A 56450-nucleotide genomic window follows, 5' to 3' on the forward strand; every position below is an offset into this window, starting at 1 on the left:
CTAGGAGACAGGTTGCCGTGAGCGTCAGGACTTTCTGCATATGATCCTCCCTAAGAGTTTGAAAAAGGCTAAACATTTCTTGGTAGATAGGCAACAGGCAGAAGAGCGTCCCCGGGGGCGTTTTGGGGGAGCAGGCTGTCCGGATGAATATGACATCTAAAATAGGCGAGACCTTGCTGGTCGCCCGCTGGGGACGTACCCTCACGGTCTGGTACGGGTCTTACAGAGAACATGCCTGGACCGCTTACTTGTTTCTGCATGCGGGACGGGCAGACTATCCATGGGAGACCGCAAGAGGGCTCACCTCATGCTTTTTTAAGGAAAGATGGCAGGTCCGCGCGAAGTCGGCCTTGCCGGTTGTTCCTGTTTGTCTCGCAAATTCGCAACGAAGGAAGGATCTTATCCGGGCAGACTTCCGGGGTGAGCGGATGCTTTTGTCCCGTTTTGAACAACGTTGTTTATTTGTCGTATCCCCTTGCTAAGTTTTTGTTTCGGTGCTACGGTTTCATAAAATATTTTTTGTGGGGCGCCTTGTTTCAGGAACGCTTCACAGAAAAAACGTGCCGGAGCTCGCAGCCGTCAGGCAAGCACTCCCTCCGGCATGTTCCCTGTTTCATCCTGACCCAGGAGAGGAAGCCTATGAGCTACACACGAAGGGGATTCCTGAAACTGGCAGGCGTGAGTGCACTCTGTCTCTCGCTCAGCCAGTTCGGTTTCAACCTCGGCGAGGCCCAGGCCTATGCCGGGAGTCTCAAGATAGAAGGCGCGAAGGAAGTCATCACGATCTGTCCGTTCTGCGCTGTCTGCTGTCAGGTCATCGCTTACGTGCGCGACGGCAAGCTCGTCAGTACGGAAGGCGACCCTGACTTCCCTGTCAACGAAGGTGCCTTGTGTGCCAAGGGCGCAGCCCTGTTCTCCATGTACACGAACCCGCACCGCCTCACCAAGCCTTTGTACCGGGCGCCCTACAGTGAAAAGTGGGAAGAGAAGGACTGGGGATGGATGCTGGAAAAGATCGCCCGTCGCGTGAAGGATACGCGTGACAAGGATCTTATCCTCAAAAACAGCAAGGGCCAGACGGTCAACCGTCTGGAAAGCATTTTCATGATGGGCACCTCGCATGCCTCCAACGAGGAATGCGCCGTTATCCATCAAGCCATGCGCGGCCTGGGTGTTGTCCAGATGGACCACCAGGCCCGGGTCTGACACAGCCCCACTGTTGCGGCTCTGGCAGAGTCGTTCGGACGCGGTGCTATGACCAACCACTGGATCGACATCAAGAATGCCGACGTGGTTCTTATTATCGGCAGCAATGCCGCTGAACATCATCCTGTTTCGTTCAAATGGATCATGCGGGCCAAGGACAACGGTGCGGCGCTTATCCACGTCGACCCCAAGTTCTCCCGTACGTCCGCCCGTTGCGATTATCATGTGCCGCTGCGCTCCGGTACGGATATCGCGTTCCTGGGCGGTATGGTCAACTATATCCTGGAATCGAACAGCTATTTCCACGATTACGTCGTCAACTATACCAACGCCTCGTTCATCGTCGGCAAGGGCTATGACTTCAAGGATGGCCTTTTCAGCGGCTATGACGCCAAGGCGCGCAAGTATGACCAGAGCAAGTGGGGCTTTGAAAAGGGCCCGGACGGCGCTCCGCTGCGTGACGCCACGCTGAAGCACGAACGCTGCGTCTTCAACCTGATGAAGAAGCACTATTCGCGTTACACCCTGAAGAACGTCTCCGACATCACGGGTGTTTCCGAAGAGAACCTGCTCAAGGTCTACAAGCAGTTCTGTGCCACCGGCAAGCCCGACAAGGCCGGCACCATTCTGTATGCCCTGGGCTGGACCCAGCATACCGTGGGTGTGCAGAATATCCGCTGCTCCACGCTGGTGCAGCTGCTGCTGGGCAACATCGGTGTGGCCGGCGGCGGCATCAACGCCCTGCGTGGCGAGCCCAACGTGCAGGGCTCCACGGACCATGCCCTGCTGTACCATGTGCTGCCCGGCTATATCGGCCTGCCGCTGGCTCCCTGGCAGACCCTGGCCCAGTTCAACAAGGCCAATACCCCGGTCACCAAGATCCCCAACAGTGCCAACTGGTGGGGCAACCGGCCCAAGTACTTCGCCAGCCTGCTCAAGGGCTGGTACGGTGAAGAGGCGAAACCGGAAAATGACTTCTGCTACGGCCTGCTGCCCAAGGGCGAGCCCGGAGCGGACTACTCGTACATGTATGTCATGGACAAGATGTACCAGGGCAAGATCAAGGGTGGTTTTGTCTTCGGCGTCAACCCCATGAACAGCTTCCCCAACACCAACAAGATGCGCAAGGCTCTGGACAATCTGGACTGGATGGTCTGCGCCGAGCTGCATAATTCCGAAACCACGGACAACTGGCACCGTCCCGGCGTCGACCCCAAGAAGATGAAGACCGAAGTCTTCCTGCTGCCGTCGGCGCATCGTGTGGAAAAGGCCGGTACCATCAGCAACAGCGGCCGCTGGCTGCTGTGGTTCGACAAGGCCGTGGAACCCGCCGGTGAAGCCCGCAACTTCGCCGACATGTTCGTACCGCTGATCAACAAGCTGCGCGAGCTGTACAAGGCCGAGGGCGGCAAGCTGCCCGAAGCCCTGCTGAAGATGAACTGGCCCGAAAAGTACGACCCCGAAGAATGGATCCGCCGCATCAACGGCTTCTTCTGGGCCGATACCAAGATCGGCAACCGCCTGTACAAGAAGGGCGACCTGGTCCCGGCGTTCGGCAACCTGCAGGCCGACGGCTCCACCTCGTCCCTCAACTGGCTGTACACCGGCAGCTATACGGAGGATGAAGGCAACAAGTCCAAGCGGCGCGACCCGACCCAGACGCCCATGCAGGCCGCCATCGGCCTGTATCCCAACTGGTCGTGGTGCTGGCCGGTCAACCGGCGCATCCTGTACAACCGCGCTTCCGTGGACCTGAACGGCAAGCCCTACAACCCCAAGAAGGCCGTTATCGAATGGGACGGCAAGAAGTGGGTGGGCGACGTGCCGGACGGCCCCTGGGCGCCGCAGGCCGATACCAAGAACGGCAAGCTGGCCTACATCATGACGACGGACGGTTACGCCCAGCTGTACGGCCCCGGCCGTCTGGACGGCCCGTTCCCCGAGCATTACGAACCGGCGGAAACGCCCGTGGCGCAGCATCCCTTCTCCAAGCAGCTGAGCAGCCCGGTCTACAAGTTCCATACCAGTGATATGGACAAACTGGCCAAGGCTGCCGATCCCAAGTATCCCATCGTGCTGACGACCTACAGCATGACGGAACACTGGTGTGGCGGCGGTGAGACCCGCAACGTGCCCAACCTGCTTGAAGCCGAGCCCCAGCTCTACGTGGAGATGAGCCCCGAGCTGGCCAAGGAAAAGGGTATCGCCAACGGTGACGGCGTGATCGTGGAAAGCGCCCGCGGCAGGGTGGAAGCCATTGCCATGGTGACGGTCCGCATCCGTCCGTTCAAGGTCATGGGCAAGACAGTCCATCTGATCGGTATGCCCTTTGCTTATGGCTGGACGACGCCGAAATGCGGCGACTCCACCAACCGTCTGACCATTGTGGCCTGTGACCCCAACACGACCATCCCCGAAGCGAAGGCCTGTTGTGTGAACATCCGCAAGGCGGACAAGTTGACGGAAATTGCTTAACCAGCACCGGGCGTGCCCTTCGGGGCACGCCCCCCAAGGAGCAAAGATATGCCGAAAGCATTTTTAGTCGATACCACACGCTGCACGGCATGCCGCGGCTGTCAGCTTGCCTGCAAGGAATGGCACGATCTGCCCGCCAACGAGACCAAGCAGCGGGGGAGCCATCAGAATCCGCCGGATCTGAACCCCAACAACTACAAGATCGTTCGTTTCCACGAGCATCTGGACAAGCAGGGCAATGTGGTCTGGAACTTCTTCCCGGACCAGTGCCGCCACTGCGTCACGCCCATCTGCGTGGACGTGGCCGACATGGCCGTGCCCGGCGCCATGATCAAGGATCCCAAGACCGGTGCCGTGCTGGTGACCGACAAGATCAAAAAGCTCAGCGAGCAGGACATGGCAGACGTCATCCATGCCTGTCCGTACAATATCCCCAGGTATGACAAGGTCAAAAAGACCCTTGCCAAGTGCGACATGTGCGCCGACCGCGTCGCTGCCGGGATGCTGCCCGCCTGCGTCAAGACCTGCCCCACCGGGGCCATGGCCTTTGGCGAACGGGACGAGATCCTGGCCCTTGCCAAAAAGCGGCTGGAGGTCGTCAAAAAGACTCATCCCAAGGCATTCCTGGCAGATCCTGACGAAGTCAGCGTGATCTACCTGCTTGCGGAGGAAGCCGAGTTTTATCACGAATACGCGACCTTCGGCTAAATGTCGTTGCCTTCTCCCCGTTCCCACCCTCTCTCCGAAGCCCGCAGGCTTCGTTAGCCGGAGTATCCATGGCCGCATCCTGTCAAAGCGTGGAAGAAACCGTCAGCGGTATCCTTGCCCGCCGTCCTGTCCTGTCCCCTGTCCTGCAAGCCTTTGCCCCGCTGCTGGCTGCCCGGGCCGCGCTGCCCGAACAGCTCAAGCCCCTGCTGGAATCTGCCGGCATCCGTCTGCTCGAGATGCAGCGTGAGCGGGCCGCACAGGGCTATCCGCTGCTGGCGGAGATGTCGCTTGCCGGTATCGGGACAGCCCTCAGGACCGCGGCCGAGACCCTGATCCCGCTGCTTGCGGCCCAGGATGTGGTCAGGCCGCATGAGGCGAAACTGCGGGCGTTCTTCCTGGATGCTGCACAGGGGCCTGAGGCTCCGGTGGCCCTGGCGGAAGCCGTGCTCAATGAGACGGCCGAGAGTGCCGAAAGCGTGGGAAAGATAGCGGCGCATCTGGATATCCCTGTGCAGGTGCTGCTGTTCGCGTTCAGCTTTATGCTGGGGCCTGTCCTGCGGGCCCTGGTGGAGCTGTCGCCGCACGGGAACGGGAAGGAGGCTCCCTGGAACGTGGAAGGTGCCTGGCGGCAGGGCTATTGTCCTGTCTGCGGATCCGGGCCTTCCATAGCGTATCTGGACCGGCCTGTTTTTGATGAGAAAAACGCGTTCCTGGCGGGCGGTGGCGGCAAAAAGCACCTCCACTGTTCGCTGTGCGGCACGGACTGGACCTTCCGCCGCGGGGCTTGTCCCTTCTGCGGCGAAGAAGGGGCAGGTGTCATGGAGATCCTGAAAGAAGCGGGGAATGCCCTGGGCGAGCGCCTGGACTGGTGCACCCGCTGCAAGACCTACTGCCCGGCGGTGGACTTGCGTGAGCGCGATACGACGCCCGATCTGGACGTCCTGGCGCTGGGGATGCTCCATATGGATATGGTCGCGGCCAAAAAAGGCCTGCAGCCCATCCATCCCGCTTTCTGGAACACGTTTTAGCACGAGCTGCCGTGGCTGCCTTGCGGCCAGCGGTCACTACGAGGTAACGCATGAAACGAGCGCTCATTGCGATATGTATGCTGTCATTGATCGGCGGCGCGGCCACCTGGGCCGTGGCTGGCGACGCCAAGGCTCCGGATAAGCCCATCGAGCTCAAGAGCTCGGAGCATAAAAAGATGTGGGTGAAGTTCAACCACGCTACCCATGAGAGCGTGGAGTGCGACGTCTGTCATCACGCGGCCCCCTCTGATGCCAAGGATGCCTATGTGTCCTGTGGCGCAAGCGAGGAATGCCACTCCCTGAAGGGGACGCGGGAACGTGATCCCCAGAGCCTGTTCTGGGCGTATCATACCAAGAATTCCGAGCGTTCCTGCTATGGCTGCCATACGGCCATGCTGGGACCGGGCTGCCGTCCGTGCCATATGCCTCCCCAGGGCGGCGGAGCCGAAGGAAAGTAAGTCACAGTCTGTCTGCTGCCCCGCAGGGAGAGATCCTGCGGGGCAGTTTTTTCTGGAGCCCGGACGGTTGCCGGGTGCGGGTATGCGCGCTTGATCGTTCCTTTTCGGAAGGTTTTTCCGGCCCATGCAGTTTACAGGGCTGCAACAAGCGGGTATCTTTATACAATAGGTCCTTCGGCACGGCAGGCGGCCTGTCCGGTGTCCTTGCGTGCCTGGACTTTCGGATTTTAGCCTTTCCCGAAAGGCCGGAGAGGAAGCCCGCGGATGGTCGGGCAATATGCGGAAGAGCCGCAGGATTTTCAATGGAGACACGCATGCGGATCGGAAAGTGGGATCACGATGCCTTTGTGGCCGTGGTAAAGGATTTTCATGGCCATGTGGCCCCCGGGGTCATCATCGGAGGATATATGGTGGAAATGGCACGGCGTACCCTGCCGGAAGGCATCCTGTACGACGCCGTTTCGGAAACGGTCCAGTGTCTCCCGGATGCCATCCAGCTGCTGACCCCCTGCACGGTGGGCAACGGCTGGTTGAAGGTCTATCATTTTGGTATTTATGCCCTTTCCCTGTATGACAAATATACGGGGGAAGGGACGCGCGTCCGTCTCAACGTGGAGGCCCTGGATGCCTATCCGCATGTGCGGGCCTGGTTCCTCAAGGAAAAGCCCAAGCGTGAGCAGGAACCGGAACTGCTGCGTGAAGAGATCCGCACGGCCGGCATGGACCTGCTCCAGGCCGCCCCTGTGCGTATCCATCCTGACTTTTTGGTGAAGAAGGGGAAAGGCGTCGTGCGTCGTTGTCCGCGCTGCGGGGAATGGTATCCGGCAGTGCTGGGCGATCTGTGCCGTCGCTGTCAGGGGGATGGCCCCTACCTTGCCGGAAAGGAATAGCCCTGTCGTTCCGGGCCCACGGAAAGCATACCGCCGTGGGCCTTTTCTTTTCAGGAGAGAGCGTGATGGAACTGGAAGCCCGCAAAGCCGTACTGTATTCCATTTTTGATGCCGGGGTGCGGGCTGTGGCTCCCGATGCGGCCCTGATGCGTCATGTCTGTCTGGAAGGCGACAGCCTGCTTGTGGACGGGAAACGCTGGCCGTTGCCGCGCCGGGGCCGTTTGCTGGTGCTGGGAGCCGGCAAAGGGGTCGCGCCCATGGGCGCTGCCGTGGAAGAGCTGCTGGAGGATCGCATCCATAGCGGGCTGCTGGTGGTCAAGTACGGTCACGGTCTGCCGTTACGGCAGATCACTCAGGTGGAGGCCGCCCATCCTGTCCCGGACGCGGCAGGCGCAGCAGCCACGCAGGCATTGCTGGAGCTGGCCGCCGGGACGACGGCAGACGATCTTGTCCTCTGTCTGCTCACAGGCGGGGCCAGTGCCCTGACGCCAGCCCCGGTGCCCGGCGTCACTCTGGAAGACATGCAGCAGGTGACGGAGCTGCTGCTGCGCAGCGGCGCGACCATCGCGGAACTCAATGCCGTCAGGAAGCATCTGTCCCGTTTCAGCGGTGGCCAGCTGGCCCGGACGGCTGCTCCGGCCGGGGTGGTGAGCGTGATCGTTTCCGACGTGGTGGGGGACGTTCTGGATGTCATCGCCTCGGGTCCCACAGCACCCGATGCTTCGACGTTTGCGGACTGCATGGACATCCTTGCCCGCTACGAGCTGGCACCGGCCATGCCGCCTGCTGTCCTGGATCATCTTCAAAAAGGCTGTCTGCGTCAGGATGCCGAGACGCCCAAGCCGGGGGATGCCTTGTTCCGGCATGTGCAGAATACCCTGGTCGCCACCAACCGGCAGGCCCTGGATGCGGCGGCGGAGCAGGCCCGGCAGCAGGGCTTCCGTCCTGTCATCCTGACGAACAAAATGGTGGGGGAAGCCCGGGAGCAGGCGGCCCTGCTGGTGGCGCAGGCCCGGCGGATGGCGGCCGAACTGCCGGCGGATGCACAGCCGCTCTGCCTGCTGGCCGGTGGTGAGACGACGGTGACGCTCCGCGGCGGGGGCAGGGGAGGGCGCAATCAGGAAATGGCGCTGGCAGCCAGCCTGGCCTTGCAGGACTGCCCGCATGTCTGCGCCCTGTTTGCCGGTACGGACGGCACCGATGGCCCTACGGACGCTGCCGGAGGATGCGCCTGGGCCGGGAATCTGGCTGTGACGGGGATGGAGCAGGCACGTCATGCCCTGGAAGAAAACGATAGTTATCCGATACTTCACCATTGCGGCGCTCTGCTGCGGACCGGTCCCACACGGACGAATGTGATGGATCTGGCCGTGCTGCTGGTCTGGCCGGAAAAGGCTCAGTAAAAGTTTTTTCTTTGCGGTCATAGCTTGACAATGACAGGTTTAAATAGTAATGTTTATTAAATACTTGGAGTTTGCTATGGCCCAACCACAGACCAGAATGACTAGGCAACGTGCTGTCATCCTTGAAGAACTGAGAAAAGTCAAAACACACCCCACAGCGGATGAACTGTACAGCATCGTTCGTGAGCGCCTGCCCCGCATCAGCCTCGGTACGGTATACCGCAACCTCGATTTCCTGGCGGATACCGGCGAGATACGCAGGCTCGAAGCGGCAGGGACGACAAAACGGTTCGATGGCGATATTTCCTGGCATCAGCATGTGCGCTGCATCCATTGCGGGCGCATAGGTGATGTCATGCAACCCCTGCCGGTACCCTCTGTGGCAGGCATGCAGGTAGAAGGCTTTTATTCCATCGTCGATTCCCGTGTGGAATTTGACGGTATTTGTGAAGCCTGCGCCGCCAAGGGCTTGAAGTAAGCACACGCTTCCGGGACGGACTTTGTCCGTCCCGATCCCTCAAAGGAGATTGTTATGGCTGAAGCTCAGGACATGTGGCGTTGCCAGATGGTGAATTGCGGTTATGTCTACGACCCGGATCGTGGCGACAGACGCCACAAGATCCCTGCCGGTACCAAATTCGAGGACCTTCCTGATGACTGGCGCTGTCCGGTCTGTGGCGCGGCAAAGAAAAGTTTCCGTCGCCTCTCGGAAGAAAATTAGCATTCAGGCAAGGACGCCCTTCGGGGCGTCTTTTTTATGATGGCTGTGACTGTACCGTGCAGGCACGGAGTAAAAGACACCCGGTATGCGGGTGTCTTTTTTTATGGGCAAGCATTATGCATGCCGGGTTCGTATCATAACAGCCCCGTCCAGTGCCGCTGGCCGCTGCCGCCGGACGTTGGCCTGGCAGAAGGATACCGGAGGGCAGGGGAAACAGCTTCTCTGTCTTGCGCAGGGGACAGGAGCATGGTTTTTCTGTCCGCATCTGCCAAACATCTCCTCCCGTCCGGCATCCGTTGTCCTGCCCGGGCAGGGCGGTAAAGAGATGCTTGCGTAGCCTGACTGTTTTGGTATCTTCAAAAAATACCTTGTTTCAGCAACAGACTGGTGCGCATGAAATATCTACCATCACAGATCATGACCTTTTTGCACGAGCGCGGCGCAAAGCACAATATGATCGTGCTGCGGCGCTTTTTCATTACCCTGTGCATCATGATCGCCGCTTACAGCGTCATCTTCCACTGGCTCATGGAATATGAAGGGAAGGAACATTCCTGGATCACCGGGGTCTACTGGACGCTGACGGTCATGTCCACGCTCGGTTTTGGGGACATCACCTTTTCCTCGGATCCGGGCCGCATCTTTTCCATCGTCGTGCTCATGTCGGGCGTGATCTTTTTCCTGATCATGATGCCCTTCACCTTCATCCAGCATTTTTACATGCCGTGGCTGGAAAGCCAGAAAAAGGACATGGTGCCGCGCCGTCTGCCCGCCGGGATCAGGGGGCATGTGCTGATCGCCGGAAGCGGCCCCATCACCCTCAACCTGGCCGATGACCTGGCGCGCCATGGTATCCGGCGTGTGCTGCTGTGCAATGATCCCCAGACAGGTCTGGACCTGCTCGACCAGGGCTATGAAGTGGCTGCCGGTGACCATGACGACGTAAAGACCTACCAGAAATTGCACGCCGATACGGCCGCCATGCTGGTAGTCATGGATACGGACATCCGCAGTACCAACATCGTCTTCTCGGCCCGTGAAGCCGCGCCCCAGGTGGTCATCGCCGCGGGGGTGGAAAATCCCGATGCGACGGACATCCTGCGCCTGGCAGGATGCAACAGGGTGTTCCAGTTCCATAATGTGCTGGGTGAGGCCATGGCCCGACGGGTGGTCCGCTCGTCCCAGCGGGCCAGCATCATGGGCCGCTTCGGCCGTCTGGTGGTGGCGGAAGCCCCGGTGATGCACAGCAGTCTGGCCGGCAAGACCCTGCTGGACTGCAGCTTGCGCGAACGGACGGGCATCAACGTAGTCGGCGTCTGGGATCGCGGCGCTTTCCAGCTGCCCGGGCCGCATACCATGTTCACGGAAAGCAGCGTGCTGGTGGTGGCCGGTACGGAAAAACAGGTGCGGACGTTCGACCGCCTGATCAGCGAGCCGGAAAAGGCAGAGATGGAGAACGTGCCCGTGGTCATCCTGGGCGGCGGCAGGGTGGGCCTTGCCGTGGCGCGGAACCTGGCACGCCGCAAGATCCCTGCGGTGATCGTGGACCGGCAGCCGCACATCAATTCCGGCGCCATCCCCCATGTGCACGGGGATGCCGCGGATCTTGCCGTTCTGGAAAAGGCCGGTATCCGCAAGACGCGCACCATCATCATCACCACCCATGACGATGACGCCAATATCTATCTGACCATCTACAGCCGTCGTCTGCGGCCGGATGCCCAGATCCTCTGCCGTGCCTCGCTGGACCGTAACGTCAACGGCCTGCACAGCGCCGGTGCGGACCAGGTGCTTTCCCTGGCTTCGCTGGTGAGCAACAGCATCATCAATCTGCTGGCTCCGGACAAGATGATGATGCTGAATGAGCGCCTGCTCGTCTTCCGCTATACCATCCGCGGACAGCTGCAGGGCAAGAGCCTGATGGAATGCGGCATCCGCAACAAGACCAAGTGCAGTGTGCTGGCCGTGCGCGACAATACCGGCACCATGCACGTCAACCCTGATCCGGGCTACATTTTCGCTCTGGGGGATGCCCTTTATCTCATCGGCGACTCGGAGGCCGAGGAGCGCTTCCGCGAACGTTACGGCATCGACAGCAATCTGGCCTGTGCCGATGCTGATTTGAGCTGAGGCATCGCAGCGGCCCAGGGGTTCGCAGCCGCAGTATGCAGCCATCCGCTAGCCCTGCAGGAGCTGCAAGACTTCCTTGTCGTCTGTCACGACCTCGAAGGCCGATTGCAGGGAAGCGGGCAGGCGGGAAGGCCGGCCGGTCGCCATGTCGATATAGACCCAGACCGTGGCCGCTTCGGCCAGGACGCTGCGATCGGCGGCGCGCCAGAACAGATAGCGGCGCAGGCTCTGGCGGGAGGCAAGCTCGGCCACCCAGGTGGCGGCGGTGATGACATCTCCGGCAAGGGCAGGGCGTTTGTAGGTGATGGTATGCTGGCGGACGACCCAGCCGTGCCCTTCCGCTTCGTAGCGTTCCACGCCCCAGCCCTGAACAGTGGAGTGGTTGATGGCCAGATCCTGCATCCACTGCACATAGCACAGGTTGCTGACGCGTTTCTGGATGTCGATATGCTGGGGAGCGACGATGATTTCCTGGGTGAAGATGCGCATGGTTCCTTCTTGGCAGGGCCGGGTGCTGCCTGCCGTGCAGAAGGCAGCATATACCTCTCCACGGGGAAAGGCCATGCGCCTTTTGCCTGCCTCTGCTGCCTGTCGGAGAGATTTCGCTTGTCTGTCCTGCTGCCCCAGCGTAGAGGGGAACAGAGATGTATTCGGGACAGGAGGGAAGGAGCATCATGGTACAGCGCATGACCATGGCATGGGTAAAATGGTTGGGATGTGCGGGCTTGCTCCTGCTATTGTCGGGGCCGGTCATGGCCGCGGAAGGCGTGCTGGAGATCCTGGCGGCCGGAGATGTGCTGCTGGGCGGCCGGATGCTCGAAGCGCCCCAGGCTGGAGAGCTTTTCGGGCCCCTGACCCGCCGGCGTCTGGAGCAGGCGGACATTTTTCTGTGGAACTGCGAGATCGCCGGTCTTTCTTCCGTCTCCAAGCAGAATACCTTCGTCTTCCATGCCGACGGGATGCTGTTCCCCCAGATGGCGTTTGCCAATGGCGCTGCCTGCACCGCCAACAACCATGTGTTCGACGGGCTGGAAGAGGGCGCGGCCAATTTGATGGCGGTGCTGGAAGGGGCCCGTATCCGCTACAACGGCCTGCATGACCGCGGTACCTTCGCACCCCTGTCCCTTTTGCCCCAACGAGAGCCGCCGGTCTATCTGCTGACGGGATCGCCCATGTCGCAGATAGGCAGCGGGCCCCGGATCGTCACACTGTCCTATCCCCAGCTGCTGGAAGCCGTGCGGACATTGCGTGCCCGGGAGCCGGAGGCCTGTATCATCCTGTATTCCCATGACGGGAACGAAGGTTTTTCCGAGGCTTCGGATCGTCAGCGGCTCTGGGCGGATTGGTTTGCCGCCGCAGGGGCGGACATCATCCTTTTCGCCCACAGCCATTGCTACGGCGGGTTCGAGACCCTCGAGGCCTCGCCGCGCAAGACCTTCGTGGCCTGGGGACTGGGGAATTTTTTGTTCGGCGGCAACCGAGGCTGGCGGAGCCGGAGCGATGTGCGCCTGCTGTCCATCCGTCTCGATATGGCCACCGGCGGCAAATCCGCCTGCTGGCTGTACGGGAAGACCAAAAACTGGCAGTTTTCCCTGTACCGCATGGACGAAAGCGTGCTGCGGCAGGTGCAGGATCTGGGGGCCAGGGCTGCCGCCATCGTCGGCCAGCCTCCGGTGGAAGGGAACGAACAGGAAAAGGCCGATGAAGGATTCGGGCTGGGCTCATTGTTCCTGTTCTGGAAAAATCTTTAGGCTCTGCAGGGCCTGTGGGCGACCGGGCAGGACTGCAGCCAGAATGCGGCGATGGGGAAGGCAGGAAGCCTGGTCGACCATATCCTGGTCAGCCAGTTTTGAAAAAAGATACATGCAGGGACACGATGCCTGTCCGGGGAGCCGGACAGGCATCGGCCAAAACAGAAGGGGCGGCAGGTATTCCTGCCGCCCCTTCGTCTGACAGGAAGCGGGGGTGCCTCCTGCCCGGGGGAGGGCATGGCATCGGGCCGTCTAGGAGGTGGGGATTACTTGGCGCTTTCGCTGGTCGGGAAAGCGAAGTTGTCCTGGTAGTACCGGGTCACAGGGTGCTTGTACTTTTCCAGCGGCACGGGGACGCGGAAGAATTCCGGTTTGCTATCCGCATCCTTGCGCAGGCAGAGCCAGGCCAGCTGGGATTCGTCACGCACGGGGTAATCTTCGCGGTAATGGCCCGCACGGGTCTCCTTGCGTTCCAGAGAGGCCCGGACGTACATTTCGCTGACAAAGGCCACACCACGGGTCTCATGCAGCTTGAGCAGGTAGTGGGGATCCGTCGCAACCATACGCGGCAGGTCTTCTTCCCGGATGCGCTCCAGTTCCTTGAGCGCGGCCTGAAGGCTGCGTTTGTTCTTGAGGATGGAGACCCCGTAGGGGAAGACCGTTTTCTGGATGGAGGTCAGCACTTCCTTGGGAGTGAGACCTTCCTTGCCCAGAGGAGCGAACAGGGCCTGCTGGCGGGCAGTGATTTCCGCGTCGGACAGGTCGCTCTTGACTTCCGGCAGCGTCTGGAGCAGGCGGGCCGCATTCTCACCGGCCATATGGCCCAGCACGGACGTGGTCATCAGGGCAAAGCCGCCGGCGTAGACACCGGGCTCGGTGGCACGGGCCGTACCGGCAGCCAGAAGGCCTTCCAGATTGGTGTTGCCCCAGGCATCGGCCCGCAGACCGCCGTAAGAAACGGTCATCTGGGGCACCCATTCCGTGGAATCCCGGAACAGGTCCAGACCCAGGGCGGAAAGCTTGTCATAGTTCAGCTTCTGCCAGCCGTTCTGGGGACGCAGCAGGATCAGGTTCTCCTGCTGGATGTGGCTCAGGTCGAAGGTGATGGGACCGCGACCGGCCCGGATCTCCATGGCCATGGCCATGGTGGTGTAGTGGGGGTCGGTATTGGAGCCCAGCACGGGAGAGTAGCGCTCCATGAAGGGCTCGCCTTCGGCATTGACGAAGCGCGCGCCCAGAGGCATCAGCACGGTCTGGCCTTCCCAGCCGAAGAGGCGGGGCATGTTCCAGACACGGGCAAATTCCAGGTTCTGCAGGACCGCGCCGGCCTCATAGGTCATCTGCATGGTCTCGCCGGTAGGCGTGTTCTTGCCGTACGAGGTCTTCCAGCCGCCCATGCCGCTGGCGGCAATGACCACCCGGGCGTCGAAGCGGTAAAAATCGCCGTTGATGGTATCGAAGCCCAGGGCGCCGCAGACGCGGCCGTCCTGCTGCAGCAGCTCGGTCAGCAGGATGCGTCCCACCCGCTCCACGGAGCGCTGCTTGAGCTGGCGCACGATGTTCTTGACCATCAGCTCGCCGCCACGGCCCTTGAGCTGGGCCGGGTACAGCTTCACATGGTCCAGTCCCCGCTGGGGGACGTATTTCATGCTGCCGTCTTCTTTCTTGAAAAATTCGCAGCCGAAGCGTTCGTAGTCATGCAGACGGTCGGCAGAGCGCTTCAGGATCTCTTCCATGAGGTCCTGGTCGCAGAGGCCGTCGAAATAATAGATGAAGTCCTGGACCCACTCGTCCACGTTGTCCGGGGGGAGGACGGCTTCAAAGTCGCCGCCCGCCATGGTCATCAGACCGCCCCAGTCGCGGGGGCCCTTGTCCACGATGCAGATGCGGGCTTCAGGGGCCAGTTCGGAACAGCGGTAGGCGGCCCACAGGCCGGCGGAACCGCCGCCCATGATCAGGACGTCCGTCGTGATATGATGCATGTTCATCTTACAGTCCTCCGCCCAGAGCCTTGGGGATATCGGGGAAAACAGGCGGCAGTTCTTCGCGGAACGGATGCACGAAGATGGCGCCTGACGGGCACAGCCGTTCACAGATATAGCAGGTCATACAGTCGTCGGCATAGGCGATGAAGGCCTTGCCGTCCTCACCGAGCCGCAGGGCGTCCAGAGGACATTTTTCCACGCAGGCGCCGCAGCCGATACAGATAGCGGCATCGATTCTTTCGATCATGGTCTTTCCTTTGGGCACGGCCGTAGTGGAGATACGGCCGTGCCATTGTTCAGGAGGGCTGGCTAGAAAGAGTAGATGAACAGCACGCTCACGTTCCAGGCGTCACGGATGTCGCGATGGTCGCCGCCGGTCAGGCTCTGGCCCCAGACGTCATCCGACTTGTCCAGCCACAGGGCGATGTAGCTGGCTTCCAGGTTGACCTGCAGGTTGTCATAGATCTTGTATTCGTTGAGCAGGCCGAATTCCAGGGCGTAGTCACGCGTGGTGAGGTACAGGTTTTCGCGGCCGACCTTGGTGGTGCCTTCGGGATTGTTGGGAGCCATCCATTCGCCGGTACGCTCGTGGTACTTCTTCAGGATGCCGGGATCGTTGGTACCGCCGAGCAGGCTGATGTGGAAGGTGTGCTTGAGGTCTTCCAGGAAGCTCATGTCCTTCAGGCGGAAGCCCACGCCCCAGGTGCCCACCAGGTTGTTGCCGATGACGCGGTCACGCTCGAGGCCATTGATGTCCGGGCCCATGAAAGTGCCGGAGAAACTACAGGGACCGTAGTCGTTGCTGACGGTGGGCAGGCGTTCGGAACCGTTACCCACGTTGTCGTCGTCACCGGAGCTGTACCAGCCGAACAGACCCAGCTTGGTCCAGTCCAGATTGTATTCCAGCAGCAGGCCGGCCAGCCAGCCGGAGCGGTTCAGGGAGCCGTCGTCATAGGTCACGTTGCCGTACGAGAAATCCCAGGCGATGCGGAAGGGATCCCATTTGGTGATCTCGCCGCTCAGGCCGCCCCACCAGGCAGTGCCGTAAGCATTGAGTTTTTCCTTGTGGCTCAGCAGGTCGGCGCGCAGGGGGAACAGGCCGCTCAGGGCATAACCGCCGTTGACGCCGTTGATCTTGTTGCCGACGTAGGCATAGTTTTTGGAGCTGTCATTGCGGAACGTGTTGGAACCGATGGAGGCGAACATGCCCCAGGGGGTCAGCTTGACGCCGTCAAAGGTCAGGGGCACCATCAGGCCGGCCATGTCCATGTTGTCCATGAAATTCTTCTGGTCGCCGTCGGCATTGCCCACATAGTTGTCGTTGTACGGACGGGCCCAGAAAGCCGTCATGGCAGCGTTTTCATTGAAAACGTAGCTGGCGGTGATGGCGGCCACGTCAGACTGGAAGACGGTGGGGCCGCCCATGGCCATGTAGGGCAGACCGATGCCCTGGATACCCATGCGCAGTTTGAGGTCCGTATCGGGCACGCGCCAGTCGATGAAAGCTCGCTTGAGCTTCACGATATTCTTGTCGGCGCCCATGGCCATGCCGCCCTGAGGATCCTCGGCCTTGCCCCAGATGGACTTGCCGATTTCAAAGTAGACCTGACCGGAAAGGTTTTCGTCAGCCACGGCGTCGATGACCAGACGGACACGGGAACGGGCTTCAAATTCGTCTTCGCTCGGGTCATAGCCGGTATGTCCGCCATTGGTAAAGTTACCGTTCTGACCATACTGGAAACTCGCCAGCCATACCCCCTTGGCCTTGAAGTCTACAGCGTGGCTTGCCTGGGCGGCTCCCGTCACCATGGCTGCTGCCAGCAGCAGGCACCAAATCTTTTTCATAATCCTTCCTCCAGAGAGACAGTAGTTTTTGGGCAAAGCCCGGAAACTTGGGTACAAAAACAGACCCGGAGGCGAAAAAGGCGCCTCAGGGGGTCTGGTGCAATCTTAAAAAGGGCGGATCATGCGATCCGCCCTTTTCATCATGCTAGACTTGCATAAACAGGGGGAATGTGAAGCCGATGGCGCTGCAGGGGCAGCTGGTGCGGCAGTTGGCGCAGTGCCAGCACTCTTCGCCATGGACCATTTCGGGCCGTTCCGCTTCCTGGTAGGGACGCATCTCCAGCACATAGCCGGGGCAGTCCTCGACGCAGGTACCGCAGGCCTTGCAGTGGCCGCAGTGGAAGCAGCGGGCGGCTTCCTTCCGGGCCTGTTCGATGGTCAGACCCAGGTTGAGTTCGGCAAAAGCCTTGGTACAGGCATTTTCGGCTTCCTTTTCGGAAGGAACGCTCTCATACTGGGCGATGCCGTAGATGTCGGCGTACTGCACCACGTAGGGAGCGGTGTCGCTGCCCATGGCGTCGCAGTCTTCGATCATGTTTTCTTCGTTCAGGGCATAGACGCGGCTGCTGGTGCCGGTCAGCATCTGGTGCACGGCAAAGGCGGCACGGCGGCCGTCGCCCACGGCGCGGGCGATGGAGGCGGGGCCGGCGGACACGTCACCGGCGGCAAAAACACCGGCCTTGGAGGTACGCTGGCTTTCGTCCACCTTGATCCAGTTGCGGGGGGTCAGTTCCAGCCCACCGGCGTTTTCACCCAGGAAGGCCAGGTCGGTCTTCATGCCCACGGCAAAGATCACGGTGTCGCATTCCAGGACATGCTCGCCACCGGGCACGGCTTCCAGGGTCAGCTTGCCCTTTTCGTCAAAGTGGCAGTCCTTGACTTCGAAGTAGTCCACGCCGGTGACCTTGTCGCCTTCGGTACGGATGGCGGACATGGTGCAGGAATTGTGCACATGCACGCCTTCCTTGGCGGCCAGTTCCAGGTCTTCGGCAGGAGCGCGCATCTCACCGGCCTTTTCCAGGCAGATCACATGGACGTTCTCGGCACCCAGGCGACGGGCAGTGAAGGCGCAGTCGAAGGCCACGCCGCCGCCGCCCATGATGACGACGTTCTTGCCGATCTTGCCGGTGTTCTGGCCCAGAGCGGCGGCACGCAGGAATTCCACGGCCTTGACGGCCTTTTCGGCGCCAGGGATGGGCAGGCTGTTTTCAGCGGGCACACCGGTGGCCACGATGACGGCATCGTAGCGGGCGGAGATCTCTTCCATGGTGATGTCCACACCCACGCGGGTGTTGACGCGGGCACGCACGCCGGCTTCCAGCACCAGGCCCACTTCGCGGTCCACCACATCGCGGGGCAGACGGAAGTTCGGCACGCCGTAGCGGGGCACGCCGCCCAGCAGGGGCTCGGCTTCGTAGATGGTGACCTCTTGGCCCAGCAGGGCCAGGAAGTAGGCGGCCGTCAGGCCGGCAGGGCCGCCGCCGATGACGGCAGCTTTCTTGCCGGTGGCGGGACGACGCTTGAAGAAGACGTTGCCGCGTTCGGCAAAGGTCTCGGCAGCGCGTTCCAGGGCGCGGATGTTCAGGCAGCCGTCCATTTCCTTACGGTTGCAGGCATCCATGCAGAAGTGGGGGCAGACGCGGCCGGTGATGCCCGGGAAGGGGTTCTTGGCACGCAGGTAGCGCAGGGCTTCGGTGAACTGGCCTTTTTCGATGAGCGAGTTCATCTTCTGAATGGAATTGCCGATGGGACAGGAAGTTTCGCAGGGCGAGGTGCGGAACTGCTCTTTCAGCTGGGCGCCCAGCACGACGGGGCGCGTTATTTCACGGCTATATCTCGGGGGCATGATTACAAACTCCTTGGAAAGTGCATGAGGATGCCGCGGGCATTACAGCAGCGGCGCCTTGCCCCACTGGAAACGGGGGCCGTCTTCACCGCGGATCAGCAGCAGCGGCTTGGCCATGTCGGGATTCAGCTCGGGGTAATCCCGCAGCTTGTAGACACAGCGGCCGGTCTCCTTGCGTTCCATGGTGGCCTGGATGGCCAGTTCACAGACCGTCAGGATGTCGCGGGACTCGTGGCAGCGCATGAGATCGCGCAGGGTGTCGGCGTGCAGGCGACCGGCCTGGCCGGACAGGAAGCGGATCTTTTCCAGGGCGCGGGCCATGCCGGCCATGGAGCGGCGGAAGCCCATGTAGTAGTTCATGACGTTCCGGGTAGCCTGTTCGATTTCCTTGTAGCTGACGCCTTCGTCGGCGGGCACCTGCATGGGAGCGAACACGTCCTTCTTGACGCTGGCGGCCAGATCTTCATTGATCTTGCCGGCTTCGGTGATACCGGCGGCACGCATGCCGGCCTGGCGACCGGCTTCGTAGCCACCGCACATGGCGCCGGAGCAGTACAGGAAGATACTGCCGCAGAAAAGGTTGGGCACAGTGGTTTCGAAGGTATCGTTGACGGCGATGGTGCCGCCGAAGATCAGCTCGCCGATCTCCACTTCCAGCAGCTTGTGCTGGAAGTCGGTGCCGGTGCAGTCGGCCCAGTCACCGAAGGTGGCCTTGTCGCCGGGCATGAGCACGTACTGCAGTTCATGCACGACATCCTTGTCCACATGGCGCATATCCATGTAGAATGGCGGGCCGGAACCCTCCATCTGTTCCTGGAACGTGCCCTGGATCTGGTTGTTGCGCACGCCGTTTTCCATCATGGGGTCGTACTTGCCCATGAAGCGTTCGCCAAGGGCGTTGATTTCGTGCGCACCGGAGCTGTTGATGCCGTTCATGCCGGGGCAGCCGTAGCCCTTGGGCAGCATGGTGGCACGCTGATAGGTGTCCAGTTCGGTCACGGCGGCGCCCACATCATAGCCCAGCACCACACCGGCGCTGGTATTATAGGGGTACATCCAGACGTTGAAGGGATTGTGGGTGGAGTTATCCGTGCCGCGCGTGGCCGAACGACCCTGGGCCGAAACAACGGTCTTGGCGCGAACCAGCACGAATTCGCCGGTGCGGACATTCCAACCCAGCGCACCGCAGGCCTTGCCGTTGTCGGTGAGGATCTTGACCGCCATGACGTTGTCGAGCGTATTGATACCAGCATCACGCACGGTGCGGGCCATGGCGCGTTTGATGGTCATGCCGTTGGCGATATGGATCCACCAGCGGCCGGGCTGACCAAAACCCTGGGTGCGCAGGTAGGTGCCGTCAGCCTTCTTGCTGAACTGCACACCAGCCTTGCCCAGCACATCCAGAAAATATTTCATGTGGGCGTACCAGCCGTTCTGCAGCATGGCAGGCGACCAGCCATTGAGGGGCTTGGCGTAGAACTTGATGAGGTCTTCCACGGTGTCGTGGGCTTCACCGGGCTCATCCAGGACGGCCATATAGTGGTCATTGCCGCCGCCGATACAGCCGGAGCTTTCCAGCTTGCCCTTGTCCATCAGCACTACGTCGAGGCCCTGGTCACGCGCGCCGAGCGCCGCACCACAGCCCGAAGCACCGGAGCCGATCACGAGCACGTCGGTTTCCACTAACGTGCCGAGAGGGTGTTTGGTCATCTTCATAGCAATATCCTGGTTGTGATTTTTTAGCGGACAGTCATCGCCGGGCCGGTCGGGCAATCCTCAGTGGCTGGCCCAGCGTTTGTGAATAAAAAATCATGCGAAACGGCTGTATTGTCAAATCAATAAAAATCAAATATCGTTTCAAAAAATCAAACATTGGAGGGCGTGATGATTCCTGAGTTGAATGGCGATTTTCTTCAATGGTTACGCGGGTTTTATTATGTCGCTAAAACGGGGAGCGTGCGCAGGGCCGCAGAACTGATGCACAGAAATCCCTCAACGATCAGCTATCAGCTGCGTTCGCTGGAGACCGAGCTCAACACGGTCCTGTTCGACAGGTACAAAAAAAGCCTTCAGATCACCCCTGAAGGCAAAAAACTGCTGGGCTGGACCATCACGACCTTCGAGACGCTGCAGAGCATGCGCTCCGCCGTCGGGACCACGGACGGCCGCCTGCAGGGCGACATCTTCCTGGGGGCGACCCTGCCGGTAGCCATCATGGCCGTGGACGCCATCGCCGCGTTCCGTGCGGAGAATCCCCAGGTCAACATCCGCATCCAGCGCGCCCTTTCCTCCGAGATCGTCCAGGCGGTCAAGGAATCCCGTCTGGATTTCGGCCTGACGGGCATGACGGCCCTGCCCAAGCAGGATACCATGGAGATCCTGCTTAAGGCCCGTCCCCTGCTGGTCATGCGCAAGGACAGTATCTGGGACATCCCCCCTATCCCCACCGAAGCGGATCTGGAACGTCTGCCCTTCGTCATCTTTCAGACATCGCTGGAAGAGAGCGAGCAGCCGACGCCGACCCTGCAGTATGCGGCACGCCGCCTGCAAAAGAACACGGTCATCAGCGTCAACAACTACCACCTCATCATGCAGTTCGTCCGCTGCGACGTCGGGGTGGCCATCATGGACGAGCTGTGCTACCGGGCGACCATGTTCGGTTCGGACTGGAGCTCCATCGTCAGCTGCCCTCTGGACCACCTGCTGCCCAATGTGCTGTACGGCATACTCGTCCGCAGGCACAAGCATATCAGCCCCCAGGCGCAGGCCCTGATGGATGCGTTGCGGCGGCATTTCATCGAGCTTGCCGCCCAGCCCTTTGGGCCTACCTTCCTTGCCGGGCAGACGCAAAAAGGCGGGCAGCCTAAGGCTGCCCGCCCGCGTAGGAAGGCTTCGTCCCGCAAGGGTGATTAGAAGATAGCCTTGCCCACGATGATCGTGATGGCCGCGGTGACCAGATAGGACATGAGGATGACGGCAGGAGCCGTCTTCCAGATGGCCTTGGAATCCGACCACTCGTTGCCGTGCAGCAGGGCCGCACTGGCACTGGCGGCAGGCGTGAGGAAGGCAAAATGCACGCCCATGACCACCATGATCAGCGGAAGTTCGGGGCTGACGTTGGCCGCCTGGCAGTAGCTGTAGATAATGGGCATCATGGCCACACCCACGGCGCCGTTGTTCATGACCTGGGTCAGCAGGGTAGCGGCCAGGCCCAGGAACAGGGCAAAGGTCAGCGGGGTGCCGCCGGAGATGATGGGATCAAGCGCCATCATCAGGAAGGAAGTGATGCCGCTTTCAGGCTTGGCCATGGCACCGGACAGGGGCTGCACGAAGGCCAGCAGCAGCACGATGCCCCAGGTGACGCCGGAGTCCACCATGACCTTGAAGTTCAGCAGGGCCTTGCCTTCCACCTTGATGGCCGCCATGACCGTCACCAGCAGGATGACGATACCGGTATTGCCGATGCCCTTGAGGAAGCGGGTCAGGAAGAAGTCCTTGGGCATGAAGTTGGGGGCCAGCAGCAGGATAACCAGCAGGAACAGGAAGGCCAGGATGACCTTCTGCACGCGGGAAAGGACCAGGCTGCCGTCCTTGTCCAGCTTGCTCACATCCAGATGGACGAGCTTGCTCATGTCGGGACGGAAGATGTACTTGCCCATGACGATGAAGAGCAGCGAGCACACGGCGCAGATGAGCAGGGCGATGAGCATGTACTTGGCATAGTCGATGCCCACACCGGACATGGTCTCATAGGCGCTGAACACGGTCAGGGCGGCCTGCTTGAAGGGGATGAGGGACATGCCCACCTGGGCGGCGAACACGATACCGAACACCATCATGGTGGGGTAGCCGTCGCCTTTCTTGAAGCCGCAGACTTCGCACACGCCGTACAGGATGCTCCAGCCGATGATGGCGGCCGGAGAGGCACTGGTCAGACCGCCAAGGATGAAGATGGAGCCCAGGAAGGTGTAGGTGAATACCCAGGGCCGCCCGGCAACGAACTTGCGGGTGATGAACCACAGGGAAATGAACTTGGATAGGCCATAATGGCTGATGGTGGCGCAGAAGACGAAGATGAAGAACATCATCTGGACCACGGGGTCACCGAAGCTCTTGTTGAGCAGCATCATGGGCTTCATGCCGCCGATGAGCATCAGGGCCAGCAGACCGGCCAGGCTGGGCCAAACGATCTCGATACAGACCCAGCCGTAGAGCACGCCCAGGAAGATACCGATAAGATTCATCCCCAGGGGCGTCAGCGGTTCCACGGGCGGTAGCTGGCCAAAGCCGAACATGATGAGCAGACAGACGACAGTGTGCAGGTAATAGGCAGGCGCCGAGAAGCGCTTGGGGGTGGATTCTTTTCCAGCCATGATGAGTTCCTTCTTGAGAGATCGCTACATACCGCCCAAAGGCGGCTGTTCCTTCGGTCATCCAATACAGAAGGGGACATGTCTGTCCGCATTCCATGCGCCCTGCTGTTTTCTCCCTGTATGGCCGTTGCCCGCGGCCATTATGTGAAAAAGTTATCATGTCAGGCGGTCTGTTTTGTCAATTCAATAAAAAAATATTTTTGTTTGATAATTTTAAACAATAAAGCCACCATTTGATAATAAAATTTAATTATTTCAATATATTATATATTTTATAAAACAAATCCCCCGCTATTCCGGAAAATTGGATACCATTCCGGACACAGGCTGATGGTAAAAGACAATCCCCGGATCTGGTGTTTATTTTTAGTATATTGAATTTATTAAATATATTTTAAGCACGTAAATCATGGCCAGCCGCACCGCCTGCGCGTTGATCTTCACAGAAAAGCAGGTAAGCGGCTGTGTAAAAAAGAACAATTGACAGCCGCTGTCAGTCCCGGCATAAGGGGCGGCATCGTGTGCGTTCCTCAGCACACAAGGGAGGAAACATGTCTTATTTTGCAGCCCGGCAGGCCCAGACGACATTGTCCTGTCCTGAATGCGATCACAAGCTGGAGATCGCGCGTACCTGCCACGAGGCCTTCATGCGCTGTCCTTTTTGTGGCAAGCGTTTCCCGCTGGAACAGTTCATCAGTCAGGCAGATGAAGCTATGGAACGCTTCCTCGAAGGCCTGTACTTCGACCGTATCTAGGCGTGAACCGGCATCAGAGAGCAGCTCTCCTGCTTGTGCTGGCGCTGTCCGGCGCCGTGCATGCCGCCATCTTGCTGTGCGCTGGTATGGGGATGCTCCTGGCAGGATAACGGCTGCCCGGCAAGAGTTCCCGCTGCTTTTCTTGGTTACGAAAACAGCCCGCATGGAGCGAACCATGCGGGCTGTTTTTGTGTCGGCAGAGGAGGGAAGGCTTAATAGAGGGTGGGCAGGCCCAGGATGGCACGGGCAGACACGGCCACCTGCATCATGACCTGCGAGATGTCCTTGACGGCCTGCATGTTCTTGGAGGCCACCCGCGGCATCACAAGGATCTGGTCCCCGGGCCGGATATTGTCGCCATCATGGCTCACCGAGCCGTTGGGATGCATGACGAGCACAGTATCCTGGTCCGCGCGGCTGTTATAGCCGCCGGCTCCCTTGATGTAATCGTCCAGATCATTGTTTTTGCTCCAGAGCATGGCCTGGGGCATCATGACTTCACCACTGACGAGGACCACGTCGCTCTTGGCCGGGATGACGATGACATCGCCATCTTCCAGCGTGATGTCGCCGATCTTCTGGCCGTCGCTCAGGACGACGACACCTTCCGGTTCCACGGCTTTGGCCCGCTCCACGAATTTGGCGATCATCTCCGCTTCCTTGGCGCGGATCTGGGACTCTTCCGTGCTGGCCGACGAAGCGGTAAGGGCGGATTCTTCCAGGCGGCGCAGGCTGTCGGCGATGGCTTTCTTCTGGCGTTCGGCCACGCTCTTGCGCTTGATGTACATGCCGTTCAGATCAGCGCGTCCCTGTTCGACAGCGATAAAGTTGCGCACTTCATCCAGGCGTGCCCCGCGGCGCACGGGAAAGCGGCTGGCACCGCGCACGGCTCCCTGCACCGTGACCGTTATGGTATTGCCTGCGGTATCCGCCAGCAGCTCGATGCTGTCACCGTCCGCCAGCTGCAGGCTGGCCAGTTCGCCAAGGGGCAGATAGGTATTGTAGGGCTTGCCGTTGCGGACCCCCTTGATGGCGATATGCGAGGCACTGCTGTCCGGATCCACCAGCTTCAGCAGGCTGGCCCCGGAGGTCTTGCCTTCCGGCAGCTCAAAGCGGGCGCTGGTGCGTACCTTGCCCGTGACAGTGACCGTGGGCCCCTTGTCGGGGACAACGATGATGTCGCCATTCTGGAAACGGATGGGCGGCATGCTGCCTTCACGGATGAAGGGATACAGGTCCACCGTCGTCACGACCTGATTGTTGCGGCGGACCTGGATGTTCCTGTAGCTGCCCCGTCCGGCGTCGATACCGCCCGCCTTGTCCAGATAGCTCAGCAGGGGATCGGCCGCAGAACCGCTGTAGCGGCCGGGCTTGGGCACATTGCCGGTGACGAACAGAGTGATGGGCTGCGCATCCATGGGGGCCAGATAGATCTGGCTGTCGGCATGGCCGGAGGCCGCCAGCTTACTGCGCAGGGCATCCTGCAATTTGTCCTGGGCCAGACCGGTCACGTTGAGCTGGCCGACTTCAGGGATGTCCAGCTGGCCGGCAGGGCTGACTTCGAGGATGGTATCCACATTGAGGCTCCCGCCCCACAGGCGCAGGACGACCCTGTCACCCGGTGCGATGGCGCCGGCGGCTCCTCCCTGACCGAAATTGCCCTGGAAAAGATTGGCTCCGTAGGGGGCCGGAGCGTCAGCGGCATAGCTGCCCTGCGGCAGGAGCAGCAGGCACAGCAGCAAAAGAAAAACAGACTTTTTCATGGTACGGCCCCGGGCTTAGTCCTTGGCCTCTTCCGTCTGGGAAGCCGGCATGACAGCGGGACGCATGCCCTGGCCCCAGACGCGGGGCGCCAGCCGCCATTGGCCCTGAGCATTGCGGCAGGCAACGATGATCTCGGCTTCATTGAAATTGTTGCGGACAGTGGCGCGCTTGCATTCCTCACCAGCCGCGGAGAAGAAGCTGTCTTCCATGCTCACGCGCACGTCCGTCCCGAAGGCGGGATCGGAAAGGGTGGTGATGTCACTGGGCACGGCATTGGCCATAAAATTTTCCACAGGGCTGGGCTTGTATTCGGGCGTTTCAGGGGAGTCTCCCAGCAGGCCGCAGCCATTGAGGGCCAGACAGGTCGTCAGCATGAGAAGGGTAGAGAGACGTTTCATGAGTTCTCCTGGAAAGGAAAGGCCGGAATCGGACCGTTGCTGGTCAGCCCTGGACAGGCTGATGCGCGGGATCCGGCATCCGGGGTGAAAAGGGCAGGGGAAGCCCCAGATCGATGAAGCGTTCCCGCACGATAGCTTCCGGGATATGGATGGCGAGCTGCTTCAGGTCCTCCGGAGCGAGCGTTACAAGCCAGTTTACGGCCTCCCGGGCCATGACGAGCCAGCGGTCCAGAGGCAGGAAAAAGACCGCCGGGCAGATCTTGTACAGATAAAGGCCCGTATCGAGCAGGACCAGCGGGAACAGGCTGCAGGCCACAGGACGACGTTGCCGTGGCAGAAGACAGCCTTCCGGGCCGCAGGATTTGCACCCCCTGTCGTCCAGGCAGGCCGTATCAGGGGCAAGCAGAAAAAAGTCCCTCTCCAGATGGTCATGCTGCTGCGAAGGCAGCAGCTTCATGGGAAAAGGGGTGGCGCAGTCCTGAGGGCCGCAACAGTAACGACAGTCCCGGCAGTAATCATTGCTCAGGATCCCCTGATCGAAGTGTACATCCCGTTGCAGGGGAAAACGCTGACGCCATTGCTGCCAGTAATGCCAAGAGCTTTTTTGCATGGAGATCCTCCGGCAGTTTCAGCTGTGCCGGACAAAAATGTCGATTATCCCGATGCGGAACATCTGTCAAATATCGCTATATCATACTGATAATAAAAAAGAAAAAAATCAGTTTCCGCAAAACGGAAAAGGGAGACAAAAAATGCTTGCCAGATGGGCGCTGATGGCGTAAATATACTTTTGTTGTGCCGAAGTGGTGGAATTGGTAGACACGCTAGGTTCAGGGTCTAGTTCTGGCAACGGAGTGGGAGTTCGACTCTCCCCTTCGGCACCAAGTGAAAGCAAAGGCTGGTAGCAATACCAGCCTTTTTTTGTTGCAGGCTTTGACCTACTGCGTGCCGCAGGCGCAAAATAGACAGCCCCCATTCGGGCGGAGGTGACCCGGCGCGGAGGCCAGCGCAGACTTTTGTGGGGCTCCTTGCCAGCCTCACCATGCTGCGATGAGCGGGGCAGGCGGCATGATGTGCCCTGCCGGTACGTGAAGCAGACGGACGGTGACAGGCTCTGTCATAAAAAAGCTCTCCTCGAATGAGGAGAGCTTTTGCCGTTTCTGGGGCGTCCGGCCTTATTCCGCTGCCCGCAGTCTGCTTGTGATGTCGTCGAACTCCTGCCGCAGCCGGGCATCATACAGCAGGGAGAGGTCTGGCGGCTGGAAGGCGAAGATGCGGGAGAAATCCGCTTCCGACGTGTGCATCATCCCCAGCAGATCGCTGCTGGTCTTGACGGTCCGATAGGTATTGACGGCCACCTTGAAGGATTTTTCCGCCCGCTGCAGCAACTGCTGCAAATGCTTTTTCTGACGTGACAGATACTGGTTGTAGAGGTCCACGGCATCCAGTGTCCTCTGGTTGGCGGCGATGTTCACTTCCAGGATCTTCCGGTCCGTCTCCTCGGCCCCGGAAAGCAGGCTGCGGGCATGTTCCTGCAGCTGGGCAGCCTCCTTCCTTATCTTTCCCAGACGGTCGAGGTAGCGGCTGTCGATCTGCTGCAGGGCCTGTTGCAGGGCGTAGACATAGACCTTGTTGCACATCATGTAGATGCCCGTATAGGTCTGGAGCAGCTCCACAGAGGCGTCCGGGGCCGCCAGCTGGCTTTCTATGCTGCGCTGGATGGCGCTGATGTTCTCGGCCACGGCCATGATGCTGGCGGTATCCTTGCCGTCGGCCGCGCTCAGCATGGTCTCCAGCTGTTCACGGCTGACAGGCAGGCCGCGTGCGGAGATCTCGGCAAAGATGCGTTCCTTGTCCGCCTCCAGACCGTGTTCCAGATCTGCTATCTCTTTGCGCAGTCCGGCGATATCTTCCTGCAGGCTGCTGCGCGTGGCCTTGAGCGGGTTCCAGTGTGAAGAGGGGGCGGAAACGAGCTCCTGCTGCAGGGCCGCTATCTTCTGGCGCTTTGCGACAATCTCGTCGCGGACGGCATCCCGGCTGGCGATGAGGTCCAGAGCCTGGGAATCCGCGAGGATGGCGAAGCATTCGGAGACGATGCGCTGGAATTTGGGATCGCGGAACGTCAGGACCTCGGCCCAGCTGCGTTCGGAGGGGTCCTCTCCCGAGGCGATGATATCCACCCCTTCGTGCAACAACGGGACGGCATCGTCCCAGATGTCGACGAAAGACCGGGCGGCAGAGACAGGCTGGACATGGAGCAGGATAGCCAGCAGCAGGAGCAGGGCCGGGCGCATGCGCTCTCCTTTGGAAAAAGTGACGGTAGAGAGGAAAGGGTAGCAGGCAGAGGGCATGGCTTCAAGAGGAAGGGGGCGCGCTTCGGCCGGAGGTGCCGGAGCCCGGGAACTGTCTGTATATGCTGAAGCCGGCCAGGAAGAGCATCCGCGGATGAGATCTGGCTGTTGGTCTGATGGGGGGCGGCAGGTACGTCTTGCCTGTCCGCAATATCCCCGGGCAGCAGTACGGAAACGTGGAGCCATGAAAAAGGCCCCCAGGGAGGGGGCCTTTACAGATGACGTTGCGGTCCTGGCCTAGTGAGTGGCCAGCACGGCGCCTTCGTACTTGGTCTTCATGAATTCCTTGATCTTGTCGCTGCACAGGGCCTTGTACAGGGCCTGCAGTTCGGGACGCTTTTCGTCGCCGGTGCGGATGGCCAGGATGTTGGCGTAGGTGGTGGCAGCGGCGGAGTCGGCAGCTTCCACGGCCAGGGCATCGGCCACCTTCAGGCCGCCGAGGATGGCGTAGTTGCCGTTGATGATGGCGATATCCACGTCAGGCAGGGCGCGCACCAGCTGGGCGGCTTCGATCTCTTCGATGCGGAGCTTCTTGGGGTTGTCCTTGATGTCGCGCACGGTGGCGGTCAGGCCCACACCGTCCTTGAGGGTGATGAGGCCCTGGTCCTGCATGAGCAGAAGGGCGCGGCCTTCGTTGGTGGCGTCATTGGGCACGGCCACGATGGCACCCTTCTTGAGGTCCTTCAGGCTCTTGCACTTGCCGGCGTAGATGCCGAAGGGCTCATAGTGCACGCCGCCCATGGAGGACAGCTTGGTGCCTTTCTGGGCATTGAAGTCGTCCAGATAGGGCTTGTGCTGGAAGTAGTTGGCGTCCAGATCCTTGCTGTCCAGAGCCACGTTGGGCTGCACATAGTCGGAATATTCGATGATCTCCAGATTGATGCCTTCAGCCTTGAGCATGTCTTTGGCAGCATTCAGGATCTCGGCGTGCGGCGTGGGAGAGGCGCCCACCTTTATGGTGGTGGCGGCCTGGGCATGACAAACCAGAGTTCCGGCGGCCAGCATGGCGGCCAGCGTCAGCAGAAGTTTTTTCATGGGAAAAACCTCGGGGAAAGGGTGATAGAAAAAGCGGATCAAGACCCGCGTTTGTCGCTGCGTCGGGTGGCCCAGTTGCCGAAGCTCTGGAAGATCTGCACGATGATGATGAGCAGGATCACCGTGGCGATCATGATGTCGGTCTGGTAGCGGTTGTACCCGTACATGATGGCCAGCTTGCCCAGACCGCCGCCGCCGACGGCGCCGGACATGGCGGAGTAGCCCAGAATGGTGATGGCCGCCACGGCACTGCCGTTGATGAGCGAGGGCATGGCCTCGGGCAGCAGTACCTTGGTGATGATCTGCCAGGTGGAGGCCCCCATGCTCTGGGCGGCTTCCACCACACCGTTATCCACTTCCAGCAGGGAGGACTCGATGAGACGGGCCACGAAGGGCGCCGCGGCGATGACCAGAGGCACTACCGTGGCGTTGTTGCCGATGGTGGTCCCCACGATGTAGCGGGTGAAGGGGATGACGGCGATCATCAGGATCAGGAAGGGGAAGGAACGGGTCAGGTTCACCACCACATCCAGCACGCTGTAGACCACGGGATTGGGACGGATGCCGTCTTTGCGGCAGATGACCAGGACGACGGCCATCACGATGCCGAAGACATAGGAAAAAAACGTGGAGACGATGGTCATGTACAGGGTATCCACCACCCCTTCCATGAGCATTTCCACAGTGGCCTGATCAAACATGCTTCATCTCCTCCAGCAGGATGTTCCTGGATTTGGCGAATTCCAGGATGCTCCGGCGCGATTCCGGGCATTCGGGCAGCTGCAACACCATCTGGCCAAAGGCGATACCGCCGATGTCGCGGGTATCGGCATACATGATGTTCACGGGGCAGTGGCATTCCAGCACCATATTGGCGATGACGGGCTCGAAGGAGGAACGGCCGTTGAAGATCAGGCGGTAGAGGTTCTCCTGGGGCAGGTTCTGCAGGGCCTCGGGCATGACCAGACGGCGTGCGGCCTCGGTGCGCGGATGGAAGAAGACCTCTTCGACTTCGCCGTGCTCCACGATCTTGCCGCGGTGGATGATGGCCACATGGCTGCAGATCTTTTCGATGACGCTCATCTCGTGGGTGATGATGACCGCCGTGATGCCGAGATCCCTGTTGATGTCCTTGATGAGGGACAGGATGGAGTCCGTGGTGGCCGGGTCAAGGGCGGACGTGGCTTCGTCGCAGAGCAGCACCTGCGGATTGGTGGCCAGGGCACGGGCGATGGCCACGCGCTGCTTCTGGCCGCCGGAGAGCTGCGAAGGATAGGAATCCATGCGGTTGGCAAGGCCCACCAGATCCAGCAGTTCTTCAGCACGCTTGCGGGCCTGGACCTTGTCCATGCCGATAAGCTCCAGAGGAAAGCAGACGTTCTGGCGCGCCGTGCGCTGCATGAGCAGGTTGAACTGCTGGAAGATCATGCCCATGGAACGCCGGGCAGCGCGCAGCTCGCTCTCCGACAGACGGCACATGTCCTTGCCTTCAAAAAAGATGGAACCGCCCGTGGGACGTTCCAGCATGTTGATGCAGCGGACGAGCGTGCTCTTGCCGGCACCGCTCTTGCCGATAACACCGAAGATGTCTCCTTTGTTGATGGCAAGATTGATGCCCTGAAGGGCAAAAACATCCGTATTTTTGCTGCGGTAACGTTTTTCCAGATTGACGATATCGATGATCGGCGCTTCGGCCATAGTGCCTCCCCTTTGATTCCCCTGTCGGGGGTATTCGAGGTTAGCATATCTTCCCCCGCTCGCAAAGAAAAAAGATGCCGAAAAATGTGCTGCGCAAGGCTTCGGGCCATAGTCGGGGAAGGGCGGGGCGCAGAAAAAAAGCCGTATCCTGTCAGGACCGGCACGGTGACGACATGGGAGGAAGGAGCGGGACGTGCAGGGAGGAAGCAGGGGAAAGGACATTCCTTCCCCCGCTTCCTCCAAAGTGCTAACGCTGGCGGATGTAGGCTTCCAGCCGACGCATGGCTTCGGCCAGGTTGTCGATGGAATTGGCGTAGGAAAGGCGCAGGAACCCTTCGGTCTGGCTGCCGAAGTCGATACCGGGGGTGATGCCGATATGGGCTTTTTCCAGCAGGTCGAAGGCCAGTTCCATGGAGCTGCTGCCCAGATGGCGGGCATTGATCAGCATGTAGAACGCTCCCATGGGTTCCACGGGGATGTTGAAGCCCAGGCGCTTCAGCTCGCCCAGCAGGAAGCGGCGGCGTTCGTCGTAGGTGGCATGCATGCGGGCCACGTCTTCATCGGCACAGGTCAGGGCCGCGATACCGGCTTTTTGCACCGCAGAATTGGTGGACAGGAAGAAGTTCTGCATCAGGGCCTGCATGGGGCGCACGAGATCACGGGGCACGATGAGGTAGCCCAGGCGCCAGCCGGTCATGGCATAGGCCTTGGAAAAGCCGCCTATGACCACGGCATTGTCCGTGTACTCCAGGATGGAGTGCTCTTCTGCATCCCCGTAGGTCAGACCGTGATAGATCTCGTCGGAAACGATCATGGGGCCCAGTTCGGCCAAGGCGCGCATGCGCTCCGGCTCCAGCACGATGCCCGTGGGGTTGCAGGGGGAGTTGATGAGCACGGCCCGGGTGCGCGGCGTGATCTGTTTGGCCACGTCTTCGGGACGGAACTGGAAGCCTTCTTCCTCATGGGTCAGCGTCCAGACGGGCACCCCGCCCGCATAGCGCACGAAGTTGGGATAGCAGGCATAGCCGGGATTGGAGAGGATGACTTCGTCGCCCGGATCGAGCAGGGCGGAGAAAAGGATCATCATGGCCGGGGAAGAACCGGGGAAGATCAGCACCTGGTCGGGATGCAGGCTGACACCATAGCGCCGCTTGTAATAGGCGCACAGATGTTCGCGCAGCTCCACATCGCCCAGGGAGTGGGTGTAGTGGGTCTGCCCTTCGTCCAGGGCCTTGAAGGCAGCCTGACGGATGCACTCGGGCGTATCGAAATCGGGTTCGCCCAGTTCCAGGTGGATGATGGAAGCACCCTCCCGTTCGAGCTTCTGGGCGCGTTCCAGCACTTCCATGGCCAGAAACGGCGTGATGCCGCGTACTCTCTCGGCTATCATCGTATATCCTTTGTTCTTCCTGCCGTCGGGCAGGCTGGTTCCGCGCCTTGCGCGGCCGATACTCGTGCCGCGGTGGCGCCGCAGGGCAGACGGCGTGCCCTTTCGTATGTCATCCGGGCCTCATATCAGGAGGGGCGCCAAAAAGAAAGAGGCCCTTCCGCCTATTCCGTCCAAAGGGGATCGGTCTCGGGATAGATCATGCGCCTGGTCATGCCGCCGTCCACCGGCAGATTGACGCCGTTGACGAAGCCGTTCTCCTCCCCGGCCAGGAACAGGCAGGCATTGCAGACGTCTTCCGGTTTTCCCACACGTCCCGACGGATGCTGGCTGTGGTCGCAGGGGCTCAGGCTGTCGTAGTCGTCCACCTGTATCCATCCCGGGCTGACCGCATTGACGGTGATGCCCGTGCCGTGCAGTGACACGCACAGGCTGGCGGTCAGGGAGACAAGCCCGCCCTTGGAGGCGCCGTAGGCTTCCCAGCCGCATTCGTTCTGCTGGTAACGGGTGGAGGCGATGTTGATGATGCGTCCATAGCCCGTTCCCCGGCAAAGACGGACGAATTCCCGGCAGCAGAGGAACGCGCCGCGCAGGTTGGTCCCCAGGACGTCATCGAATTCCTTGGCTTCCAGCAGGGGGAAGGGCTTCCGGAACCGGCTGACGGCCCCGTTGTTGATGAGGACGCGGGGAGTGCCGAGCGTCTGGGCGATGGTATGAAAAACAGAGGTGATGGCGGCTTCATCGCGCAGATCACAGGGAAAACAGTGGATGTCCGGGTGGGGGCTGCTCATGGGCTGGATGTCCAGAGCGGCGACCACATACCCCTCGCGGGCAAATCTTGCGCACAGGTGACGTCCTATACCGGCGGCACCGCCGGTGATGATGGCAACGGGCATAGTCCCTCCAAAAAAAATTTTGCAGCCAAGATGCGCCTGTTTTCAATAGCCGAGGCACCGGCGGCCCGCAAGACGGGGGGCAGGGGAGAAAAACAAAAAAGCCCCCGATCCGCCGAGGACCGGAGGCCGGGCGGCAAATGAAGATGCCTAGCCGGTGATCTCCAGGGCATTGAAGAAGTAGGCCATTTCGTAAGCGGCAGTTTCCGGCGCGTCAGAGCCGTGCACGGAGTTGGCTTCGATGCTTTCGGCGTACTTTTTGCGGATGGTGCCTTCTGCGGCATTGGCAGGATTGGTGGCGCCCATCAGTTCCCGATAGCGGGAAATGGCCTTGTCGCCTTCAAGGATGGCGCAAACCACAGGGCCGGAGCTCATGTATTCCGTCAGGCTGGCAAAGAAAGGCCGTTCCTTGTGCACGGCATAAAAGCCTTCGGCCTGCTGGCGGGTCATGCGGATCTGCTTCATGGCCACCACGCGCAGACCGGCGCCCTGGATCATGGCAAGGATCTCACCCTGCAGGTTACGGGCAACGGCATCGGGTTTGATGATGCAAAAAGTACGTTCCATGGAATCTCCTGTGGATAAATGAAAAAAAGCGGCAATCCTTATTGCATAAAATATTTCATAAGACAAGAGGTTTCTGGTGTGCCCAGACAGGTCGAATCCATGCAGGCATAAAAAAGCCATCCCTTGCGGGATGGCTTTGCGAGCCTTACTGGGCGTTCAGGCGTCCGGTGATGTTGTCCTTGATCCACTTGGGATCCAGCCACTCCAGCGGGGTGACTTCCACGCCACCGACCAGTATGCCGAAGTGCAGGTGATCGCCGAAGGCCAGACCGGTGCTCCCCGTCTTGGCGATGATGGCGCCTTTCTGGACCACATCGCCCACCTTGACGTGGATCTCGCTCAGATGGGAGTAGAGGGACATGAGTCCCAGGCCGTGGTCGATGACGACGAGGTTGCCGTAAATGCCGAGCTCACCGGTGAAGACCACGCGGCCGTTATTGGCTGCGGGGACTTCGGCATTGCGGACCGAGGCCAGGTCAAAACCCAGATGGTAGGATTCGCCCACCTGCTTGCCCTGGTAGGTGAAGTAGCGGTGATCACCAAAACCGGCACGGGCCGCGGAGCGGGGCAGGCGCTGGAACATCCCGTCCCAGAGCATGGCCGCTGCGGTGTCCTTGCGCAGGGCACGCAGGGTCTCGACGTTGGCCGCGCGGACCTGGTTGTTGATATAAAGGTATCCTTCCAGCTGATTGGCGGCGTTGGGGGCCAGATAGCCCAGCTTGCTGTTGACGCTGGCCAGGAAGTTGTCCGAGATGCTGATGGTATCGCTTTTGAAGTTGCGTTCGTAGGCCAGCAGGCCCAGACGGCTGCGGGTCACGTTGCCGGCCATGTCCGTGGCGGTCAGCTCCACGGCGTTTTTATATTCCACGGCGGTCATGGTGTAGGGGAAGGGGAAGAAGCAGATGTAGCTGCCGTCCTTCTGCAGGAAGCCGGGGACGAAATACCCCGCCACCAGCACACCGCTCTGGGTGACTTCTTCGTCGATGGTATAGCGGATGGCGGCGGCACCGCCGCGGCGCACGCTGGGCGGCAGGGTCTTCACGGAGATGCGCGGCGGCTGGGTATCCAGACGCATGGCCAGCACTTCCGTGCGGGTATTGCCCTGACCAAAGCCGGCCAGGGAGGCGTCTGTCGCCTTGATCTCCAGCTCGAAGGCCCCTTCACGCAGGCCGGCATTCTTCAGCGAGACCTCGACAGTACGCTGGGACAGGTATTCTTCGAAATGCCGCTGGAAAATGGGGGTGACCACATTGTTGCGGCGCACTCCCACGGAGATGGAGCGGATGTTCGAAGGGTCCGCCAGCGTTATCTGCAGGGGCGTGTGGGGAGAGACCCGTCCGGTATCGGGCACGATGGCGATGGACGGACCGTCCATATCCTTGAAAAAGATGTACCCACAGGCAATCAGCGCGATCAGGATGAGCAGGCTCAGGATAGTGGAAAAGAAATTTTTTTTGCGCATGGAGACTCCTTTCTCATACAAGCGAGAGTGTTGCACGTTTCAGGGGAGTTTTCAAGGAATAGCCCCCGCTTTGACGGCATTTGACTTGGGGGGGAAAATTTGTTCTTTCTTCGCCATACGCAAAGGACAAAACGAGCATGATGGCAAGAGGTACCGCGATAGATCCCAGACGCCTGCGTCTGCGCATGGTTCGGGAGCTGGCCGCCAGGGGCATAACGGACGGACGCGTCCTTGATGCCATGTCGCGGGTCCCCCGGCATCTTTTCGTGCCCGAGGGGCTGCGTTCGCGGGCCTATGAGGATTGTCCGCTGCCCATCGGCTACGGACAGACCATCTCCCAGCCGTCCACGGTGGCCCTCATGTCCCAGATGCTGGAGACCTCGCCCGGCATGCGCGTGCTGGAGGTCGGCACCGGTTCCGGTTACCAGGCGGCGGTGCTGGCCGCCATGGGCTGCACGGTCTATACCGTGGAGCGCCTCAAAGAGCTGTACCAATCGGCCCGGGCCCTCTTGCAGCAGCTCGATCTTCGCGCTATTCACATGCAACGAAGCGATGGAACGCTGGGCATGCCTGCCGCCGCCCCGTTCGACCGCATCATCGTCACTGCCGGAGGTCCCCAGATCCCCCGCCCCCTGCTGGAGCAGCTTGCCGTGGACGGCATCATGCTGATCCCGGTGGGGGCACGGCCCCGCACGCAACGCCTGATGCGCATCATGCGCCGTCAGGGACGGCTTTGCAGCGAGGACCTGGGCCCTGCCGTCTTCGTGGATCTGGTGGGCGACCATGGTTGGTAAGCCCGCCTGTTGTCATACCCTGTAAAGGAGATATCATGTCTTCCTGTTCTTCCTGTTCCTCTGCGTCGGGCTGCTCTTCCAAAGGCAACCCCGGCGGCGCCGGTTGCATGGAATCGGCCATGGCCCGGCAAGACCAGATCATTGCCGACCGCCTGGCCCACATCCGGCACAAGATCTTTGTCATGAGCGGCAAGGGTGGCGTGGGTAAAAGCTCCGTCACCGTCAATACCGCCGCGGCCCTGGCCCATCGCGGCTTCAAGGTCGGCATCCTGGACGTGGACATGCACGGCCCCAGCGTGCCCAACCTGCTGGGTCTGAAGGCTACCATCGAAATGAATGAGAAAAACGAACTCATCCCTGCCATGTACAATGAGAACCTGGCAGTCATTTCCATGGATTCCTTCCTGCAGGATCGTGACCAGGCCATCCTGTGGCGCGGCCCCAAAAAGACGGCTGCCATCCGCCAGTTCCTCTCCGACGTGGCCTGGGGCCCGCTGGATTTCCTGCTCATCGACTCCCCTCCAGGAACCGGTGACGAACACATGACCATCCTCAAGACCATCACCGACGCCCAGAGCGTCACGGTGACCACCCCGCAGGAGATCTCCCTGGCCGACGTGCGCAAGGCCGTCAACTTCCTGCAGGTCGCCGAAGGCAAGGTCCTGGGCGTGGTGGAAAACATGAGCGGCCTTGTCTGCCCCCACTGCCACCAGGAGATCGACCTGTTCAAGAAGGGCGGCGGTGAAGAGCTTGCCAAGCATTACGGCATCCCCTTCCTGGGTGCCATCCCGCTGGATCCGGCCACCGTGGTGGCCGCCGACCGGGGCGTGCCCGTGGTCTATCTTGAACAGGATTGCCCTGCCAAGCAGGCTTTCCTGCATCTGGCTGACGCCATCGCCCAGGCTGCCGACAGCGGCGCCGCGAAGCTGGTCAGCAAGAGCTAGGCGCTCTTTGGGGGGGGGGCTCGTCCACCCCCTCAAGATACCTGCGCGTTTTTCCCTTTTCTCGGGGACGCGTTTGTGATACCCGTTTCCATGTAGTCCTGTTTCCCGGTCGGTGAGAATATGTTCAATCTTGCGAATAAACTGACGCTGTTGCGCATGCTGCTGGTTCCGCTCGTCATCGTGCTGCTGTATTTCCAGGGCCCGGTGACCTGTGTGCTGGCCGCGCTGGCATTCATTGCCGCTTCCATCACGGACTGGGCCGACGGTTACGTGGCCCGGCGCAACAACATGGTCACCAGCATGGGCAAGTTCCTTGATCCCCTGGCGGACAAGGTCCTCATCTGTTCCGTGCTCATCATGTTCTGCACCCTCGGCTGGGCTGAAGCGTGGGTCGTCATCCTGATCGTCTGCCGTGAGCTGGTGGTCACGGGGCTGCGCGCCATCGCCATCGATGAAGGGATCGTCCTCGCCGCCGACAGGTACGGGAAGCTCAAGACCGTCCTGCAGATCGCGGCCATCATCCCCATGCTGCTGCACTATCCTTACTGGGGCGTGCGTCTGTGGCCCATCGGGGAGATCATCCTCTATCTGGCGCTCATCATGTCCGTAGTGTCCTGTGTGAACTACTGTTACGGTTTCTACCGCAAGATCGCCGCAAAAAACGCTGCCGAATAAGATGAGTACCCTGCAGTTACGGCTGAAAAACTGCATCCAGACCATCCTCGAGCTGGAGCCACAGATCGGAGCTGATCTCTCCGATCGCTATTTTGTTGAAGAATTCATGGCATTACGGCGCTTTTTGGATAGCGTCGAGCAGATGCGCCTTGGAGAGGATGACGTAGAGCGTCTGGAATCCGCCACAGCGACTTTTCTGGAAGAGCTGGGGCTCTCCCGGCGTACCTGGCAGAAACAACGACGGGTCTTGCAATAAGATGGTAGCTTGGCGGGTCATAGTTCTGGTAGCTGTATGGGGGATCAACCTCATCATTTTCTGTCACATGATCTGGGGATCTGAAGGGCTCATCGCCTATCGTGAACTCAAACAGAAACATGCGGCCATCGAGGCCGAGATCGCCAGCATCGATGCGGAGAACCGCTCATTGAGCCGGGACATCCGTCTGCTCCAGACGGATGAACGCTATGTCGAAAAAATGATACGCCAGCGGCTGCACTACGTCCACGAGAACGAAGTGCTGTACCTTTTTGGTGATTCCTCCGAAAACCGGGAGAGCGGGGCTGCCACGCATGATGGACAAAATTGAATGGTACAGGGAAGTGCTGGAGCTGGAACCCAGCTCCAAGCTGTTTTTCCCTCTGGCCCGCCTGCTGGTGGAGGACGGACAGCCTGAAGCGGCGCTTGAGACCCTGCGCCGGGGGCTGGAGCGTCATCCCGAATTTCTTGAAGCACGGCTTTTTTATATCGAGCAGCTCTATCATCACGGGCAGCCCGAAGCCTGCGTGGCGGAGGTGACGGAACTGGGGCAGCTTTTTGCCTCCTATCCCGGCTTCTGGCAGGCCTGGGCGGCCAGCATGCTCGGCAGCGGCTGCGGGGATGTGGCGACGGCCCTGCGCTTTCTGGCTGCCAGCTTCGCGAGCCGCCCGCTGAATCTCAACGAAGTTTTTGAACGGGGCCTGCGTTCCTTCATGCAGGAGGCCCAGAGCAGCGACCTGCCGCGCGGCAAGGCCCTGGCCGACCTGGCCGTCATGGGGCCCGAGGACATGGATGCGCAGGCGCATGATGCTTTTTCCTCTCCGGCGGCCAAGCCTGCCGGTGCCGGGATGGCTAAGGGAGACGACGACGCTGCTTCCTTTGCTGCGGCACAGGGCAGACGGGAGCATCCGCTGCCGCAACCGACCCCGGCCAGGCCCCTTTCCCTGCGTACCCGGTCCATGGCAGAAGTCCTGGCCGAGCAGGGGGATCTTCAGGGCGCTTTGGATATTTATACCGAGCTGGCTGCTGCCGCCGCCGGCTCTTCCGAACAGGAAGTCCTGCAGCAGCGTATCGCCATGCTGCGCACTCAGCTTGAGGGCGCTGCTGTGGAAGATCTCGTTCCGCCTTCGCCGGACATGGCCGCAGGCAAGGACAAACTCATCAGTATGCTGGAAGCCCTGGCCGAACGCGTGGAAGCCAGGGCCCAGAGTTAAGAAGCAGGAGTGCGTGGTGTCCCATTTGTTTAGGCGTTGTTGTGTACTGCTTGCCTCCGCCGCCATGGTGGCGGGCTGCAGTTCCTACCAGCCCACCAAGAATGTCTGGAAGGGTACAAAGGATGTCTGGTATACCTATGTCAGCCCTCCTGCATCTGTGGATTATGGTGAAAAAGGAGATCTTTCCCCGCGTGCGCTGGCGCTCACCAATTGCATGATGGGGCTGGATGTGGAGCTGGGCCGCTTTGAGCGGACCATGATCAATGCGGACAAACCGCCGACGCGGCAGTGGATGGACAGCCTTTTTGCCGCCCATCCCTGGCTGGACGGCTTTGCCGGCGTCAAATATGACGGGACCCTGCTGGGGCAGGAGCCTGCCAATCCTCTGAAACAGCTGGATTTCATCCCGCTGCTGTATGAAGACAAGAAGCAGGGCAGCCGTGCCCTGCGTGCCGGTGTGCAGCAGACCCCCATGGGGCCGGAAGTCATGCTGGCTGCCCCCCTGTACGATGGCGTGGATTTCCTCGGCATCGTCGTGGCCTATTTCGACATGCGCAACCTGGTGCAGTATTCCGGCAATCCCCAGGACATGGTCATCCTCAGCCCTCAGGCGCTGCTCTGGCCCGGCAAGTATGACTATGCGGCGACCCCGCTCGCTTCGGTGAACTGGGAAGAAGCCGTCACCAAGAGCTCTTCCGGCACCTGCACCAACGCGACGGGGAGCTTCTATTACATGGTGCGTTATCTGGGCAACCTGCCGCTGGTCTTTGCCGTGGCGGAATCCGGCACCTTCCCGCAGGGGAACGGCAGCGTGGATCAGGGCCTGCCCTTCTTCCCCAAGGAAAAGGAAAAGCTTCCTCCGCCGCCCATGCCCGAACGCAAGAAGGATAGCAGCAAGACGACGCCCGCCTTCGGTGCTTCCGAAGATGCCGTTGACGGCTACGGTGATGCCGGCGGCATGCCGCCGCAGGATGTGGCTCCGGGCGCCAGCATCGTCCAGCCGCCGCAGGAAAGCGCTCCGGCTCCTTCCCGCGTGCGTGAACGGCCGCTGGCCGGCGAGAACGTGAAGCCGCGTCCGCGCAGACGGCTCGTCATCCCCGATGAGGCGCTCACGGTGCCCGAACTGCCTGAAGAGACCGCGCCCGCGCCGCAGGTGCGCATGCCCAGTCCCTTTGGTCCTCGTGGCGCTGCCAAGCCGGCAGCCGAGCAGGGCGGAGCGGATACCGCTGCCCCGGCAGCTCCGGCTGAGTCCGCTGCCGATACGGCTCCCGCAGCAGAAACGGCTGCCCCCGAGGCTCCGGCTGCCGCCAAGCCCGCAGCTTCCGAAACGTCTGCTGCGGCCCCGGCAGAGACGGCAGCGCCTGCGGCAGAACCCGCTGCCGAGCCTGCGGAAGCGCCGGCAGCCGAAGAGCCTTCAGAGCCCAGACGTCCGGCCCTGCTGCCGGGCGGGCGCCCCAGTCCCTTCGGCCCCAGGTAGTCTTTGACAGCAATCACGCAGTGTGCGCCGCTTCGGCGGCGCACACGCTTTCATATCCAGTGTAAGGAGGCTTTTCATGGCCGACATTACCGTTACCGAACATCTTCTGCTGCACCAAAAGCGCTCTCCCCAGGCTACCGGCCAGTTCACCGGTCTTTTGTATGACCTGATCCTGTCGGGGAAGACCATCTCCCGCCGGATCAACAAGGCCGGTCTGCTGGATATCCTCGGCGGCACGGGCGAGGTGAACGTCCAGGGCGAGAACGTGCAGAAGATGGACAGCATCGCCAATCGGATCCTGCTCTACCGCATGGAACGCTGCGGCGCCCTGTGCGCCATGGGCTCCGAGGAAGAGCCGGAGCTGGTGCGCGTGGGACCGGAATTTCCCCGCGGCGATTATATCCTGATCTTCGACCCTCTCGATGGTTCGTCCAATATCGACGTCAACATCAATGTGGGCACCATCTTCTCCATCCTGCGCCGTCCTGCGGGCAGCACTGGTGAAGCCTCCCTGGAAGAAGTCCTGCAGCCCGGCATCCAGCAGGTGGCCGCGGGCTATATCCTGTACGGCCCGTCCACCATGCTGGTGTTCAGTACCGGTCAGGGGGTGCATGGCTTCACACTGGACCCCGGCGTCGGGGAATTCCTGCTTTCCCATCCTGATATGCGCATCCCGGAGCAGGGGCACATCTATTCCGTCAATGAAGGCAACCGGAACAACTGGGACGAGCCCGCGCGTGAGGCCGTCGAATGGTTCCATACCTGCAAGAGCCCGGAAGGCAAGGATTATTCCGCCCGTTATGTGGGCTCGCTGGTGGCCGACTTCCACCGCACGCTGCTGTACGGCGGCATCTATCTGTATCCGCCGGACAAGAACAAGCCCAACGGCAAACTGCGCATGATGTGCGAAGCCGCCCCGCTGGCGTTCCTGGCCGAGCAGGCCGGCGGCAAGGCCAGCGACGGTCGTCGCCGTATCCTTGAGCGTCGCCCCGAGACCCTGCACGCCCGTACGCCCCTGTACATCGGTTCGGCCCGTGACGTGGAGGCTGTGGAGGCCATCTACGCCAAGTATCCGGACTAGTCCGAGTGGGAGAAGACCTTGCTGTGCCTCGGCATTGAAAGTTCCTGTGATGAGACCGCGCTGGCGGTGGTCCGGGACGGTGTCCTGCTGGATGCCGTCCTGGCCAGCCAGGCGGATATCCATGCCCTGTTCGGGGGCGTCGTCCCTGAACTGGCTTCCCGCGAGCATTACCGCTATCTGGGGACGCTGTTCGACCAGCTCATGCAGCGCCTTGACCTGCGTCCGTCCGATCTGGATGTGGTGGCTGTCTCCCGGGGGCCCGGCCTGCTGGGCAGCCTGCTGGTAGGCGTTGCCTTTGCCAAGGCACTGGCGCTGGGGTGCGGGGCCCGCTTTTTGGGGGTCAATCACCTGCATGCGCATCTGCTGGCCGCAGGGCTGGAGAACGAACTGCGCTTCCCCGCGCTGGGATTGCTGGTCTCCGGCGGGCATACGCATATCTATCGCATGGAATCGCCTTCCCGCTGCATCGTCTTGGGCAAGACGCTGGATGACGCGGCAGGTGAGGCCTTTGATAAGGTCGGAAAGATCCTGGGGCTGGCCTATCCCGGCGGCAAACTGATGGATGCCCTGGCCCGGCAGGGCAGGGCGGATGCCCGTCTGTTCCCGCGCCCGTATCTGGACAACGACAATCTGGATTTCAGCTTCAGCGGCCTGAAGACCGCCGTGACCAGCTATGTGCACCAGGTGCTGCCTGATCAGCCCTGGCCGCATCCCTTGCAGGATACGGCAGATGCCCCCCAGGCTTTGAAGGACTGCTGCGCCTCTTTCAATCTGGCCGTGGTGGAGACCATCGCCACCAAGGTGGAGCGGGCGCTTGCCGCCAACCCCGATCTGGATCTGCTGATCATGGCCGGAGGCGTTGCCGCCAACAGTCTGCTGCGTGAGCGTATGGCACAGCTGATGGAAAAACGGGGCGGCCATACCATCATGCCCGGCCGTGCCCTGTGCACGGACAACGCCGCCATGGTGGCCTATGCCTCCTGGCTCATCGCCAGGGAAGGCTGGCAGCATGATCTGCGCATGGAGACCATCCCGCGGGGCAAGGCGATCCCGGACGATATGTTTTTTCGGGAACTCTAGATATTTGTCACCGTTTTTGTGTCACCGTCTTGACAGTGGCGGTTGAGGCAACTAATCTTTTGGCAGCCGTGGCAGCTCATCTGCGATGGCGGGATCCGTCCGCCTGTGACGGGAATTTGCTTATTTTCTAAGGAGAGACACTATGGCCGAACAGATTTCTGATGCCACTTTCGATAGCGTTGTCCTGAATTCCGATATCCCTGTCCTGCTGGACTTCTGGGCCCCCTGGTGCGGTCCCTGCCGCGCTGTGGGCCCCATCATCGATGAACTGGCTGCCGAGTACGAAGGCAAGGTCCGCATCGTCAAGATGAACGTTGACGAAAACCCGGCGACGCCCACCAAATTCGGTATCCGCGCCATCCCGACCCTGATGCTGTTCAAGAATGGCCAGGCCATCGACCAGGTGACCGGTGCCGTCAACAAGGACGCCATCGTCAACATCCTGCAGACCAAGGCCCTGGCATGAGCTCCTTCGATGCTGCAGTCATAGGCAGTGGCCCTGCCGGGGTGACGGCGGCGCTGTATCTCGTCCGTTCCGGCTGCTCCGTCATCCTTTTTGAGAAGATGGCAGCCGGAGGACAGATCCTGCAGACCGAAGCTCTGGAGAACTACCCCGGGTATCCCAAGGGTATCAAGGGCTACGAGCTGGCCGACCTGTTTGCCGCCCATCTGGAAGGCTTGCCGGTGACGCATAGCCGGGATGCTGTGGAAAGCGTCAGCGGCGAGGCCGGCAATTTTGTCGTGCAGGCCGGTGGCAAGGAGCACAGCTGCCGGACGGTCATCGTGTGTTCCGGCGCCCATCATCGCGAGCTGGGGCTTGCTGATGAAAAGCGTCTGCAGGGTCGTGGGGTCTCGTATTGCGCCCTGTGCGACGGCAACTTCTTCCGCAATGCGCCAGTCGCCGTCGTCGGCGGCGGCAATGCTGCGCTGGAAGAATCCCTTTATCTGGCCAAGCTGGCTTCCAAAGTCTATCTGATCCATCGCCGTGACGAGTTCCGCGGGGCGAAGATCTATCAGGACAAGCTGGAATCCATGCCGGACAAGGTGGAGCTGGTGCGCAGCAGCGTCGTGACCGCCCTCCATGGAGAAAACGCCCTGACATCCCTGAGCGTCAGGGATCTGAAGACGGACGAGATCCGTCAGATCTCCGTCGAAGGGCTGTTCATCTATGTCGGTTTCGAGCCGGCAACGGCGTACCTGCCCGCCGCGCTGGAACGTGATGCCCAGGGCTTCATTGTGACGGATACGGAAATGCGGACCAGCATCCCCGGCATTTTTGCCGCCGGTGACGTGCGTTCGAAACTGTGCCGTCAGGTCATAACTGCCGCCGGTGACGGTGCAACTGCTGCGCAGGCAGCTTTCGTCTTCCTGGAACAGCTCCATGTTTAAAAACTATCTTCGCTCTCTGACTCTGGCTTTGGCCATCTTTTCGCTGTCTGGCTGCGGCATCATCGATATGATCTACCTGCCTCCGGCCGAGGATACAGCGCAGGAGATATTCGAAGCCGGCAATGACGCCATGAGCGAAAAGAACTATGTGCGCGCGGTCGAACTGTACAACAAGCTGCGGGATACCTATCCCTTCAGCCCCTATACGGTCGACGCGGAGCTGGCCCTGGCCGATGCCTATTACCTCGATGAGGAATATGTGCTGGCTGCGGAAACATACAAGGATTTCGAGTCGCTGCACCCGCGGCATGATGCGACCCCCTACGTCATCTATCAGACGGGCATGTCGCTCATGAAGCAGTTCCGGTCCATCGACCGGGCAACGACGATCCTGCAGGAAGCCCACGAATACTTCGCACGGCTGCAGCAGGTCTATCCTGACTCTCCCTATGCCAAGGATGCCGGGGAAAAGATGCACACCTGCCGTCGCCTGATGGCCGAGCATGAACTCTATATCGCCGACGTGTTCTGGCATATGGAAAAGTATGGTCCTGCCTGGCGGCGCTATGAATATGTGAGCGAGAACTTCCCGGATGTTCCTGAAGTAGCCTCGCATGCCAAGGAAAAGTCCCTGGCGGCGTACCACTACTACAAGGAAGAGCAAGGCCGCCTGACCCGCGAAAAGCGGCAGGGCAGCTGGCGAAACTGGTTCACCTGGCTGTAAGAACAAAAAAGCCCCGTTCGGGGCTTTTTTGTTCTGCAGGGAAAATGACTTCCACTCCCGCTTTCCGGGATGTGCACCGGTACTAAGGGAACCGGCGCATGACTGTGCTGCAGAGGCTTCCGGTCTGGCTTGGGGACGCTCTGCCGCATGAAGACAAGGATGGAATGACGATGAACGAGGAACACAGTCAGGCCAAGAACAGGGCTGCCTTGGTATCCCTGCTGGCGGCCTGCCTGCTTACGGCCATCAAGCTGGTTGTGGGTATCTATACAAACAGCCTGGGGATCCTTTCCGAGGCATTGCACAGCGGGCTTGACCTGCTGGCGGCGGCCATGACCCTGTATGCCGTCCGGCTCTCTTCCCGTCCTGCGGATGCCCGGCATCCTTATGGGCATGGCAAAGTCGAGAACCTGTCGGCACTGGGCGAGACAGTGCTGCTGTTCGTTATCTGCGTCTGGGTCGTCTATGAAGGCGCAGGCCGTCTGCTCTCGGGCGATACGCCGGTGGCCCCTTCCATCTGGGGCATCATCGTGATGGGTATTTCCATCGTGATCGACGTGAACCGGGTGCGGGTGCTGAAAAAAGTCGCCAAGGAGACACGGAGCCAGGCGCTGGAAGCCGACGCCCTGCATTTTTCGACAGACATCCTGTCTTCTGCTGTCGTCCTCGTGGGGGTGGGGGCCGTCTGGCTGGCCGCCAAGCTGCAGCTGCCTGAACCGGTACAAAAGGTCCTGGTGCAGGCGGATACCGTTGCCGCCCTCCTGGTGGCCCTGATCATTTTCCGGGCCAGCCTCCATATGGCCCGGGAAGCCATCAATATGCTCATGGACAGCGGTTCTACGGAAGAACAGCAGGCCATCTGTGAGGCAGTGAAGCATCTGCCGGGCGTCCAGGACGTGCAGCGTGTGCGTTTGCGTTCCAGCGGTCCGCATTATTTTGTGGATCTGACCGTGGGGGTCGACCCGGCCATACGCGTCAGTGAAGGGCACAAGATCGCCCACGATGCCGAACTGGCTGTGGATGCCATCTTGCCCGGCGCGGATGTCACGGTCCACGTGGAGCCTGTGCGTTCCGGCCAGAAGGAAGATCCCTTTACTGTGGTGCAGCGGGTGGCCTCCATCCAGGGGCTGGCCGTCCATGATGTCCAGATCCTGCGCAGCGGGGCGGGGACGCTTGTGGAGGTCCATGTGGAAGTGCCGGGACAGGAAGCGTTCTGCGAGGCCCACAAGCGGGTCCGTGCCTTTGAAGAGGCGTTGCATTCTGCCCTGCCGCAGGCCGGGATCGTCACCCACATCGACCCTGAAGAGCGGGGAGACGTCCAGGAAGAAGCTGCTCCTGCCCAGACAGCCGTGGCAGAGCTGGCCTGGAAGGAAGTAGAGCAGGCCGTTGGTCGCGAGCCCCTGCTGTGCTGTGCCCACGGCTACCATGCCTACACCTTGCCGGTGTACGGCTTGTGCATTTCCTTCCACTGCTGTGTCCGGCATGAGCTGAGTGTGGAAGAAGCCCATCAGCTGACGGTCCGTCTGGAAAAAGAGCTGCGCGAACGCCTGCCGCTGCTGGGGCGCATACTCATCCATCTGGAGCCGCCCAGGACGGAATCCGCTCCGCTGGGCAAGTAACGAGCAAAAAGAAAAGAGGCAGGAAGATGCATGAACATTCTCCTGCCTCTTTTTAGTAAGGCTCTCTGTGTCGTCCCGTTCAGGAAAAGTGCCTCTGCTTGGGACGGAGGCCTTTCACGAGAGGATGGGGCCTGAGGGAAAAGCGTCCTTTTCGCGCCAAAGGGAGGCTTTGGACCTCAAAGGGCCTCTAGGCCTTTTCTTCCGTTCCGGCGGTCGTCCGGGCAAGAGCTTCGGCCAGCGATGCCGTCACGGGCTGGGCGGGCTCTTCCTCAAGGATGACCGGCGCGCAGCCCGAAGCTTCGATAAGGCGCTGCCACAGGGCATCCATGCCCATGCGCTTGCTGGAAGAGGTGATGACCGGTTTGACGCCGACGATCTCGCCCCATTCCGCCTGGCGTGCCGCACGTTCCCGCTGGTTGCACTTGTCGGCCTTGGTCAGGATGGGCAGCAGGGGAAGCCCGCAGGAACGGGCGAAGCCGGCAAGCTCCAGATCCAGTTTCTGGGGAGGCAGGCGGCTGTCCAGCAGCAAGGCCAGGGCGCGCAGGTCCTTGCAGGTAGAAAGATATTTTTCCAGCAGGGTCGCCCAGCTGCGGCGCTCACTGTGGCTGGCCCGGGCATAGCCGTAGCCCGGCAGGTCTACCAGAAAAAAGTTGTGGGGCTGCACCCGGTAAAAATTGATGGAGCGCGTCTTGCCCGGTGTGGCGCTGACCTTGGCGAGCTTTTTGCGCACGGCCAGAGCGTTGATGAGCGAGGACTTGCCCACGTTGGAACGGCCGGCCAGGGCCACCTGGGCTTCCGGGACATCCAGGAGTTGCTGGAGGGTGTAGACGGTGCTTTCTAGGGTAAGCGTCGGCATGGTGTGGACCTCAGGCACAGCTTGACAGTAAGGGGTATTTTCACAATAATCCGCAATTCACTAAGCGTATACTAGCCGTAGCGCGTTTTTTTTGCAAATGGCCGGAAAAAGGCCACGTGCACGGCAGCAGGAGGAAGAATGTATTCGACGACTGATTTTCGCAAGGGCCTCAAGATCGAGGTGGAAGGCATCCCCTACGAAATTGTTGACTTCCAGCACTTCAAGCCCGGCAAGGGTGGTGCCATGGTCCGCACCAAGCTGCGCAACATCCTGACGGGACGCATCCAGGACATCACCTTCCGTTCCGGCGAAAAGGTGGGCAAGCCCGACATGGAGACCCGCGACATGCAGTTCCTGTATCGCCAGGACGACGAGCTGATCTTCATGGATATGACCACCTACGAACAGCTCCAGGTCTCCACCTCCACCACCAGCGGCAAGGAAGGCTTCCTCAAGGACGGTCAGGAATGCCGCGTGCTGCTGTACAAGGGCAATCCCCTGGATATCGACATTCCGCTGAGCCTGGTGCTCGAAGTGGTGGAGACCGAACCCGGCGCCAAGGGCGACACCGTGAGCAACGTGACCAAGCCCGCCAAGCTGGAGACCGGTATCGTGGTGCAGGTGCCCATCTTCGTGAACGAAGGTGACCGCATCAAGGTCGATACCCGTACCAAGGAATACCTGGGCCGCGAATAGGCCTTTTTGCAAGATACGCGAGGGTAGACATACGGACGCACGCAAGTTCAGCCGCGAACTTTTTGGGCTTTTCCTGCTTTTCTGGTCACTGCTGATGCTGCTCAGTGTGGTGACTTTCAGCGCCAATGACCCCAGCCTCAACCATGTGGTCAGCAGGCAGGCTGAAGTCAGCAACCAGGCGGGACTTTTTGGTGCCTATACTGCCGGCTTCCTCAATGATGTTTTTGGCATAGGCGCCTATATCTGGCCTCTGGTCTTCGGGGCCCTGGGCGCGTCCTGTGTCTCCCCCGCGTATACCATCAGCTGGTGGCGCTGGTGCGGCCTTTTTTTGCTCACCATCTGCCTGCTGGTCGTGGGGGCCGCATGGGATCTGTCCCTTGGCGATATCGCCGGTGGCGGGATGATCGGCGGCACCCTGCACTCCAATTCCAGCTATTATCTGAGCCCCGGGGGCTCGGGGCTGGTCTGGTTCTTCATTTTTCTGGTCGGCGTCCAGCTGACCTTCAACTTCTCCTGGGTCTCCGTAGGGGCGCTGTGCGTGGCCCGCATCCGCGAGCGCATCCTGCAGAAAAAACAGGAAGAAGAGCACAAGCCCGAGATCGTCACTCACGGTCAGGAGCTTGCCTCCCTGCCTTTCCATAAGCGCATCCTCGCCGGTCTGAAACAGAAGACGCCGGGCAAGGGATCCGATTTCTGGCGGGCCCTGCGCGACAAGCTGGGCAATATCCGTCCGGCCAAGGACCCCATGCCGGAGATCTATCCTGTGGAGCCCGAGGAGGTCGCCCAGCCTGCTGCGTCTGCCGCTCCCGTCAGGGAGCAGGCGCCGGTTGCCGTGCCCGTCTCCGGGCCTGATGACGATGATGACTTTTTTGCGCCGGCGGCTCCCCGTCCGGTCATCATAGAGACGCCTTCCGTCGTCCCGGCTGCTGAGGATGACTCCGCCGCCGGTGACATTGCCGTGGAAGAGGCTTTGGCGCAGGAAAGCTGCGGGCAGGATGCTGCCACGTCCGCCTCTGCCGAACCGGCTTCTGCAAAGCAGGACGCCGCCGCAGCCCCCAAGGCCGCTCCTGCAGCATCTGTTCCCCGGCCGACGGCGCCTGCCCCGCAGGAAAAGCGCCCTCGCGCGCCCATTCCTTTGCCCAGTCTCGATTTGCTGAGCCTGCCCTCCAAGGATGCCCCCCGTGTGCGTCGTGAGGATCTGGAAGCCCGCGGCAAGGCACTGATGGAATGCCTGAAGGATTTCGATATCCAGAGCGAGCTCGTCCGCATCACGCCCGGGCCTGTGGTCACCATGTACGAGGTGCGCCCGGCTCCCGGTATCCGCGTCAACCGCATCGCCAATCTCAGCGACGATCTGGCCCTGGCCCTCAAGGCCATCGCCGTGCGCATCCAGGCCCCGATCCCCGGATCGGATACCGTGGGTATCGAGATCCCCAATGATGACAGGGAGATAGTCAATTTTAGAGAGCTGGCCTCGTCGGAAGATTTCCGCAAGGGTTGCGGGCCCCTGACCATGATCCTGGGCAAGGACATCGCCGGTCGTCCCTTTATGGCGGACCTGACCAGGATGCCGCACCTGCTGGTGGCTGGTGCCACCGGTGCGGGCAAGAGCGTCTGCCTCAATGGTATCCTGCTCAGCCTGCTGTATCGTACGCAGCCTGAAGAGATGCGTCTGCTCCTGGTGGACCCCAAGCGCATCGAAATGGCCATGTACGCCGATGAGCCGCACCTGATCCATCCGGTGGTGACGGAGATGAGCGAGGCCAAGAACGCTCTCGACTGGGCCGTGCATGAGATGGACCAGCGCTATGAGGCCATGGCCCGCATGGGCGTACGCAACGTGGCTTCCTACAATCAGCGCCTGTCCAGCTACAACGGTCAGCTCCCGCCGGATCTGACCGATCTGGAGCCCTTGCCCTATCTGGTCATCGTCATCGACGAACTGGCCGACCTGATGATGACGGCTGCCCGCGAGGTGGAGACCAGCATCGTGCGTCTGGCCCAGCTGGCCCGTGCCGCGGGCATCCACATGATCCTGGCCACCCAGCGTCCCAGCGTGGACGTGGTGACCGGCCTGATCAAGGCCAACTTCCCCTGCCGCATCTCGTTCCAGGTCACGTCGCGGCATGATTCGCGCACCATTCTGGACCAGGCCGGTGCCGAGCATCTGCTGGGCCGCGGCGACATGCTGTTCAAGCCCAGCGGCGGTCGCTTGCAGCGTTTGCACGGCCCCTTCCTGAGCGATGAGGAAGTGCAGAACGTCGTCGGCTACTGGAAGCACCATCTCGTGCCCAGCTACAAGGTCAGCTTTGCGGACTGGAACGCTGACGGCGCGGCCGGTGGCAGCGGTGGCGGCAGCGGCGCAGGGGATGTGGCTTCGGATCCCCTGTACGCGGAGGTCCAGGCTTTTGTGACCGAACAGGGCAGGGTGTCCATTTCCCTGATCCAGCGACGCTTCAAGATCGGCTTCAACAGGGCCGCCAATATGGTGGAACAGCTGGAGGCCGACGGTATCATTGGCCCTGCTGACGGCAGCAAGCCGCGAGCCGTGGTCAAATAGGAGGTAACAATGCGCATGATCAAATCTCTGGTGCTTGGTGCCGTATCCCTGCTGGCGCTTGCCTCATGGGCGCAGGCCGCCGATCTCGTGGGAGATCTCAAACAGCGTTATGACACCTTGCAGTCTTTTTCCGCCGAGTTCGAACAAAAGCTCACCCATAAGGAAAGCGGGGCTGTAGAGACCCGTTACGGGACCCTGCACTTCAAAAAGCCCCTGCTCATCCGCTGGGAGACGAAGAAGCCCATCAAGGAGACCCTTGTGGTCACGGGCAAGGAGATCTGGGATTACATCCCGGAAGAGGAAGTGGCCTACCGCTATCCTCACGATCTGGTGCAGGATTCCCGCAGCATCATCCAGGTGCTGACCGGCCAGGCCGCGTTGAGCAAGGATTTTGACATCAAGGAAGAAGGTTCGGAGAACGGGATGCGGAAGATCCGCCTGTACCCCAAGGACCCGACGCCCCAGATGGTCGAAGCCCTGATCTGGGTGGATGCCCAGACCTTTATCCGTCGCGTGGATCTGGTGGACTTTTACGGTAACCATAACGACGTGAATTTCACCAAGTTCATTCCGGACGTCATGCTGGGAAGCAGCACCTTCCAGTTCACGCCGCCCAAGGGCGTCGACGTGGAAGACCGCACGGATAAAGCCAAGGTGCAGGAGCGCGAGCTTTTCAAGTAGCGCCATCGTGCAAAGCAGATAAAAAAGGCCCCGTTTTGCGGGGCTTTTTTGTTGTTTCGTTTCCCTCGTACTGGTTGCAGGAAGGAACGGCCTCCTGATCCCGTCTGCACAGTGTGCGGGCCGTGCAGGCCTGATGCGTACCGGTGCATGAGTGGGGACCGTTCTGGATTCTGGAGCATTCCGTGTGGACAGGTGCCGCGACAGCATGGACGGCTGGCCTGTACGGCTTCGTCGGGGAGGTCTGTATCCTGCCTTGACAAAGGCTGCGGAGCACGGGCATTATCCCCACGATGGGGCATTCTCTGATCCGGCGGACATGCGGTCCGCAGAGGGTGGACGCGCGCGACAGCCGGTGGTCAGGCTGTGCACGAAAGAGCATGCCCGGATTCACGACGAGGCCGTTTCGTCCGTATGCGGTACGCCGTGGCAAAGAGCAGACAAAGGAGTGTTCATATGTCCGCTGACTGGAGCAAGGGCGTTGAAGAACTGGTGCAGGCCTGGCAGAGCGATCCCCTGAATGCCCGCGCGGCCTTCCTGGCGTATCGTGACTATCTGGTGGGTCTGGAAAACGTTTCGCTGGAATTCAAGGCCCGTCCGGGCGTCAGCTATTCGCTGCGTGCGCGCAATGCCGCCCAGAAACGGCGCGAGCTGTTCGTCCTGGTGGACGTGGTGGATGACGAACCGGAAAGCCGCTGGCTGTCGGTCTGCTTCTATGCCGACATGATCCAGGATCCTGACGAGCTGGGCGACTATGTGCCGGCCGGTCTCATGGGCGAAGATGCCTGCTGCTTCAATCTGGATGAAGATGATGATGCCATGCGTGCCTACATCGCTGACCGCATCGCCGAAGCTGCCCGCAGCGCGGCGGAGGGCAAGGAGTAGCCCCGTATGACGACAGGCCGGTATGTGGCCCTTGATTTTGAAACTTCCGGCTATGCGGCCCACAGCGCGTGCGCTGTGGGCCTTTGCCGCATCGAGGATGGCGTGGTGACGGACAGCTTTTACAGCCTGATCCGTCCGCCGTCCTCCCGTGTTTTGTTCACCCATGTGCATGGCCTGACCTGGCCCATGCTGAAAGACGCCCCCACCTTCACGGAACTGTGGCCGCAGCTCGTGGCCTTCATGGAAGGCAGCCATGCCCTTCTGGCCCACAATGCCGGCTTCGACCGCAGGGTGCTGCATGCATCCTGTCAGGCTCTGGAGCTTGTGCAGCCGCAGCTGCCGTTTTTGTGTACGCTCAAGGGAGCGCGTCGCAGCCTGCCGCTGGCATCGCGGGCGCTGGACAGCGTCTGCGGCTACTTCGGTATCCCGCTGGATCATCATCATGCGGGGTCCGATGCCCGGGCCTGCGCGGAGATCTATTTGCGTCTGCGCGGCTTGGGCGTCACAGATGGTCAGATGAAATTGTAACGGCGGTCAGATAGCGCAGACAGGAGGCATCCCCCCGGATGACCTCCTTTTTTTATGGCTGAAGGTCGGCGAACGGGCACGGGCGGATGGGAGAAGCCGCGCGACCGTATGGAGAAACGGAGGGCTGGGAGGGGATATGGATATCGTACATGTCCGTAGTCATAAGAAAGCCTGGTTGCCGCTCTTGCTTGTCGGGGATGAGAGCGAAGCCATGATAGACCGGTATCTGGAACGCGGGGAATTGTTCGTCCTTCATGACCCCGATGCCCGGGGGCTTTGCGTCGTGACCCGGGAAGGCGAGGGCGTGGCGGAGATCAAGAACCTGGCCGTGGCAGCCGCCTGGCGCAGACGCGGTTACGGCAGGGCGCTGATAGAATTTGTCTGTGCGCGATATGCCTCGTCCTGCCATAGTTTGCAGCTGGGGACAGGAGAAGTCCCATCGACGCTGGCATTTTACCGGGCCTGCGGTTTTGTGCCCTTTGACCGCATCCCTGACTTCTTTACCCGCAACTATCCCCAGCCCATTGTGGAAGAGGGCATACTCTTGCGTGATATGGTGTACCTGCGGCGCCGGCTGCCTGCCGGGGGATAGGGCAGGGAGCGGGGGATCGTATCAGGACGCAGCGTGCGTCATTTTTTTGAATGCTTATGTGGAGCCATTTTTTTTGAGGTGATGTTTAATATATTGTAATCAATGATTATTCATGAATGGCATCCTCTTTGCTAGCTATATATGGATATAGCTATCCATGGGGGAAATTTGGCAGTGTCGGGCAGCATGCAGGAGCGTCACGGAGCGACAGGGCGTACACGACAGGCCGCGTTTGCGGCGGTCGGGTTCGTGTCTTTGCTTCTGGCCGTACTTCTTGGCTGGTTGTCCTTGCAGGGGGAAGGCGGGTGTAGCGGAGATAACGATGCAGCCGCCCTTCGCCATGAGCGGGAGACCTTGCTGGCCCGGCAGCTGGAACAGTTCTCCTGCATCCGTCAGGCGCGGGTGCAACTGGCTCCCCAAAGCTGGCAGTCCGGGGCGGTCATCGTCCTGGAGCCCGCGCGACCGGAAGCCATGCCGGATGCCGCAGCTCTGGACAGGATGCTGGATACCCTGGCCCTGATACCGGATGCCCCGGACAAACGCCATGTCCTCGTCTTCGATACGGAAGGACGGCGCCTGTATCCTGATCATGAGACAGACGAGACGGCCCGCCGGGAACAGGAAGTGGCGCTTGAGCGGCAGGCCCTGCGGGTCTTGCGGCCACTGCTGGAAGGCAACGGCAGGGCAGAAGTCCTCGTCAGTCTGGATGGGGCAGAAAAAGGCCGGACAACGGGACGTCGTACCATCTCGGTATTGCTGGAAGAAAATGCCGTCCTGGAAACAGTGCGCCCGTATCTTGAGAGCCTGCTGGGGCAGGCCTGTGCGCTGGAAGAGGGGAGGGGCGATGCCCTGCGGATCTGTTTCCTGCCTGCCAGACGGAATGCGGCTGCCCTGCGGGGGCTGGCCCTCACCTTTGCCGTGCTGGCTCTGGCCGGTATGGCTGCATTCTTCCGGGCACGTCGTCGGGCCTCTGGCCCATCTGCCGATCCCGAAGTCCGTTTTGAGGAAAAACTGCCGTGTGAGGCAGAAAGGGACAGCAAAGCGGCAGAGGATGCCGAGAGTCTGTGCCGGCAGCTGGAAACCTCTTTGCGCGAGCATCCCGGGCAGGGGGTGGCCCTGCTGCGGCACTGGCTGACACAGGAAGATACAACGCCGGAAGGGGCAGCAGGAGGGCGGGAGTCATGCAACTGACAGGCAGCCAGCGGTGTGCGGTCTTCCTTCTGGCCATGGGTGAAGACGTGGCTACGGACATGCTGGGCCGCATGCAACGGCAGGAAGTTGCCCGGATAACGGAAGCCATGGCCAGCCTGCCGCACGTCCCCGAAAGCGAAGTACGGGCCATCTTGCGGGAGGCCCGGATATTTCTTGAGACGCAGGCCGACGGCATCTGTGCGGACAGGGCCCTGGCCGGTCGCCTGCTGGCGCACTGTCTTGGCGAGCGCGAGGCGCGGGAGACCATGCGCGCCTGGGGCCCGGCGGAGTCGGCACGGCCGTTCGAATCTCTGGAGCGGATGCGCCCGGGGCAGCTCTATCAGCTGCTGCGGCAGGAACATCCCCAGACGCTGGCGCTGGTCCTTGGCCATCTTTCCGCTTCCCAGGCGGCGGGCCTGCTCATGCGCCTGCCGACGGAGATGCGCTCACTGCTGCTGGAGCATATCGGCGGGCTGGCCCCGGTGGATGCGGACATCCTGGATGAGGTGGACAGTGTGCTTGCCCGGCAGGCTGCGGAAAGATCCGTGCAGGACTGGCGTCCCGGCCTGCAGGTGGCAGCGGAGATCGTGGCGGCTGCGGGCAAGGATGCGGCCAGGGAGCTGCTGGCCGATCTGGAACGGCACGACTCCCGCCTGCCGTCGCTGCTGGGCAGGATGGTTCACTGTCCTGAAGACTGCTTGAAACTGGAGGACGGTCTGCTGGAAGAGGCACTGGAGGAAACGTCCGGTGAAGCTCTGGTCGGGGTCTTGGACACCTGCGGGCCTGCCGTGCGTGCGGCCCTGCTGGAGCATGTCCCGGAGGCACGGCGATCCGCCATCGAGCGGCGTCTCCGCGAGGGGGAGACATCTCCGGGGCAGTCTGCGACATATCGTGAAGATTTTTTGCGCCGTGTGCGTCATTTGCAGGCAGAACGCCTGCAGGCGGATCTGGATGCGGCAAAAGCCGCCGGACCGAGGACCGGATCATGAAAAACAGCCCGGAAGATCATCTTCCGGGCTGTTTTTTTCTCGATGTTCAGGCAACCTATTTGTCCAGGATCAGGGCATTGGCCTCGCAGCTGCGGTCACTGGCCAGCAGGCCGTTTTCCTGCAGATAGCGTTTGCCCTGGGCGGCAAAGTCGGCATGGCTGATCTCTTTGGGGATGCCGGGACAAAAATCCTTGGCCAGATGCAGGCTGACGGGGTCTTCTATATTGCCCCGGAAAAAAGGCCAGGCTTTGCAGATGGAAGGCTTGCCTTCATGGACGATGCAGCCTTTGCCTTCCCGGAAGAAGATGCAGTAGCCGTCTTCGCCCACGCGGATCTTGAGTTTGGTCCCCACATATTCCCCAAACTGGCGTATCACCTCTTCCTCTTCCATGCGGAGAGTGGCGCAGAGCCGCTTCAGGTCGGAGGGGCTGACGACGATACCGCCTTTCCCCTTGCAGCAATGGCCGCACATCTTACAGGAAAAGGCCTGGGTTTCTTGGCTCATTTCGATATCCTCAGGATTATTTTTGCAAAGTGAGCAGGCGGGCGTGTTCGACCATGAGGCAGAGATCCTCCACCACCAGGATCTGTTCAGGCTCCAGCAGGGCACGCGCCTCGGCGGAGCGGATGCCTTCCTGCATCCAGAAGCAGAGGGGCTTCCAGGGCAGGGCCAGCACTTCCTGCGCATGGGCGGGGCAGTACTGGGGAGCACGGAAAAGGTCGATGATGTCCACCGGCTGGGGCAGGGACGCCAGATCGGGATAGGCCGTCAGGCCCCAGACGGTCTTGCGGACAGGGTGCACAGGAAAGATGGTATAGCCCTTGTCCAGCAGATAGCGGCCCACTCTGTCCACGGGCTGCCCGGCTTTGTCCTTGGCGCCTACGATGGCGATGCTGCGGGATCGCTGGAGTACGTCCCGGATGGCGGTAAACGAAAGCATCCTTGCCTCCATAAGGGATTGCCCCGACATAGCCGACGGGGGAAGACGACTATACGGGCTGACAGGGGCAAGTGCAAGCCTGGGCTCCGGCTTGATGAAAACTTGCGCCCTGTCGCGATATCAGGCCTGGTGGGGCTCCTGGGCGGTCGCTG

General features: G+C 60.8%; 55 protein-coding genes and 1 tRNA gene (1 of these 56 running past the window's edge). 34 read left to right on the forward strand and 22 right to left on the reverse strand.

The features are described 5' to 3' along the window. The first annotated feature begins 639 nt into the window (after nt 1–639). From fdnG to ACQRCJ_RS03915, 9 genes are all read left to right on the forward strand, one after another. Nucleotides 640–3681, forward strand: a complete 3042-nt coding sequence (gene fdnG / locus ACQRCJ_RS03875; protein WP_427799375.1) for a formate dehydrogenase-N subunit alpha — start codon at nt 640–642, stop codon at nt 3679–3681. A 48-nt stretch (nt 3682–3729) separates the two neighbouring features. Beyond that, nucleotides 3730–4389 (forward strand): 4Fe-4S dicluster domain-containing protein, encoded by a 660-nt coding sequence (locus tag ACQRCJ_RS03880; RefSeq protein WP_168936421.1) that lies wholly within the window; start codon nt 3730–3732, stop codon nt 4387–4389. 68 nt (nt 4390–4457) lie between these two features. Then, on the forward strand, nt 4458–5417 hold the full coding sequence (locus ACQRCJ_RS03885) for a formate dehydrogenase accessory protein FdhE (RefSeq protein WP_427799376.1): 960 nt from the start codon (nt 4458–4460) through the stop codon (nt 5415–5417). Nucleotides 5418–5494: 77 nt separating this feature from the next. Then, a complete protein-coding gene (locus ACQRCJ_RS03890; protein WP_168936419.1) occupies nt 5495–5875 on the forward strand; it encodes a cytochrome c3 family protein in 381 nt (126 codons plus the stop codon). 314 nt (nt 5876–6189) lie between these two features. Continuing rightward, a complete protein-coding gene (locus ACQRCJ_RS03895) occupies nt 6190–6765 on the forward strand; it encodes an FmdE family protein (protein ID WP_239465054.1) in 576 nt (191 codons plus the stop codon). Between the two features lie 65 nt (nt 6766–6830). Next, complete coding sequence (locus tag ACQRCJ_RS03900) at nt 6831–8168, forward strand: glycerate kinase type-2 family protein (protein ID WP_427799386.1); 1338 nt, start codon at nt 6831–6833, stop codon at nt 8166–8168. Between the two features lie 76 nt (nt 8169–8244). After that, nucleotides 8245–8646 carry a Fur family transcriptional regulator gene (locus ACQRCJ_RS03905; protein WP_040369377.1) on the forward strand — a complete coding sequence of 134 codons (402 nt, stop codon included), beginning with the start codon at nt 8245–8247 and terminating at the stop codon, nt 8644–8646. A gap of 54 nt (nt 8647–8700) precedes the next feature. Further along, nucleotides 8701–8889, forward strand: coding sequence for a rubredoxin (locus tag ACQRCJ_RS03910; RefSeq protein WP_168936417.1), 189 nt, complete (start codon nt 8701–8703; stop codon nt 8887–8889). Between the two features lie 393 nt (nt 8890–9282). After that, nucleotides 9283–11019: a potassium channel family protein gene (locus ACQRCJ_RS03915; RefSeq protein ID WP_204626676.1), complete on the forward strand. Its 1737-nt coding sequence runs from the start codon at nt 9283–9285 to the stop codon at nt 11017–11019. 48 nt (nt 11020–11067) lie between these two features. Here ACQRCJ_RS03915 and ACQRCJ_RS03920 read toward each other — a convergent pair whose 3' ends face one another. After that, nucleotides 11068–11508: an acyl-CoA thioesterase gene (locus ACQRCJ_RS03920; protein WP_303930655.1), complete on the reverse strand. Its 441-nt coding sequence runs from the start codon at nt 11506–11508 to the stop codon at nt 11068–11070. Nucleotides 11509–11771: 263 nt separating this feature from the next. Between ACQRCJ_RS03920 and ACQRCJ_RS03925 the strand changes: the two genes are divergently transcribed. After that, nucleotides 11772–12770 (forward strand): CapA family protein, encoded by a 999-nt coding sequence (locus tag ACQRCJ_RS03925; protein WP_427799377.1) that lies wholly within the window; start codon nt 11772–11774, stop codon nt 12768–12770. A 266-nt stretch (nt 12771–13036) separates the two neighbouring features. Here the strand turns inward: ACQRCJ_RS03925 and ACQRCJ_RS03930 are convergent, their stop codons facing one another. From ACQRCJ_RS03930 to ACQRCJ_RS03950, 5 genes are all read right to left on the reverse strand, one after another. Further along, nucleotides 13037–14758, reverse strand: a complete 1722-nt coding sequence (locus tag ACQRCJ_RS03930) for an FAD-binding protein (RefSeq protein ID WP_303996169.1) — start codon at nt 14756–14758, stop codon at nt 13037–13039. A 1-nt stretch (nt 14759) separates the two neighbouring features. Further along, nucleotides 14760–15002: a 4Fe-4S dicluster domain-containing protein gene (locus ACQRCJ_RS03935; protein ID WP_006005330.1), complete on the reverse strand. Its 243-nt coding sequence runs from the start codon at nt 15000–15002 to the stop codon at nt 14760–14762. Between the two features lie 62 nt (nt 15003–15064). Then, the gene (locus ACQRCJ_RS03940) at nt 15065–16600 is read right to left on the reverse strand and encodes an outer membrane homotrimeric porin (protein WP_302261632.1); all 1536 of its coding nucleotides are present in this window, start codon (nt 16598–16600) and stop codon (nt 15065–15067) included. A 145-nt stretch (nt 16601–16745) separates the two neighbouring features. Beyond that, complete coding sequence (locus ACQRCJ_RS03945; RefSeq protein ID WP_427799378.1) at nt 16746–18446, reverse strand: FAD-dependent oxidoreductase; 1701 nt, start codon at nt 18444–18446, stop codon at nt 16746–16748. A gap of 42 nt (nt 18447–18488) precedes the next feature. Next, nucleotides 18489–20162 (reverse strand): FAD-binding protein, encoded by a 1674-nt coding sequence (locus tag ACQRCJ_RS03950; RefSeq protein ID WP_427799379.1) that lies wholly within the window; start codon nt 20160–20162, stop codon nt 18489–18491. Between the two features lie 168 nt (nt 20163–20330). Here ACQRCJ_RS03950 and ACQRCJ_RS03955 point away from each other — a divergent pair, with 168 nt between their 5' ends. Beyond that, a complete protein-coding gene (locus ACQRCJ_RS03955) occupies nt 20331–21359 on the forward strand; it encodes a LysR family transcriptional regulator (protein WP_168936296.1) in 1029 nt (342 codons plus the stop codon). Here the strand turns inward: ACQRCJ_RS03955 and ACQRCJ_RS03960 are convergent. Further along, nucleotides 21356–22819, reverse strand: coding sequence for an SLC13 family permease (locus ACQRCJ_RS03960; protein ID WP_303955872.1), 1464 nt, complete (start codon nt 22817–22819; stop codon nt 21356–21358). The two genes, ACQRCJ_RS03955 and ACQRCJ_RS03960, sit on opposite strands and share 4 nt — an antisense overlap. A gap of 551 nt (nt 22820–23370) precedes the next feature. Between ACQRCJ_RS03960 and ACQRCJ_RS03965 the strand changes: the two genes are divergently transcribed. Further along, a complete protein-coding gene (locus ACQRCJ_RS03965; protein WP_168935769.1) occupies nt 23371–23574 on the forward strand; it encodes a dual CXXC motif small (seleno)protein in 204 nt (67 codons plus the stop codon). A gap of 212 nt (nt 23575–23786) precedes the next feature. Here ACQRCJ_RS03965 and ACQRCJ_RS03970 read toward each other — a convergent pair whose 3' ends face one another. The 3 genes from ACQRCJ_RS03970 to ACQRCJ_RS03980 are packed head-to-tail and all read right to left on the reverse strand — an operon-like array spanning nt 23787 to nt 26346. Continuing rightward, complete coding sequence (locus ACQRCJ_RS03970; RefSeq protein ID WP_168935770.1) at nt 23787–25337, reverse strand: polysaccharide biosynthesis/export family protein; 1551 nt, start codon at nt 25335–25337, stop codon at nt 23787–23789. Nucleotides 25338–25352: 15 nt separating this feature from the next. Beyond that, on the reverse strand, nt 25353–25736 hold the full coding sequence (locus tag ACQRCJ_RS03975; protein WP_427799380.1) for a DVU3141 family protein: 384 nt from the start codon (nt 25734–25736) through the stop codon (nt 25353–25355). A gap of 43 nt (nt 25737–25779) precedes the next feature. Continuing rightward, nucleotides 25780–26346 (reverse strand): hypothetical protein, encoded by a 567-nt coding sequence (locus tag ACQRCJ_RS03980; protein WP_303955873.1) that lies wholly within the window; start codon nt 26344–26346, stop codon nt 25780–25782. Between the two features lie 187 nt (nt 26347–26533). Here ACQRCJ_RS03980 and ACQRCJ_RS03985 point away from each other — a divergent pair. After that, a tRNA-Leu gene (locus ACQRCJ_RS03985) sits at nt 26534–26620 on the forward strand. A 291-nt stretch (nt 26621–26911) separates the two neighbouring features. On the opposite strand, the gene ACQRCJ_RS03990 is transcribed toward ACQRCJ_RS03985, so the two are convergent. From ACQRCJ_RS03990 to ACQRCJ_RS04025, 8 genes are all read right to left on the reverse strand, one after another. Beyond that, entirely contained in the window at nt 26912–28030 is a 1119-nt protein-coding gene (locus ACQRCJ_RS03990) for a hypothetical protein (protein WP_418735147.1), read from the reverse strand. 294 nt (nt 28031–28324) lie between these two features. After that, a complete protein-coding gene (locus ACQRCJ_RS03995; RefSeq protein ID WP_427799381.1) occupies nt 28325–29122 on the reverse strand; it encodes a MetQ/NlpA family ABC transporter substrate-binding protein in 798 nt (265 codons plus the stop codon). Nucleotides 29123–29160: 38 nt separating this feature from the next. Beyond that, entirely contained in the window at nt 29161–29823 is a 663-nt protein-coding gene (locus ACQRCJ_RS04000; RefSeq protein WP_168935775.1) for a methionine ABC transporter permease, read from the reverse strand. Next, nucleotides 29816–30820, reverse strand: a complete 1005-nt coding sequence (locus ACQRCJ_RS04005) for a methionine ABC transporter ATP-binding protein (RefSeq protein ID WP_168935776.1) — start codon at nt 30818–30820, stop codon at nt 29816–29818. Before ACQRCJ_RS04005 ends, ACQRCJ_RS04000 begins: the two co-directional genes overlap by 8 nt. A 247-nt stretch (nt 30821–31067) precedes the next feature. Further along, entirely contained in the window at nt 31068–32210 is a 1143-nt protein-coding gene (locus ACQRCJ_RS04010; RefSeq protein ID WP_412389988.1) for a pyridoxal phosphate-dependent aminotransferase, read from the reverse strand. A gap of 161 nt (nt 32211–32371) precedes the next feature. Then, on the reverse strand, nt 32372–33103 hold the full coding sequence (locus ACQRCJ_RS04015) for an SDR family NAD(P)-dependent oxidoreductase (protein ID WP_204625558.1): 732 nt from the start codon (nt 33101–33103) through the stop codon (nt 32372–32374). A 147-nt stretch (nt 33104–33250) separates the two neighbouring features. Then, nucleotides 33251–33667, reverse strand: coding sequence for a nucleoside-diphosphate kinase (gene ndk, locus ACQRCJ_RS04020; RefSeq protein WP_204625559.1), 417 nt, complete (start codon nt 33665–33667; stop codon nt 33251–33253). Nucleotides 33668–33812: 145 nt separating this feature from the next. Then, complete coding sequence (locus tag ACQRCJ_RS04025; RefSeq protein ID WP_427799382.1) at nt 33813–35129, reverse strand: M23 family metallopeptidase; 1317 nt, start codon at nt 35127–35129, stop codon at nt 33813–33815. A 137-nt stretch (nt 35130–35266) separates the two neighbouring features. Between ACQRCJ_RS04025 and ACQRCJ_RS04030 the strand changes: the two genes are divergently transcribed. The 13 genes from ACQRCJ_RS04030 (at nt 35267) to ACQRCJ_RS04090 (ending at nt 46382) form a co-directional block, all read left to right on the forward strand. Further along, nucleotides 35267–35923 (forward strand): protein-L-isoaspartate(D-aspartate) O-methyltransferase, encoded by a 657-nt coding sequence (locus ACQRCJ_RS04030; protein WP_239465002.1) that lies wholly within the window; start codon nt 35267–35269, stop codon nt 35921–35923. Nucleotides 35924–35958: 35 nt separating this feature from the next. Then, nucleotides 35959–36867, forward strand: coding sequence for an Mrp/NBP35 family ATP-binding protein (locus ACQRCJ_RS04035; protein ID WP_040369252.1), 909 nt, complete (start codon nt 35959–35961; stop codon nt 36865–36867). A 120-nt stretch (nt 36868–36987) separates the two neighbouring features. Then, nucleotides 36988–37542: a CDP-diacylglycerol--glycerol-3-phosphate 3-phosphatidyltransferase gene (gene pgsA / locus ACQRCJ_RS04040; protein ID WP_168935781.1), complete on the forward strand. Its 555-nt coding sequence runs from the start codon at nt 36988–36990 to the stop codon at nt 37540–37542. A 1-nt stretch (nt 37543) separates the two neighbouring features. Then, nucleotides 37544–37798: a hypothetical protein gene (locus ACQRCJ_RS04045; RefSeq protein ID WP_006005367.1), complete on the forward strand. Its 255-nt coding sequence runs from the start codon at nt 37544–37546 to the stop codon at nt 37796–37798. A gap of 1 nt (nt 37799) precedes the next feature. Then, entirely contained in the window at nt 37800–38129 is a 330-nt protein-coding gene (locus ACQRCJ_RS04050; protein ID WP_006005369.1) for an FtsB family cell division protein, read from the forward strand. After that, nucleotides 38113–39012 (forward strand): tetratricopeptide repeat protein, encoded by a 900-nt coding sequence (locus ACQRCJ_RS04055; RefSeq protein ID WP_303930356.1) that lies wholly within the window; start codon nt 38113–38115, stop codon nt 39010–39012. Before ACQRCJ_RS04050 ends, ACQRCJ_RS04055 begins: the two co-directional genes overlap by 17 nt. Before the next feature lie 16 nt (nt 39013–39028). Beyond that, the gene (locus ACQRCJ_RS04060) at nt 39029–40489 is read left to right on the forward strand and encodes a hypothetical protein (RefSeq protein ID WP_303934357.1); all 1461 of its coding nucleotides are present in this window, start codon (nt 39029–39031) and stop codon (nt 40487–40489) included. A gap of 76 nt (nt 40490–40565) precedes the next feature. Further along, on the forward strand, nt 40566–41570 hold the full coding sequence (gene fbp, locus ACQRCJ_RS04065) for a class 1 fructose-bisphosphatase (protein WP_427799383.1): 1005 nt from the start codon (nt 40566–40568) through the stop codon (nt 41568–41570). An 18-nt stretch (nt 41571–41588) separates the two neighbouring features. After that, nucleotides 41589–42650, forward strand: a complete 1062-nt coding sequence (tsaD, locus tag ACQRCJ_RS04070; protein WP_168935784.1) for a tRNA (adenosine(37)-N6)-threonylcarbamoyltransferase complex transferase subunit TsaD — start codon at nt 41589–41591, stop codon at nt 42648–42650. Between the two features lie 142 nt (nt 42651–42792). After that, entirely contained in the window at nt 42793–43116 is a 324-nt protein-coding gene (trxA, locus tag ACQRCJ_RS04075) for a thioredoxin (RefSeq protein ID WP_006005379.1), read from the forward strand. Continuing rightward, the gene (trxB, locus tag ACQRCJ_RS04080; RefSeq protein WP_168935785.1) at nt 43113–44039 is read left to right on the forward strand and encodes a thioredoxin-disulfide reductase; all 927 of its coding nucleotides are present in this window, start codon (nt 43113–43115) and stop codon (nt 44037–44039) included. Before trxA ends, trxB begins: the two co-directional genes overlap by 4 nt. Continuing rightward, complete coding sequence (locus ACQRCJ_RS04085) at nt 44032–44763, forward strand: outer membrane protein assembly factor BamD (RefSeq protein WP_168935786.1); 732 nt, start codon at nt 44032–44034, stop codon at nt 44761–44763. Before trxB ends, ACQRCJ_RS04085 begins: the two co-directional genes overlap by 8 nt. Nucleotides 44764–44927: 164 nt before the next feature. Next, nucleotides 44928–46382, forward strand: a complete 1455-nt coding sequence (locus ACQRCJ_RS04090) for a cation diffusion facilitator family transporter (protein WP_303930349.1) — start codon at nt 44928–44930, stop codon at nt 46380–46382. A 187-nt stretch (nt 46383–46569) separates the two neighbouring features. On the opposite strand, the gene yihA is transcribed toward ACQRCJ_RS04090, so the two are convergent. Continuing rightward, complete coding sequence (gene yihA / locus ACQRCJ_RS04095) at nt 46570–47238, reverse strand: ribosome biogenesis GTP-binding protein YihA/YsxC (RefSeq protein ID WP_168935788.1); 669 nt, start codon at nt 47236–47238, stop codon at nt 46570–46572. Between the two features lie 138 nt (nt 47239–47376). Here yihA and efp point away from each other — a divergent pair, with 138 nt between their 5' ends. The 8 genes from efp to ACQRCJ_RS04135 all read left to right on the forward strand — a co-directional run bounded on the left by efp (nt 47377) and on the right by ACQRCJ_RS04135 (nt 55357). Then, a complete protein-coding gene (gene efp / locus ACQRCJ_RS04100; RefSeq protein ID WP_072333111.1) occupies nt 47377–47934 on the forward strand; it encodes an elongation factor P in 558 nt (185 codons plus the stop codon). Between the two features lie 94 nt (nt 47935–48028). Further along, nucleotides 48029–50494: a DNA translocase FtsK gene (locus tag ACQRCJ_RS04105; protein WP_414626983.1), complete on the forward strand. Its 2466-nt coding sequence runs from the start codon at nt 48029–48031 to the stop codon at nt 50492–50494. A 9-nt stretch (nt 50495–50503) separates the two neighbouring features. Next, nucleotides 50504–51175, forward strand: a complete 672-nt coding sequence (gene lolA, locus ACQRCJ_RS04110; RefSeq protein ID WP_168935789.1) for an outer membrane lipoprotein chaperone LolA — start codon at nt 50504–50506, stop codon at nt 51173–51175. Between the two features lie 453 nt (nt 51176–51628). After that, nucleotides 51629–52057, forward strand: a complete 429-nt coding sequence (locus ACQRCJ_RS04115; RefSeq protein WP_168935790.1) for a hypothetical protein — start codon at nt 51629–51631, stop codon at nt 52055–52057. Nucleotides 52058–52063: 6 nt separating this feature from the next. Beyond that, nucleotides 52064–52585: a 3'-5' exonuclease gene (locus ACQRCJ_RS04120; RefSeq protein ID WP_168935791.1), complete on the forward strand. Its 522-nt coding sequence runs from the start codon at nt 52064–52066 to the stop codon at nt 52583–52585. Between the two features lie 136 nt (nt 52586–52721). Beyond that, nucleotides 52722–53177 carry a GNAT family N-acetyltransferase gene (locus ACQRCJ_RS04125; protein ID WP_303930596.1) on the forward strand — a complete coding sequence of 152 codons (456 nt, stop codon included), beginning with the start codon at nt 52722–52724 and terminating at the stop codon, nt 53175–53177. 249 nt (nt 53178–53426) lie between these two features. Continuing rightward, complete coding sequence (locus ACQRCJ_RS04130; RefSeq protein ID WP_168935793.1) at nt 53427–54368, forward strand: hypothetical protein; 942 nt, start codon at nt 53427–53429, stop codon at nt 54366–54368. Continuing rightward, nucleotides 54359–55357, forward strand: coding sequence for a hypothetical protein (locus tag ACQRCJ_RS04135; RefSeq protein ID WP_168935794.1), 999 nt, complete (start codon nt 54359–54361; stop codon nt 55355–55357). Before ACQRCJ_RS04130 ends, ACQRCJ_RS04135 begins: the two co-directional genes overlap by 10 nt. 55 nt (nt 55358–55412) lie before the next feature. Here ACQRCJ_RS04135 and ACQRCJ_RS04140 read toward each other — a convergent pair whose 3' ends face one another. The 3 genes from ACQRCJ_RS04140 to ACQRCJ_RS04150 all read right to left on the reverse strand — a co-directional run. Next, entirely contained in the window at nt 55413–55862 is a 450-nt protein-coding gene (locus ACQRCJ_RS04140; protein ID WP_168935795.1) for a YkgJ family cysteine cluster protein, read from the reverse strand. A 16-nt stretch (nt 55863–55878) separates the two neighbouring features. Then, nucleotides 55879–56298, reverse strand: a complete 420-nt coding sequence (locus tag ACQRCJ_RS04145) for a CoA-binding protein (protein ID WP_204625569.1) — start codon at nt 56296–56298, stop codon at nt 55879–55881. Between the two features lie 120 nt (nt 56299–56418). Next, nucleotides 56419–56450: the end of a cation:proton antiporter gene (locus ACQRCJ_RS04150; protein ID WP_303934360.1), read on the reverse strand. The gene runs 1987 nt beyond the window's last position; only the last 32 of its 2019 coding nucleotides appear in the window; its start codon lies off the right edge, out of view — the gene reads right to left on this strand; its stop codon occupies nt 56419–56421.

It is taken from the genome of Desulfovibrio sp. SGI.102, assembly GCF_050314315.1.
In the GTDB taxonomy this organism is placed as follows: Bacteria; Desulfobacterota; Desulfovibrionia; order Desulfovibrionales; family Desulfovibrionaceae; genus Desulfovibrio.

Coding starts and splice junctions, on each gene's coding strand:
- ACQRCJ_RS03905 (WP_040369377.1), top strand. CDS start 8,245: ATGGCCCAACCACAGACCAGAATGACTAGGCAACGTGCTGTCATCCTT.
- ACQRCJ_RS03950 (WP_427799379.1), bottom strand. CDS start 20,162: ATGAAGATGACCAAACACCCTCTCGGCACGTTAGTGGAAACCGACGTG.
- ACQRCJ_RS03910 (WP_168936417.1), top strand. CDS start 8,701: ATGGCTGAAGCTCAGGACATGTGGCGTTGCCAGATGGTGAATTGCGGT.
- ACQRCJ_RS04145 (WP_204625569.1), bottom strand. CDS start 56,298: ATGCTTTCGTTTACCGCCATCCGGGACGTACTCCAGCGATCCCGCAGC.
- ACQRCJ_RS03930 (WP_303996169.1), bottom strand. CDS start 14,758: ATGAACATGCATCATATCACGACGGACGTCCTGATCATGGGCGGCGGT.
- ACQRCJ_RS04015 (WP_204625558.1), bottom strand. CDS start 33,103: ATGCCCGTTGCCATCATCACCGGCGGTGCCGCCGGTATAGGACGTCAC.
- ACQRCJ_RS04135 (WP_168935794.1), top strand. CDS start 54,359: ATGCAACTGACAGGCAGCCAGCGGTGTGCGGTCTTCCTTCTGGCCATG.
- ACQRCJ_RS03940 (WP_302261632.1), bottom strand. CDS start 16,600: ATGAAAAAGATTTGGTGCCTGCTGCTGGCAGCAGCCATGGTGACGGGA.
- ACQRCJ_RS04085 (WP_168935786.1), top strand. CDS start 44,032: ATGTTTAAAAACTATCTTCGCTCTCTGACTCTGGCTTTGGCCATCTTT.
- ACQRCJ_RS04000 (WP_168935775.1), bottom strand. CDS start 29,823: ATGTTTGATCAGGCCACTGTGGAAATGCTCATGGAAGGGGTGGTGGAT.
- ACQRCJ_RS03960 (WP_303955872.1), bottom strand. CDS start 22,819: ATGGCTGGAAAAGAATCCACCCCCAAGCGCTTCTCGGCGCCTGCCTAT.
- lolA (WP_168935789.1), top strand. CDS start 50,504: ATGCGCATGATCAAATCTCTGGTGCTTGGTGCCGTATCCCTGCTGGCG.
- ACQRCJ_RS03990 (WP_418735147.1), bottom strand. CDS start 28,030: ATGCGCCCGGCCCTGCTCCTGCTGCTGGCTATCCTGCTCCATGTCCAG.
- pgsA (WP_168935781.1), top strand. CDS start 36,988: ATGTTCAATCTTGCGAATAAACTGACGCTGTTGCGCATGCTGCTGGTT.
- ACQRCJ_RS04010 (WP_412389988.1), bottom strand. CDS start 32,210: ATGATAGCCGAGAGAGTACGCGGCATCACGCCGTTTCTGGCCATGGAA.
- ACQRCJ_RS03900 (WP_427799386.1), top strand. CDS start 6,831: ATGGAACTGGAAGCCCGCAAAGCCGTACTGTATTCCATTTTTGATGCC.
- trxA (WP_006005379.1), top strand. CDS start 42,793: ATGGCCGAACAGATTTCTGATGCCACTTTCGATAGCGTTGTCCTGAAT.
- ACQRCJ_RS03925 (WP_427799377.1), top strand. CDS start 11,772: ATGGCCGCGGAAGGCGTGCTGGAGATCCTGGCGGCCGGAGATGTGCTG.
- ACQRCJ_RS04030 (WP_239465002.1), top strand. CDS start 35,267: ATGATGGCAAGAGGTACCGCGATAGATCCCAGACGCCTGCGTCTGCGC.
- ACQRCJ_RS04120 (WP_168935791.1), top strand. CDS start 52,064: ATGACGACAGGCCGGTATGTGGCCCTTGATTTTGAAACTTCCGGCTAT.
- ACQRCJ_RS03935 (WP_006005330.1), bottom strand. CDS start 15,002: ATGATCGAAAGAATCGATGCCGCTATCTGTATCGGCTGCGGCGCCTGC.
- ACQRCJ_RS03895 (WP_239465054.1), top strand. CDS start 6,190: ATGCGGATCGGAAAGTGGGATCACGATGCCTTTGTGGCCGTGGTAAAG.
- ACQRCJ_RS04045 (WP_006005367.1), top strand. CDS start 37,544: ATGAGTACCCTGCAGTTACGGCTGAAAAACTGCATCCAGACCATCCTC.
- ACQRCJ_RS04125 (WP_303930596.1), top strand. CDS start 52,722: ATGGATATCGTACATGTCCGTAGTCATAAGAAAGCCTGGTTGCCGCTC.
- ACQRCJ_RS03965 (WP_168935769.1), top strand. CDS start 23,371: ATGTCTTATTTTGCAGCCCGGCAGGCCCAGACGACATTGTCCTGTCCT.
- ACQRCJ_RS04115 (WP_168935790.1), top strand. CDS start 51,629: ATGTCCGCTGACTGGAGCAAGGGCGTTGAAGAACTGGTGCAGGCCTGG.
- yihA (WP_168935788.1), bottom strand. CDS start 47,238: ATGCCGACGCTTACCCTAGAAAGCACCGTCTACACCCTCCAGCAACTC.
- ACQRCJ_RS04025 (WP_427799382.1), bottom strand. CDS start 35,129: ATGCGCAAAAAAAATTTCTTTTCCACTATCCTGAGCCTGCTCATCCTG.
- ACQRCJ_RS03955 (WP_168936296.1), top strand. CDS start 20,331: ATGATTCCTGAGTTGAATGGCGATTTTCTTCAATGGTTACGCGGGTTT.
- ndk (WP_204625559.1), bottom strand. CDS start 33,667: ATGGAACGTACTTTTTGCATCATCAAACCCGATGCCGTTGCCCGTAAC.
- ACQRCJ_RS03975 (WP_427799380.1), bottom strand. CDS start 25,736: ATGAAACGTCTCTCTACCCTTCTCATGCTGACGACCTGTCTGGCCCTC.
- ACQRCJ_RS03890 (WP_168936419.1), top strand. CDS start 5,495: ATGCTGTCATTGATCGGCGGCGCGGCCACCTGGGCCGTGGCTGGCGAC.
- trxB (WP_168935785.1), top strand. CDS start 43,113: ATGAGCTCCTTCGATGCTGCAGTCATAGGCAGTGGCCCTGCCGGGGTG.
- ACQRCJ_RS04055 (WP_303930356.1), top strand. CDS start 38,113: ATGATGGACAAAATTGAATGGTACAGGGAAGTGCTGGAGCTGGAACCC.
- ACQRCJ_RS03995 (WP_427799381.1), bottom strand. CDS start 29,122: ATGAAAAAACTTCTGCTGACGCTGGCCGCCATGCTGGCCGCCGGAACT.
- ACQRCJ_RS04140 (WP_168935795.1), bottom strand. CDS start 55,862: ATGAGCCAAGAAACCCAGGCCTTTTCCTGTAAGATGTGCGGCCATTGC.
- ACQRCJ_RS03920 (WP_303930655.1), bottom strand. CDS start 11,508: ATGCGCATCTTCACCCAGGAAATCATCGTCGCTCCCCAGCATATCGAC.
- ACQRCJ_RS03885 (WP_427799376.1), top strand. CDS start 4,458: ATGGCCGCATCCTGTCAAAGCGTGGAAGAAACCGTCAGCGGTATCCTT.
- efp (WP_072333111.1), top strand. CDS start 47,377: ATGTATTCGACGACTGATTTTCGCAAGGGCCTCAAGATCGAGGTGGAA.
- ACQRCJ_RS04050 (WP_006005369.1), top strand. CDS start 37,800: ATGGTAGCTTGGCGGGTCATAGTTCTGGTAGCTGTATGGGGGATCAAC.
- ACQRCJ_RS03945 (WP_427799378.1), bottom strand. CDS start 18,446: ATGCCCCCGAGATATAGCCGTGAAATAACGCGCCCCGTCGTGCTGGGC.
- ACQRCJ_RS03915 (WP_204626676.1), top strand. CDS start 9,283: ATGAAATATCTACCATCACAGATCATGACCTTTTTGCACGAGCGCGGC.
- ACQRCJ_RS04090 (WP_303930349.1), top strand. CDS start 44,928: ATGACGATGAACGAGGAACACAGTCAGGCCAAGAACAGGGCTGCCTTG.
- ACQRCJ_RS03880 (WP_168936421.1), top strand. CDS start 3,730: ATGCCGAAAGCATTTTTAGTCGATACCACACGCTGCACGGCATGCCGC.
- ACQRCJ_RS03980 (WP_303955873.1), bottom strand. CDS start 26,346: ATGCAAAAAAGCTCTTGGCATTACTGGCAGCAATGGCGTCAGCGTTTT.
- fbp (WP_427799383.1), top strand. CDS start 40,566: ATGGCCGACATTACCGTTACCGAACATCTTCTGCTGCACCAAAAGCGC.
- ACQRCJ_RS03970 (WP_168935770.1), bottom strand. CDS start 25,337: ATGAAAAAGTCTGTTTTTCTTTTGCTGCTGTGCCTGCTGCTCCTGCCG.
- ACQRCJ_RS04005 (WP_168935776.1), bottom strand. CDS start 30,820: ATGGCCGAAGCGCCGATCATCGATATCGTCAATCTGGAAAAACGTTAC.
- ACQRCJ_RS04035 (WP_040369252.1), top strand. CDS start 35,959: ATGTCTTCCTGTTCTTCCTGTTCCTCTGCGTCGGGCTGCTCTTCCAAA.
- ACQRCJ_RS04105 (WP_414626983.1), top strand. CDS start 48,029: ATGCTGCTCAGTGTGGTGACTTTCAGCGCCAATGACCCCAGCCTCAAC.